This window comes from Rahnella sp. 2050 (assembly GCF_040544515.1).
In the GTDB taxonomy this organism is placed as follows: Bacteria; Pseudomonadota; Gammaproteobacteria; order Enterobacterales; family Enterobacteriaceae; genus Rahnella; species Rahnella aceris.
The window spans coordinates 1-57,671 of record NZ_JBEPKE010000009.1; the positions used below are offsets into that span (position 1 = coordinate 1).

The following is a 57,671-nucleotide window of genomic DNA, read 5'->3' on the forward strand; positions in this document are numbered from 1 at the left end:
TTGGTCACTCTAAGACTTGATATTTTTTGCCACCGAGGTGGCTGATATCGTCTTGTGAGTGCCCACACAGATTGTCTGATAAATTGTTAAAGAGCGTACGCTGCGAGAATTAACTCAGCAACGTGGGAGGCAGATAATACTCTTTCTCCCTGAAGAGTCAACCATTTTCTTTTACAAGATGCGGTGTTTTCACCGGGTTGATTCTTCCTGACTGGGCGACTTGGTTCTTGTTAGAGGAGTCGTTGTTCCCGGTCAGTGGAGGCGCATTATAGGGAGTTCTCAGAAGGCCGCAACCCCTAATTTCAAAAAACTTTCTGAATGCTTTCTTTTTGGCCTGAACGTCTATTAAGCCCGCATTATTGCGATTTTTTATACGATATTTGCCCAAAATCTTCAGCGAATTTGGCCACCTGCTGCCAGTCGGTATATTCCACTTCTTTACGGGTATCTGTTTCACCACCTGTCATCCGCATAATCAGTTGGATCATGACCTTATCGAACCAGCGATATCGCGGATAACGTAATGCGCCAGCAAAGACACCGCACATTGCCGGTTCCCACGGGGATGCCAGCAGGAATTTACGTACATAGGCATTAGTCTGTGGCGTTCGTTTTTCGGGTTTGCGCGCTGTCAGGTTGACGCCGAAAAAAGCCGACGGCATGTGATTCAAGGTTTCGGCGTGTTTTTTAACGAACTTATCCAGCACCGGGTTAAAGTGACCGTAACGTATAGAAGCGCCGATCATCACCTGGTCATAGCTTTTCAAATCGACATGTTCCGCATGTACCAGATCAACAACATCGCAGTTGCACTTTTCTTTCAGCTCACTTGCTATATAAGAAGCGATAGCATGTGTCTGCCCGTCACGACTTGAATAGAGTATCAACGCTTTCATACTTGTTTCCCTTTCTTAAAACTCATTCCCGCCAGAACGTCGGCGTGAACAGCACTAATAATGTGAAGACTTCCAGACGACCAAACAACATGGTGACGATCAGGATCCATTTCGCCACGGAATTCATCGAAGCAAAGTTATCAGCCACCACCCCCAGCCCCGGGCCAAGGTTATTGAGTGTGGCGGTAACCGCAGCAAAGGCGGAGAAGTTATCCACACCGGTGGCAACAATCGCCAGCATGCTGACAATAAATACCAGCGCGTAAGCGGAGAAGAAACCCCATACCGCTTCTATGATACGTTCAGGCAACGCGCGGTTACCCAATTTGATGGTGTAAACCGCATTCGGGTGAACCAGCCTTTTCAGCTCGCGCGAACCCTGTAAATAAAGCAAAAGAATACGGATCACTTTAAGACCGCCGCCCGTTGAACCGGCACAACCACCGATAAAAGCAGAGCACAATAATAGAAGCGGCAGGAACAGCGGCCATTTGGAAATACTGTCCGTGGTATAGCCTGCTGTGGTGGCCATTGATACCACCTGGAAGAATGCCTGATTGAGCGTTTCCAGCGGCGAGCCGTAGGTATTGTGGATCCACAGAATCACCGTGCAGATCACGACCAGCGTGAACTGCACGCCGATAAACATGCGAAATTCCGGATCACGCCAGTATACCTTGAGGTTTCGCCCGCTCAGCACCGCAAAGTGCAGGCCGTAGTTACAGCCGGAGATCAACAGGAATACCGCCACAATGGTATTAATCGTTCCGCTATGGAAATAGCCGATGCTGGCATCATGCGTCGAGAAGCCACCGATGGCGATAGTCGAGAAACTATGGCTGATGGCATCAAAGACCGGCATACCCGCGCCCCATAATGCCAGCGCACAGGCGATGGTCAGCAGCACATAGATAAGCCACAGCGTTTTTGCTGTTTCGGCGATACGCGGGCGCATCTTGTTATCTTTCAGCGGCCCCGGCATTTCGGCGCGATACAACTGCATTCCGCCGACCCCCAATATCGGCAGAATGGCTACCGCGAGCACAATGATCCCCATACCACCAAACCATTGCAGCATCTGCCGGTAGAAGAGAATCGCTTTCGGCAAAGAATCCAGCCCGACCAGTGTGGTCGCGCCCGTCGTCGTCAGGCCGGAGAAAGATTCAAAGAAAGCATCGGTAAGGGAAAGATTCGGCCGCTCGGAGAACAGAAAAGGCAATGCCCCGACGCTGCCCAGCACCGTCCAGAACAGCACCACAATCAGGAAACCTTCCCGTGGCTTCAGCTCACTTTTCTGCTTCCGGTTTGGCAGCCAGAGAAATAACCCAATCGCCAGGGCGACAAAGAAGGTCTGACTGAACGCACGCCCCGCACCATCGCGGTAAATTAAAGCGACCAGACCGGGAATAATCATCGTTCCCGAGAAAAGGATGACGAGCACCCCCACAATGCGTGTTATGGCACGAAAATGCATGCTGGTGCGTTCCTCAGCGAATTAACCATAGAAAAATTTAAGAAACCGGACGCAGGATTAGCGTGCCACGGCTGATATCGAACAAATGGCTGACGGTTGCCGGTGCATCTGCGGCAGGCAACGCCAGAACGAGATCCACCGCCGCGCCGTATTCACTGCGTAAAATATGGCCGCCAACCTGCAAAAGCAGCGTTTCCACCAGCTGTAACTGGCTGTAATCACACTGCACCGCGAACTCCGCCAGCGGAACCTTTTGCTGCACGATAAGTTGTTTCAATGCCTGCTGAACACCGCCGCCGTAGGCTTTCACTAACCCGCCAGTACCCAGCATTATGCCACCGTAATAACGCACCACGACGGCGGTGATCTCCCCGACTCCGCTTCCCATCAGCTGACTTAAGATCGGTTTACCGGCTGTGCCCGCCGGTTCGCCATCATCAGAAAAGCCCAGTTGCTGAGAATCAGCAGGCGCGCCAGCTACAAACGCCCAGCAGTGATGACGCGCTGCCGGATGCTGGTTTCTGACCTCCTGAATAAAAGCCTTTGCCACTTCAACTCCCTCAGTTCTCGCCAGCAGGGTGATGAAGCGACTCTTCTTTATTTCTTCGCTGAAACTGACAGGCTCAGCGGGGACGGGATAAGGCTGCATCAGGCCAGCTTCAGATCACGTGTCATATTTTCGATACGATTATCGTGGATGACAATGTTGTCTTCGATACGAATGCCGCCAAATGACTTCATGGCATTGATGCGATCCCAGGCAAAGTGTTTGCTAAACTGCCCTTCGCGCCACGGTAACAGCAACGAATCGATGAAATACAAACCCGGCTCGATAGTCAGCACCATGCCTGGCTCAATCACACGGGTACAACGCAGGTAGGGATATTGCGAAGGCGCGGCCAGATGCGTGCCGGTATCATCCTGCATAAACCCGGCGACATCGTGAACCTGTAACCCCAGCGGATGCCCCAGACCATGCGGCAGGAAAGGCCCGGTCAGGTTCTGTTCCACCATGGCGTCTTCACTAATATCCACCACCAGCTTATGCGCTTTCAACAATTTGGCGATACGGTGATGCATCTGAACATGATAGTCGGTATAGCGCACACCGGCTTTAATCGTATCAATTAACGCAAGTTCTTCCGTATTGAGATCTTTCACGAGTGCTGCGAAATCACTGTCCGGTTTTGCGGCATAGGTACGCGTCAGATCGGCGGCATAACCGTTATATTCTGCACCGGCATCAAGCAGGAAGCTGTGCATTTCGGCAGGCGGCTGATTATCGAGCGTAGTGTAATGCAGTACGGAAGCGTGTTCATTGAGCGCGACAATGTTGCTGTAAGGCACATCGGTATCACGATGACCGGTAGCAGTGAGATACGCCAGATTGATATCAAATTCGCTCATGCCGGAAAGGAACGCTTCTTTCGCCGCGCGATGGCCACTGACCGCGACTTTCTGCGCTTCACGCATACAGGCCAGTTCATAGTCTGTTTTGTAAGCGCGATGATAATGCAGGAAATCCAGTACCACTTTCGGATTCACGTTCGCCGCAGGGATACCCATGCTGATCGCACGTTCCTGACTGTAACCGATGTAACCCACACGTTTGAGATCAACCGGCAACTGGCCTTTGATATCGTCAGCGTTGGCCAGCGGCGTCAGGGAAATCTCTTTCGTCCAGAAGGACTCCGGCAGCGGCTCATGGCTGTGCCAGTAATCCACCGGAGAATAGAACCACAGCTTCGGCGCATTCACGCCATCCACCCACAACCAGCAGTTCGGCACTTTGGTGACCGGCACCCAGGCTTTGAACTGCGGATTGACTTTGAAGGGATAACTGTGGTCATCAAGGAAGGTCGTCAGCAACTCACCGGAGTGAATCAGTAACGCATCAAGCTGAGAACGTTGCAGAATTTCACGGGCACGCGTCTGCAGCGTGGCGATATGTTCTTTATAAAGCGTAGTAAGCGATTCCATCCAACTGTCCTTTTTTCACCTGAATGACGATGCAGCATCTTACCACAGCCTCACCGCGACCATAGTCCCGGAAGGTTTGTGATCTTGCCTGCAAATAAAACACATCTCATTTGCAAATTATTAACATAAAAACCACACTCCAAAACATCTGGTCATACCAGATCATCCCAGATGATTCAGGAGAGACACATGCTCTACCAAGGCGAAACACTACACCTGCACTGGCTCGACGGCGGTATCGCGGAGCTGGTGTTTGATGCTCCAGGCTCGGTTAACAAGCTCGACACCCAAACTGTCGCCAGCCTGGGCGAAGCCATTGCAGTACTTGAAAAACAGTCTGACCTGAAAGGTCTGCTGCTCAGTTCGGCCAAACCAGCGTTTATCGTGGGCGCGGATATCACCGAATTTTTATCCCTGTTCAACGCGCCAGCCGAAAAACTGCATGAATGGCTGGATTTCGCCAACAGCATTTTTAACCGGCTGGAAGACCTGCCGGTACCGACAATTTCTGCCATCAGCGGTTATGCGCTGGGCGGTGGTTGCGAATGCGTGCTGGCGACAGATTTTCGTATCAGCACTGCCGATGCCCGGATTGGCCTGCCGGAAACCAGTTTAGGAATTATGCCGGGCTTCGGCGGTTCCGTACGTCTGCCACGTCTGATTGGTACTGACAGTGCGCTGGAAATTATCGCCGCCGGTAAAAATATCAGTGGAAAAGAGGCCCTGAAAGTCGGGCTGGTCGATGCGGTGGTTGAAGCCGATAAACTGCGCGACGCTGGCATCAGCATGCTGAGAAACGCCGTTGACGGCAAACTGGAATGGCATAACCGTCGTGATCCTAAACGTCTGCCGTTGAAACTCAGCCAGATTGAAGCGGCGATGAGCTTCAGCGTCGCCAAAAGTATGGTCATGCAAAATGCCGGTAAACACTATCCGGCGCCCATGAGCGCGGTGAAAACCATAGAAGCCGCGGCCCGTCTGGGTCGCGATGAAGCGTTGCAGCTGGAAACCGCCAGCTTTGTGCCGCTCGCACAATCAAAAGAAGCCCGCGCACTGGTCAGTATTTTCCTTAACGATCAGTTTGTGAAAAGCAAAGCCAAAAAACTGGCGCAAGACAGCGAAAAACCAAAACAGGCCGCCGTATTGGGCGCGGGCATTATGGGCGGCGGGATCGCCTACCAGTCTGCGCTGAAAGGCGTGCCGGTTGTGATGAAAGATATCAACGACCAGTCCCTGACGCTCGGCATGAACGAGGCTGCCAAGTTGCTGAACAAGCAACTGGAGCGCGGTAAACTCGACGGTCTGAAAATGGCTAAAGTGCTGTCGACCATTCATCCGACGCTGGATTACAGCGGCATCGAACGTGCCTCTGTGGTCGTTGAAGCCGTGGTCGAGAATCCTAAAGTGAAGGCCGCGGTGCTGGCGGAAGCGGAATCTCTGCTCGGCACCGATACCGTTCTGGCCTCGAATACCTCGACCATTCCTATCGATCTGTTGGCGTCTTCGCTCAAACGCCCGGAAAACTTCTGTGGTATGCACTTCTTCAACCCGGTGCATCGTATGCCGCTGGTCGAAATCGTGCGTGGTGAGAAAACCTCAGACAAAACGATTTCGCGCATCGTTTCTTACGCACTGGCGATGGGTAAAACGCCTATCGTGGTCAACGACTGCCCGGGATTCTTCGTCAACCGCGTACTGTTCCCGTATTTCTCCGGTTTCAGTCTGTTACTGCGTGATGGCGCTGATTTCCGCCAGATCGACAAAGTGATGGAAAAACAGTTCGGCTGGCCGATGGGTCCGGCTTATCTGCTGGATGTGGTCGGCATCGACACCGCGCATCACGCCCAGGCCGTGATGGCCGCCGGTTTCCCTGAGCGCATGGCGCGGGATTACCGTGACGCTGTTGATGTGCTGTTTGATAACCGTCGTTTTGGGCAGAAAAATCAACTCGGTTTCTACCGTTACAGCGAAGACAGCAAAGGCAAGCCGCGCAAGGAAGTTGACGAACAGGCGATCAGTCTGCTGGCCGACAACCTGAAACCAGCACACACTGACTTCTCACCACAGGACATCATCGCCCGCATGATGATTCCGATGATTAACGAAGTGGTGCGCTGCTTTGAGGAAGGCATTATTGCCAGCCCGGCCGAAGCCGACATGGCGCTGGTCTACGGCATCGGATTCCCTCCTTTCCACGGCGGCCCGTTCCGTTATCTCGATACCCTCGGTACCACTGAGTATCTGAAAATGACTGAACAGTATGCACATCTGGGGCCGATGTATCAGGCACCGGAAGGGCTACGCGCCAAAGCGCAAACCAATGAAAGTTACTATCCGGTTGCCGCTCCGCTGGAAAACTTCAGCACCGGTAATCAGGCATAAGGACCGAAATCATGGAAAACGTAGTCATTGTTGACGCAGTCCGCACGCCAATGGGCCGTTCAAAAGGCGGCGCATTCCGCCATGTCAGGGCTGAAGATCTCTCCGCGCATCTGATGCGTGCCGTACTGGCCCGTAATCCGGCGCTGAACGCCAAAGATATTGATGATATTTACTGGGGCTGCGTCCAGCAGACGCTGGAACAAGGCTTCAACATTGCCCGTAACGCGGCGCTGCTGGCGGAAATACCGCACAGTGTTCCCGCGACTACGGTCAACCGTCTGTGCGGTTCTTCCATGCAGGCGCTGCATGACGCCGCCCGCGCCATTATGGTCGGTGACGCACAGGTCAGCCTGATCGGCGGTGTGGAACATATGGGTCATGTGCCGATGAATCATGGTGTGGATTTCCATCCGGGGCTGAGCAAAACCGTAGCGAAAGCCGCAGGGATGATGGGACTGACGGCGGAAATGCTGGCAAAAATGCACCAGATCAGCCGTGAAATGCAGGATGAATTTGCCGCACGTTCACATCAGCGTGCTCATGCAGCCACCGTAGCCGGGCATTTCGCTAACGAAATTGTGCCGACCGAAGGCCATAACGCCGATGGCGTTCTGACCCGTTATGATTTCGACGAAGTGATCCGCCCGGAAACGACGGTCGCCACACTGGCAGCTTTACGCCCGGCGTTCGATCCGGTGAATGGCACTGTCACGGCGGGAACTTCTTCTGCCCTCTCCGACGGCGCATCGGCAATGTTGCTGATGAGTGAATCCCGTGCCAAATCTTTAGGTCTGAAAGCCCGTGCCCGCATCCGCGCCATGGCGGTGGTGGGCTGCGACCCGTCCATTATGGGTTATGGCCCGGTGCCAGCAACGCGTCTGGCTCTGAAACGCGCCGGACTGAGCGTGCAGGACATCGGTCTGTTCGAACTGAACGAAGCCTTCGCCGCACAAGCCTTGCCGTGTGTGAAAGATTTGGGACTGCTGGAAACTATGGAGGATCGCGTCAACCTGAACGGCGGTGCCATTGCGCTCGGTCACCCGCTCGGCTGCTCCGGCTCACGTATTTCCACCACACTGCTGAACCTGATGGAGCGCCGCGACGTCCAGTTTGGCGTTGCGACCATGTGTATCGGTTTAGGTCAGGGCATTGCGACCGTTTTCGAACGCATCTGATTCTCTCTTTGTGCAAAAGCAAAAAAGCGGGCATTTAGCCCGCTTTCATCAATGTGTTCTGCCTGTTTTAGTTGCCGTTTTCCCGCCTGTCAGGGGCGGGCTTTTTCATTGTTCAATCAGATGAAAGAGAAAGCATCACCAAACAGACGGTCTTCCTGCGCACCGCGCTCGGCGACAAAACGTTCACGGGCGATTTTAGCCATCTCAAAACGACCGGCGATATAAATGTCGTACTCAGCCAGTGAAGAGAAATCCTGTAAAACCGCGCTCAGCACGGTACCGCTTCTGCCCTGCCAGCCCTCTTCCGGCTGTTCAACTACCGGGATCACCTTCAGGTTCGGATGATTAATGCTCATCGCTTCCAGCTCACCAAGATCGTACAGATGCTTCAGTTCACGCCCGCCCCAGTAAATGGAGATATCGCGGTGCGGTTGCTGCTCAAGTGCGGTGATAAGAATCGAACGGACGTAGGAGAAGCCGGTGCCACCGGCAATCAGCACCAGAGGACGCTCGCCGTCTTCACGTAGCCAGGCATCGCCGTGCGGAATATCAACGGTGATTGCCTGTTCTTTCAAAATGCGATCCATCACGGCCATCGCGTACAAATTCAGTTCAGACGCGCCGATGTGCAGCTCAATCACATTGTGTTGAGCCGGCGTCGAGGCCAGCGAGAACGGGCGCTTGTCACGCTCATCCATTACCACCATAAGATACTGACCCGCGCGGAACGAGAAAGGCGCTTCCGGAACCAGCCGGACGCGATACACCGTATCGGTTATCGCCTCAACCGAGGTCACTTTACAGCTCAATGTTGTCATGCGTTCCCTCTGTGGGTCGTCAAAGCAAAGCGTAGGACAAAGATTCGATTATTTTTTCACATCGTCTTTATCATTAAGAATAGCGAGTTCATCCCAAATAGCGTCAATACGCGCGGTGACTTCCGGGTCTTTCACAATCGGACGTCCCCATTCACGCTGCGTTTCACCCGGCCATTTGTTGGTCGCGTCCATCCCCATTTTCGAGCCAAGGCCCGACACCGGGGAGGCAAAATCGAGATAATCAATCGGGGTATTTTCCACCAGAACCGTATCCCGCGCGGGATCCATCCGGGTGGTGATCGCCCAAATAACGTCGTTCCAGTCGCGGGCATTCACATCGTCGTCGCACACAATCACAAACTTGGTGTACATAAACTGACGCAGGAATGACCAGACCCCCATCATCACGCGTTTAGCATGACCGGCGTATTGCTTCTTCATGGTAACGACAGCCAGACGGTAGGAGCAACCCTCAGGCGGCAGATAGAAATCAACAATTTCCGGAAACTGTTTTTTCAGGATTGGCACAAACACTTCATTCAACGCCACACCCAGAACCGCAGGTTCATCCGGCGGACGGCCGGTGTAGGTCGAATGATAGATGGCATCTTTTCGCTGCGTCATGTGCGTAATGGTAAACACCGGGAAGCTATCCACTTCATTATAGTAGCCGGTGTGGTCGCCATAAGGGCCTTCCGGTGCCATTTCACCCGGCTCGATATACCCTTCAAGCACAATCTCGGCGCTGGCAGGCACTTCCAGATCGTTGGAAATACATTTCACCACTTCCGTTTTGTTACCACGCAACAACCCGGCAAAGGCATATTCAGACAGCGTATCGGGCACCGGCGTCACAGCGCCAAGAATCGTTGCCGGATCGGCACCCAGCGCCACGGAAACCGGAAAACGCTGGCCCGGATTCTGCTGGCACCATTCCTGGAAATCGAGCGCGCCGCCCCGATGGGACAACCAGCGCATGATCACTTTATTTTTACCCAACACCTGCTGACGATAAATGCCCAGATTTTGACGCGGCTTGTTCGGGCCACGAGTCACAGTCAGGCCCCAGGTGATGAGCGGGGCCGCATCTTCCGGCCAGCACTGCATCACCGGAATTTTGGTGATATCGACCGCATCGCCTTCCCAAATCTGCTGCTGACAAGGTGCCGAATGCAGCATTTTGGTCGGCATGTTCAGCACTTGTTTAAACTTCGGCGCTTTGTCGTATAAATCACGAAAACCGCGTGGCGGCTCAGGTTCTTTCAGAAACGCCAGTAATTCACCGACTTCCCGCAACGCACTGACATCTTCTTTGCCCATGCCCATCGCCACACGCTGAGGTGTGCCGAATAAATTGCACAAAACCGGCATGTCGTAGCCTTTAGGATTTTCGAACAAAAGCGCCGGACCACCTGCACGCAGGGTACGATCGGCAATTTCGGTCATTTCCAGATAAGGGTCAACTGACTGGCTAATGCGTTTCAGTTGGCCTCTCTTTTCGAGTAACGAGAGGAAGTCACGTAAATCACGGTATTTCATGCTGATTCTGAGTCGCCAGGTTGAAGGAGAGCATTATAGAGCCTCTCCAGAGTTGTTGCTGCTTTTTTGTTATCAGCAAGTTTGTTATCAGTAAATTTCTTATTGGTAAGTAAAGTCTGATAACGAAAAAGCAGTATAACCGTCAGCCCGGGTATTTTTGGTCTGACGGTGCGGAAGTTATATCGCGACGACAATCACACGCAGTTAAAAGACACCAGAGGCTGGAGCGCCTGAGTATCCTGATATTCCTGTGTGTCTTGCCCGTGGCGGAAAACCTTAAACCCCTGATTTTTAGCACTGAAGTAACTCAGATCATTGCCGGACACCTGCAACAGGCTGCCTTCACGCAACGCAATCACTGATTCAGACGGGTTAACCGCGCAGAATTCCGCAATGCGCTCATCACGGGTTTCGCCCATATGACCGCTTAAATGGGCATCGATGTAATGCGGATTGATTTGCACCGGGAACAGGCCGAGAGCAGGCAGAACCACAGAGTTGCGAACAGGCATATCATTGGTGGTGCGGATGCTTGGCGTGGCGACATTACAACCCGCACTCCAGCCAACATAAGGCACATTGCGCTCACGCACTGCCCGCTGAATTGGTACGATCAGGCTATGTTCATGCAGCATCTGATTAAGCATCCAGGTATTCCCGCCGCTGATCAAAATGCATTGTGCGCCGGCAATAGCTTCAGCAGGATTTTCTGCATGATGAATGCTACTGACGCGAATGCCCAACGTATCAGAAAGTTCCAAGGCGCGGGCATCGTAATCACTGCGGATCAGGGCGTAGGGGACCAGCACGGCAGAGGTGATATTGTGTGCCTCAAACATAGTCTGGATGCGCGTTTTAGCGTAACCCAGTAACTCAGATTCACCTGAAAGCTTGCCGTTACTCAGTAAAAACAGCTCCATGAGATTTCTCCTGATAAAATAGGATTAATAGAGGGGATAAGAACGCGCTTTTCTCCGATAATAAAAGATAACGGGCCGACAATCAGCAAACGTCTGCATAGACTTGCACTGTCTGTATCTCATGAGCGGCTTTTGGTATGCTGCCCCGCTCAACGCTTTTATGTGGGAAACTATGGAATCCTGGTATTTACTCTATTGCAAACGTGGTCAGCTTCTTCGCGCAAAAGAACATCTTGAACGCCAGAACGTTAACTGCCTGACGCCGATGATCACACTGGAAAAACTGGTGCGCGGACGCCGCACTGCGGTCAGCGAGCCACTGTTTCCAAATTACATGTTCATCGAGTTCGACCCTGAGCGGATCCATACCACGACGATCAATGCAACGCGTGGCGTCAGCCACTTCATCCGCTTTGGTGCGAAACTGGCCACCGTCCAGCCTGATGTCATCAAACAGTTGATGGAGCCACCAACAATTGAAATTCGTGATCCTGATACGCCATATGAAGGCGATCAGGTGGTGATTACCGACGGGATTTTTGCCGGTATCGAAGCGATTTATACTGAACCGGACGGCGAAGCACGTTCACTGCTGATGCTTAACCTCATCAACCAGCCGGTTCGTCAGAGCATCGAAAATACGCACTTCCAAAAAATCTGACCGGCATCTCCGCCCAGTACAAATGATAAAGGCACCGTTAAAGGTGCCTTTATCATTGGGTTCAGCGGCACGCGGACAATGCAAAAAGTTTACGTGCATTGTCATCCGTGATATCTGCCAGCCACTGAGGATCTTCCCCGCGCCACAGCGCGACCTGTTTAACAATATGCGGCACATTGCGGCGGTTTTTCGGCTTGTTTTCCATATCACGCGGCAGTAAATACGGTGCATCGGTTTCAAGCATTAACCTGTCCGCAGGGATCAGCGGCAGCATGTCACGTAATTCCAGCCCGCGACGCTCATCGCACACCCAACCGGTGATACCAATCGACAGTCCGAGAGATAAATACAACTCAAGCTCCTGACGGGTGCCGGTGAAACAATGAACCACGCCGCCCGGCAAATCGGACAGCCAGGGTTTCAGCAACGTGGCGAAGCGCTCACCAGCATCACGACAATGCAGAAACACCGGCAACTGTAATTCTTTCGCCAGCGCCAGCTGTGCCGTGAAAGCCGCTTCCTGTCGATCTGCCGGAGAAAAGTTGCGATTGAAATCCAGCCCGCACTCACCGATAGCCACAACATTGGGTAACACTGCAAGCTCACGGATACCGGCTTCAACCTGCGCATTCCAGTGACTTGCCTGATGCGGATGCACGCCCGCCGTCGACCAGCAAAAATCAGGATGCTCATCCGCCATTTTCTGCGCTTCGACACTTTCCTGCGCTGACGTTCCGGTGATCAACATGCCGCTCAGACCGGCAGTTCTGGCTCTTTCCACTACCTGCAGCCGATCTTTATCAAACTGACTGCTGGTGAGATTTATACCGATTTCAAACATGGGGAGTCCTGAAACAGAAACCGCCCAACAGGGCGGTTTCTATGTATAACGAAAGAAACTTTAAGCAGGCTGATCCGGATCGGTCTCGTTGTCGACGTCCGACCGGCGACGGCCTCCGACATAGAAACGGGCAAAGAACACGCCGATTTCAAACAACAGGTACATTGGAATGGCCAGCAATGTTTGCGAGAACACATCCGGCGGTGTTAACAACATCCCGACCACAAAAGCCCCGACCAGCACATACGGACGTTTCTTTTTCAAGTCTTCGGGTGTCGTTACACCACTCCAGCAAAGCAACACAATCGCGATAGGCACTTCGAAGGAGACGCCAAACGCCATAAACAACGCCATCACGAAATCGAGATAGTTGTTAATGTCGGTGGCTATCTGCACGCCAGCCGGTGCAGTTTTCGCAAAGAAAGCAAACGCCAGCGGAAACACGACGAAATAAGCAAACGCCACACCGAGATAAAATAACGCGGAGCTTGAAAACAGCAGCGGCATCATGAGACGGCGTTCGTGTTTGTAGAGCGCCGGAGCCACAAATGCCCAGACCTGATACAAAATGAACGGTGCAGAGACAAACACCGAGACAATCATGGTCAGTTTGATAGGCGTAAAGAACGGCGACGCGACGTCAGTCGCAATCATGCTCGCGCCCAGCGGCATTTGTTTGATCAGCGGTGAAGCCACCAACTGATAGATGTCATTTGCGAAATAAACCAGCGCTAAAAACACCACAATAATGCAGATAATGGCATTTAACAGGCGCTTACGCAGCTCAATCAGATGACTGATAAGGGGTTGTGTATCTTCAACTGCCATGTTTAACGCTCGCCTGTCGTTTGAGTTGATGAAGCCGGTTTAGCCGGTGCTGCGGGTTCAGCCACAGGGGCTTCAGCAGCAGTTTTCACAACCGGTGAAACGTCAACAGAAGCGTCAGCCGCGTGTTCCGCCGAGGCCGTCAGCTTTTCAGCCGCAACATGCGCCGTTTTATTTGAGGCCAGAGCGGCATCAACAGCACTTTGTGGTGCCGTTGCCGGTGCAGAAACCACATTGTCGGCAGCAGCAGGAGACACACCCGCATCATGGTGCGCTTCAGCTTCATCCAGAACAGGGTTGTGGATGGTGTTGCCTTCCGCTTTGGCTTCTTCCACAGCTTTCTCTGCAGGATTCAATCCTGAATTGATCGACTGCTTCATAGATTCTGCGGCTTCTTTCAACTCGTCCATAGATGCTTTGATTTCTGGCGTGAGATTCTTCAGACCGGCTTCTTCCGCTTTCTTCAGGCTATCCTGCAATTCCTGGAGTTTCAGTTCCTGCGACAATTCGCTTTGAACTGAAGCAGCCATGGCACGAAGCGTACGGATCCAGCCTGCTACTGTTCTGACTGCTACAGGTAAACGCTCGGGCCCGAGGACAACCAGGCCAATCACCAATACCAGCAGCAGTTCACTAAATCCAATATCGAACACGGCTTATACCTGCTCTTTGTTTTGGCTCTTGGTGTCTTCTGCTTTCGCTTCTGGCTTGCTTTCAACAGACTTTGCTACGAAATCAGCATCAGTGGGAGAAACGTCAGCGTCTTTAGTTTTTGACTGGCTGTCGTCGTCACTCATGGCTTTTTTGAAGCCTTTGATGGAAGCACCCAGATCAGAACCCAGACCACGCAGTTTCTTCGTACCGAACAGCAGTACCACAAGAACAACGAGGATCAGGATTTTTGTAATACTAATACCACCCATTATTTTCACCTCAAACAGGAAGGAACGACATTTATTGCCGTCCGCAAACGGCATTCGATTTAAAACAATTTGCTCAGCTGGCGCGCTTCCATCCGATTAACCAGGAAACAACACCGGCTGCCATCAGGCAGGCGGGGTAAACCTTAACGCCACCCAACAGTAAGAGGGTTCCGCTCAGTAACAGCGTCGCACCCATTCCCAACAAATAACGAGACTGCCCCTGACGGGAACTCTGGTTATGGATCTGGGAGGAAAGCTTCTCAATGTTGTATTGCAACAGCTTGTGCTGATGCAGGCTCTGATAAACCAAATCTGGCAGTTCAGGCATTTTCTCAATCCAGAACGGCGCACGCTCTTTCAGTGCGCGGATCATCGCCGGCAGACCCACCTGATCACGAACCCAGCTTTCGAGGAAAGGTTTCGCCGTTGTCCACAAATCCAGTTGAGGATAAAGCTGACGCCCGAGGCCTTCGACATACAACAGTGTCTTTTGCAGCAACACCAACTGAGGCTGGACTTCCATATTAAAACGGCGAGCCGTATTAAACAGATTTAACAATACGTTACCGAAGGAAATATCCGCCAGCGGTTTCTCAAAAATCGGTTCACACACTGTCCGAATTGCAAATTCGAATTCTTCAACGTTGGTATCTCGCGGGACCCAGCCGGAATCGACATGCAATTCAGCTACTTTGCGGTAATCACGGTTAAAGAACGCGATGAAATTCTCCGCCAGATAGCGCTTGTCTTCCTTATTGAGCGAACCAACTATGCCGCAATCAATGCCTATGTAGCAAGGATCTTCAGGCGTTTCGTAGCTCACAAAAATATTGCCCGGATGCATATCCGCATGGAAGAAACTGTCGCGAAAAACCTGAGTGAAGAAGACCTGTACACCGCGCTCCGCCAGCAATTTCATATTGGTGCCCTGTTTTTTCAGCGCCTCAATATCAGAAACAGGGATCCCGTAAATACGTTCCATCACCATCAATTGTTCGCTGCAATAGTCCGGGTACACTTCCGGCACATACAGCATCGGGCTACCTTCAAAGTTACGGCGAAGCTGAATGGCATTCGCGGCTTCACGTAACAGATTCAGTTCATCAAGCAGCGTTTTCTCATACTCACGTACCACTTCACGCGGACGCAAACGGCGACCATCCGGTAACAAAATCGGTAGCCAGCCAGCAAGACGCGACATCAAACGGATATCAGCAACAATGGTCGGTAAAATATCCGGACGGATAACTTTGAGCACCACCGGTTTGCCGTTTTCTTTCAGGATCGCCGTGTGCACCTGAGCAATAGACGCAGACGCCAGCGGCGTCTGATCGAACTCATCAAACCAGGTTTCCAGCGGGCCACCCAGCGCGGCATCAATTTGCTGACGGGCTTTCGCACCATCAAACGGCGGAACATGGTCCTGAAGCAAAGCCAGCTGATCGGCTATGTGCGGGGGGAAAAGATCGCGGCGTGTAGACATCATCTGACCGAACTTGATCCAAACCGGCCCAAGCTGTTCCAGTGCCAGGCGCATGCGCTCACCTAACGGCTTTTCTTTATGACGATTTGGTAACCAGAAAAAAAGATAACGACCAATTCTCAGTGGTAACGTTAAGCGGATTTTAGGGATCAGTTCGTCAAGGCCGTAGATCAGAAACATGCGGATAATCAGATATAAACGTCGCATTTCCCTAGGCGTCACGGTTTGTCCTCCAGTTTTTTGATACGTTTATCCAGCGCATCCAGCTCACACACCAGTGCGGAAACCTCATCACTAAACCAGACAACTTCCAGCGGACCGGGTGCCATTTTCCACTCTTCAGTCAGCGTTTGCGCCACATAGCTCTGCTGGTGTTTCAACCCTTTTTGCAAAAAGCTGAAAACGCCCTGCACGGTCTGACTCAGCCCCTGTGCCGCAATGTCACCGATATAGGGTGCCAGAAATTCCGCAGGCTCAATTTCCGCCATATCCAGCAATGCAGAGAACTGCTGAACCAGGGCGATATCGCCATCAACTACCAGCTCGCCACTGCGCATCATGGGCGACAACTGCTGGCGATCACGTAACTTATGCAGCACTGACAGTTTCGAGGTGACGGTGCAATCTGCCGCGCCGTCCCATTGCCCGAGCACATCAATTTTCTGTTCACTGAACACAAACGTCAGTGGTGTACTCAGTTCCTGCAATTCCACACGCAGAACTTTACCGGCCAGACGTGTCCGCGCCGCCTTCATGCTGCGATCTCTGAAAAGCAGGTAATTAAGCGGCGTCTCGATAGCGGCAGTCAGTAACGGCGTTAACAACATCGGCATACTCATATCAGAATTTGAAACCCCGATGTAACGCCACAATGCCGCCAGTCAGGTTGTGATAAGTCACATTTTCAAAACCTGCGTCCGCCATCATTCCTTTCAGTGTTTCCTGATCCGGATGCATACGGATTGATTCAGCCAGATACCGGTAGCTTTCAGCATCGTGCGCAACCAGCTCACCAATACGCGGTAAAATATGGAAGGAATAGGTGTCGTAAGCTTTGCTCAGCGGCTTCAGCACCGGTTTGGAGAATTCCAGTACCAGCAGACGCCCGCCCGGCTTGAGTACGCGGAACATGGAACGCAGCGCCTTCTCTTTTTCAGTCACGTTACGCAGACCGAAAGAGATGGTGATACAGTCAAAATAGTTGTCCGGGAACGGCAGAGCCTCGGCATTCGCCTGAACGTAGCTGACGTTGCCGACGATGCCAAGATTGCGCAGCTTTTCGCGGCCCATCTTCAGCATGGAATCATTGATATCCGCCAGCACGACTTCGCCTTTCTCACCCACCAGACGGGAAAATTTTGCGGTCAGATCGCCCGTACCACCGGCCAGATCCAGCACACGTTGTCCCTGACGGACACCGCTGCAATCAATAGTGAAGCGTTTCCAGATGCGATGAATACCGAAAGACATCAGATCATTCATCAAATCATATTTTGCCGCAACGGAATGGAAGACTTCTGCCACCATTTCCTGTTTTTCATCTTTGGCTACTGTACGAAAACCAAAATGGGTGGTTTCCGGCGTCTGCTTTTCCATTATTTATGCCTGCTTTTTCAGTCGAACTCTTGGGGAGAAGTGTATCAGAACCCGTTCGAAAGCCCCATCACCGATGGTGATTCAACATATTGCAAAAATTCATGCATTGAATCACAAATACAGTGCAGGCCCTCTGACCCGCTATGTCTGCTGGTGGGGAGTTAACTCACCCGGGTTCAGCGTCTGTTCTTCTTCCGCATCAGAGGTATCGGGCAGAGATGCGGTGTCTTCAGGTTCATTTTCCGCTTTCGCTATTTCAGCCAGAGACGGACTGATAGGCCGTTTAACTTCAACACCCAGCGCGCGGAAACTTTCCACCTGTCCGATAAGATTACCACGGCCTTGCGAGAGTTTATTCATCGCGGATCGATAACTTCCCTGCGCTTTGTCGAGACTTTGTCCCATCGACTCCATGTCATCCACAAACAGCCGCAGTTTGTCGTAAAGACGTGCCGCGCGGTCGGCGATACGTTTGGCGTTCTGACTCTGATGCTCATAGCGCCACAAGTTACTGATCGTTCGCAGCGCCACCAGCAGGGTCGTCGGGCTGACCAGCATAATATTGTGCCGGAGCGCTTCGCTAATCAATTCTGGCTCACGGTCGATAGCCAGCAGAAAAGCGGGCTCAACAGGGATAAACATCAGCACATAATCGAGGCTGCGCAGACCGGGAAGTTGCTGGTAATCTTTGCGCCCGAGCAGGCGGATATGTCCGCGCACCGAGGCAATATGTTCATTGAGTGCCGCTTCCCGCTCGCTGTCATCCTCGCTGTTGAAATAGCGCTCATACGCGACCAGGGTCATTTTGGCATCAATCACTACGTCTTTATTCTGCGGTAACCTGACGACCACATCAGGTTGCATCCGGCTGTTGCTGTCAACCTGCACGCTGACCTGAGTCTGGTACTCATGCCCTTCACGTAAACCGGAAGCCTCGAGCACGCGGCTCAGCACCACTTCCCCCCAGTTGCCCTGCGTTTTGTTGTCACCTTTCAGTGCCTTGGTCAGGTTGACGGCTTCACGGGCCATCTCCACATTCAGTTGCTGCAGATTGCGGATCTCATGCGCCAGCGTATGGCGTTCACGGGCTTCCTGCCCAAAGCTGTCCTGCACCTGACGACGGAAACCATCCAGTTGCTCGCGCAACGGCAACAGTAACTTGTCGAGACTTTGCTTGTTCTGTTCGTCGGCACGGCGGCCATTTTGTTCGAAAATCCGGTTAGCCAGATTTTCAAACTGGCTGCTCAGGCGCTGTTCGCTGTTAATCAGCAGACGCTGCTTTTCTTCAGCCGCCATGCGGGTTTCATCCAGACGGGTTGAAACCTCACGCAACTCTGCTTCCTGCGCGCTGTTGATTTCCCGCTGCGCACGCAGTTCCTGATTCAGTTGCTCACACTCGTTTTGCCAGTGGGCAAGCAGTTGTAATTTTTCCTGACTGGCCGCCTGCAGGCTATGCAGTTTTCGCAGCTCAAGTTCAGCCTCACGCAGTTGCTGCTGCCCTGATTGCCGCTCGCTTTTGTGCGTATCATTTTCCGCTTTAGCCTGTTCCAGCGATTGTTCCAGCAAACGGCGCTGCGTTTCATACTCCGTCTGCTGTTGCTGTTGGCGCAGGCTGGCGATAAGCCAACCTACGAGTAAGCCCATTAACCCCGCCCCCAGGGCTGTCAGGATGCTGATATCCACGCGATTTCCCTCTTAAAGTCTCTTGCGGCCAAGGTAATGTCAGGCTGTATGGATGTCCAGTCTATTTTCTGTTGCATTGAGCCTTTGCGAGACGTCTTCCAAAAAGGAATTTCTCTGTATTTGCCCCCTTGCGATAGCCAGCCACAGAGAGCAGCATTCAAAACCAGCGGCTCAGCCACTGAATGCCGAAAGCACCTGGCGCCAGGATGCCGAAAGCCCAGATGAGTGCAGACGTCACATTCGCAATCTGGAAATATTTTTGCGGCATACCGCAGATACCGGCAACCAGTGGCACAACGGCACGAAGCGGGCCAAAGAAGCGGCCGATAAAAGCCCCGGGCATGCCCCATTTTTCAAAGAAAGCATGTCCACGAACCAGCATTTGCGGATGGCGGGAGAAAGGCCAGAAATTGCCAACCCGATCCTGATAACGGGCACCAATCCAGTAAGAAAGCCAGTCTCCCAGGAAAGCGCCTGCGGCGGCGGCGGCCCAGATGGGCCAGAACGGAATACCGGTTTCGCCAATCAGCGCGCCGAGTCCCAGCAAGATAAACGTTGCCGGTAGCAGCAGGGAAAGGAATGCCAGAGACTCACCAAAAGCCAGAAAGAAAACGATCGGTGCAGCCCACACCTGATGGGCGCGGATGAAGGTAGTGGTGTACTCAAGAAGGTCGTGAACAGTCAAAAATGCAGTTCCTTTTGTCAGAGATTCGGGAGGAGGTTCATCAATTATTCCAGATGGATTACTAACATGACCTTAACAGATCTGCTTAGCAGGGCAAAAAAATGGGCCGCCAGAGGCAGCCCATTGATGTGATGATGTGATGTGGTTGTTTTAGTTTTATAGGGACTAAATAAGCCTGCGGGCTGCTTCTACAACAATCTTCACCGCATGACTTTCAGTCTTTTTCATGGTTTCCGCATTAGGGATTTCCTGCTGCGTGCGGTTCACGATAACACCCGCCACCATCCCCGCGCGCAGGCCCTGGCTTGCACACATGGTCAGCAGAGTCGCGGATTCCATTTCGTAGTTCATGACGCCCATTTCCTGCCACTCTTTCATCGATTCTTTGAAGCGACGGACAACACGGCCAGAGTAAGTGTCATAACGTTCCTGACCCGGATAGAAGGTGTCAGAAGAGGCGGTAACGCCAATGTGCGTCGCGGCACCCACGGCTTCTGCCGCCGCAACCAGCGCGGTGGTGCAGGCAAAATCGGCTACTGCAGGGAATTCCATCGGCGCAAAGTGCAGGCTCGCGCCATCAAGGCGAACGGCAGCGGTCGTGACCAGAACGTCACCGACATTGATGTGTGGCTGGATAGCACCAGTTGTGCCGACTCGCAGGAAAGTACGGATCCCCAGTTGCGCCAGTTCTTCAACCGCAATAGAGGTCGAAGGGCCACCAATACCGGTTGAGCAAACAATCACAGATTTGCCATCAAGCTCAGCACGCCATGAGGTAAATTCGCGGTGGGAAGCCAGACGAACCGGGTTCTCCATCAATTTGGCAATTTTTTCCACGCGCTCAGGGTCGCCGGGAACAATCGCCAGCGTCGCGCCGTTTAAATCTTTTTTGGCCAGGCCAAGATGGAAAACTTCAGGCTGAGACATAACAAACTCCTCTGTGTGTAAGGTCATTTATTGGCAGGAGGAACACCCGGCAACTGTACTGAACATTGTGACGTTATTTCGTGACGGTCGTCACTATGATGTAACAACAGGAATTTCACATACATTTATTTTGTGATTCAAGTCACAAAATAAGGAGGGGTGAGGGAATTTTAAACAGGCAATCTCCGCTGCCGGGGATTGCCTGTTTATCAGTTACAGTTAATCAGGCAGGAACGGCATCTGCCGCCGCACTGCGCGACCAGATCCGGTGTTTGAGCATGTCTTTCAGAAACGCCTTCAGCAACGCTCCTTCTGCTTTTTCACCTTCCACAACGCCCTCTTCCGGCACATCATCCGTCAGCCCCAGCAGCGATTTGAAGCGGCGTGCATCGCCACTTAGCCCCACCACTTTCAGGTGTTTGTAGGCTTCGAGCACATAATGCCGTGCATCGCCATTCATCAGCAGTGCGTCGATATGCCCATGCGGAACAATCACTGCATCAACGGTGATGGAAGGCGATCCGGCAAACGTAGCATCAACCGGCAACGTAGAACCATCATCGGCAGTCACACTCCCTAAGTGACTGGCCAGCAGCTTAGGGTGAACGCCAGCGGCCTGAAGTGCCTGTAAGGTTTCCAGAACATCCGCCGCATTCACACCTTCACCCAGCAATATCGCCACCTGCCGCCCTTTGATCGTGCCTTTACCGCTGGCATACAAACTCAGCGACGGATCATTTTTCAGCCCATTCACGGGCTTCGGCGGCTTGATCTTCAGGGTGTCAGCGGAAAGGGTAATACCCAGATTTTTCGCCACTTTCTGCGCCAGCGTCTGATCAACATGCGCTAACAGATCCACGACCCGCTCGCGGATATACGGCCGCGCCACCTTCGATAATTCAAATGAGAAAGCGCCGATAATATGATCCTGCTCCGCTGTTGTCTGGCTCAGCCAGAACAGGCGCGGATGGGCATAATATTCGGCAAATGACGGACTGCGCTGACGGATTTTTTCTGCATCAACCCGTTCAGGATAACTTTCAAAGCCACCGCCGGACGCTGCCGGAGGTGTTTCCCTCGGCCAGTTATTGTTGATGGAATTCGGCTCGTAGTTCGCCGGATTCGTATCAATGTCCTGACGGTGCATGCCGTCACGCTGGAAGTTATGGAAAGGGCACGTCGGCCGGTTAATCGGAATTTCATGGAAATTAGGCCCGCCCAGACGACTGATTTGCGTGTCGGTGTAAGAGAACAGTCGCCCCTGCAACAGCGGATCATTGGTGAAATCTATGCCCGGCACAATGTGCCCCGGGTGGAACGCGGCTTGCTCGGTTTCAGCAAAGAAATTATCGGGGTTACGGTTGAGCACCATTTTGCCGATCAGTTCTACCGGCACCAGTTTTTCAGGGATGAGTTTGGTCGGGTCGAGCAGGTCGAAATCAAATTTGAATTCATCTTCTTCAGGGATCAACTGCACACCCAGTTCGTATTCCGGATAATCTCCGGCTTCGATGGCTTCCCACAAATCACGGCGGTGGAAATCGGCATCTTTCCCGGCCAGTTTCTGCGCTTCATCCCATAACAGAGAGGCTTTTCCGGCCAGCGGTTTCCAGTGGAAACGCACAAAAGTGGCTTTGCCTTTTGCATTCACGAAACGGAAAGTATGGATGCCAAAACCTTCCATCGTGCGGTAACTGCGCGGAATGCCCCGGTCAGACATCGCCCAGAACACGTTATGCAGGGTTTCCGGTTGCAGGGACACGTAATCCCAGAAGGAATCGTGCGCACTCGCTCCCTGCGGGATTTCGTTATGCGGTTCGGGTTTTACCGCATGCACAAAATCAGGGAATTTATGGGCATCCTGAATAAAGAACACCGGTGTATTGTTACCGACCAGGTCGTAAATGCCTTCATCGGTATAAAACTTGGTCGCCCAGCCGCGGATATCACGCACGGTATCTGCCGAACCACGGGAACCCTGAACGGTAGAGAAACGCACAAATACCGGCGTTTTCTTTTCAGGATCAGACAGGAAGCTGGCTTTGGTCACCGCCTTCATACTGCGATAGGGCTGGAAATAACCGTGCGCCGCAGCGCCCCGCGCATGAACGATACGTTCGGGAATGCGCTCATGGTCGAAGTGAGTAATTTTTTCACGGAGAATGAAATCTTCAAGCAGTGTCGGGCCACGATTTCCGGCTTTCAGCGAGTTCTGATCATCAGAGATTTTGGTGCCCTGATTGGTGGTCAGCGGCTGTTTTTCACCATTTTTGCGGTGGCGTTCTAATGCATCGAGTTTAGCATTGGTATTTTCCGGACTCTTCGCACTGCCGGACGCTGTCGGTTCTTTTCCTGGCGGTGTCGGTTGTGGCGAAGGCTGATAAATACGATCGCCGGGCGCAAGATCCCCCAGGCCTGGCTGTGAAGATTCAATGCCCGTGGCGGGGGCGCGGCTTACCGATTTTGACTCGCTTTTCTTGGTCACTTTAGAGGGTGATTTTGACATTGAACATAGCTCCTCGACAAAGGTTTCGGGTGTTCTGTAGACGTTCTGTAAATCTTCCATGATGACTTTCCTGATTAACTTTTAACTATAGAACATCTCTTGCGCCTTGCTGTTCATGCTTTCCGGCTATAGTTTTAATCCATAGCCACAGATTTTCGTATGGACACTTGCCTGGAGACCCCAATGAAAAAAGAAGAATTGCTTACCCTGAAACAGGCTCCGACCAGCTTTGCCCCTGCCGTCACTCCCGTCGCCAGCACCACTATCCATACCGATACTGACGGGCTGCACGCAGGCCAGACCACCATACCCTCGCAGGGCGAAGATATGCCCGCCTACCTCGCCCGTCCGGAACAGTTCACCGGTAAATTGCCGATCGTGCTGGTGGTGCAGGAAATTTTTGGTGTACACGAACACATTCAGGATATCTGCCGCCGTCTGGCGAAACAGGGTTATATGGCCATCGCGCCGGAGTTGTACTTCCGTCAGGGCGACCCGCGTGACTACACTGAAATCAGTGAGCTTTTTGCTAAACTGGTCAGTAAAGTGCCGGATCAGCAGGTGCTTGCAGATCTCGATCACACTGCACACTGGGCATCACAACATGGCGGGGACATTTCTAAATTAGGCATCACAGGTTTCTGCTGGGGCGGGCGCATTACCTGGCTGTACGCGGCGCACAATCCGCAGCTGAAAGCGGGCGTGGCGTGGTACGGCAAACTGGTCGGCGATAAAACGCTGACCAGCCCGTCAAATCCGGTTGACCGCGCCGCCGCGCTGGATGCACCGGTTCTGGGTTTATACGGCGCAGAAGATTCCAGCATTCCTCTGGATACCATTGAAACCATGCGTCAGGCCATTCGCGCAGCCAATGCTACGGCGGAAATCGTGGTATATCCGGAAGCGGGCCACGCGTTTAACGCCGATTATCGCCCGAGTTACCACGCTGAAGCCGCCGCCGACGGCTGGCAACGGATGCTGGATTTCTTTGCGCAGTATGGGGTTAAGTAATAAAAAGTATGGTGTGCAGTAAAAGGACACCGACCAGAATGACAAAAGCCCGACAGGTTTTTCCTGCCGGGCTTTTTACGGGAAGTTAACCCATTACAGCGACAACTGCCCAAAGGCACCCTGCCAGTCTTGTTCAAATTTATCGACAGCCGCCTGTACCGCAGGCGCACTGATAAATTGCTCCGCTACGTCCACCGGGATAGTGACCGACTGACAACCTGCCAGCAGACAGGCCAGAACCTGACGCGGCGTTTTAAAACTGGCGGCCAGCACTTTGGCATGCGGCGCATGCAGGGACAGCAATTGCTGCAACTCCGTCACCATCGCAATGCCATCTCCCCCCTGGGCATCCAGCCGGTTAACATACGGCGCGACATATTCTGCTCCGGCCAGCGCCGACAGGAGTCCCTGCCCGGCACCATACACCGCGGTTCCCAGCGTTGGAATTTTGCGGGTACGTAAGATCTTAATCGCTGCCAGACCGGCGGCGGTGACCGGCACTTTGACCACCAGCCCCGGCACGCGGGAATGCAGCAGTTCAGCTTCTTCCACTATCTGTTCGGTCTGATTCGCCAGCACTTGTGCAAACAGTTTCCCTTCACCACCTAATGCATCACGAAGCCCGGGCAAAACCTCCCACACGGAAGTCTGCGATTTAGCCACAATGCTCGGATTGGTGGTCACACCCTGTAACGGTAAAATCCGCGATAAACGTTTTACTGCACTGATATCAGCCGTATCCAGATAAAGTTCCATATTCTCTCCTGTCAGAGTTCCAGTTCTTGTTTAAGCAGCGCTTCAATCTGTGCTGCGGTGGTGGAATGCATCAGCACATCACGGAAACTGTCATGCATAATCCGTCGCGCCAGCTTTGAGAAAATCCGCATATGCTGATCGCCTGCAGCGTGTTTATTGAGAGTCAGCATGATGACAAACTGCGCTTCTTCATCGCCCCACCGCACCGGTTGCGGGAGTTTCGCGACGCTGATAGTCGATTGCTCAATGTGTTCTGATTTGGTGTGCGGTATCGCAAAGCCAAACCCGAGGCCGGTGGAAAATACGGCTTCGCGCGCCCAGACATCGGCGGCGAGTTTGCGCGGATAACGGCAACGCCCTGCCAGCATCAGGTTATCCACCATGCCTTTAATCACTTCTTCTTTACTGCGCCAGTCAGCATTAAGCGCCACACATTCCGCCGTAATCAACGGGGCATCGTTGACCGCCATCCTGAACTGCGCCAGCAGGTGTTCGACTTCCAGCGACGTGCGACACTGCATGGCGCGGTTCAGCAGCAGGCGACATTCGCGGCTGTCGAGTTTGGCCAGCCGTGCTTTGGTCACAGGAACCGACGGTGCACTCATGCTGATTTCATCAAGCCCCAGCCCGACCAGCAGCGGCAATACCGAGCCTTTCGCGCCAAGTTCACCGCATAAACCAATCCATTTACCGTGGCGATGCACTTCGCGCACAACGTGGTCGAGGCCGCGCAGGAAGGCCGGATTCAGGCTGTTGTAATGGCGTGTCACTTTCGCGTTATCACGGTCGACCGCCAGCAGATACTGCGTCAGGTCATTACTGCCGATGCTAAAGAAATCAATCTCTTCGCAACACTGATCGATGATGAACATCACCGACGGCACTTCCAGCATGATCCCAAGCTGAATTTTTTCATCAAACGGCACTTGCTCACTGCGCAACGACTGCCTGACTTCAGCCAGTTGATCTTTCACCCATAAGATCTCTTCCATAGAGGAGATCATCGGGATCATGATTTTCAGCGATCCGTGCGCCGAGGCGCGCAGGATCGCGCGCAACTGCGTATGGAATAACGGCAGGTATTCCTGATAAATACGCACGGCGCGATAACCGAGGAACGGGTTGTTTTCGGCAGGAATGTTCAGATAATGAACTGGTTTATCGCCACCGATATCCATGGTGCGGACAATGATGGTTTTGCCGTTGGCCGCATCCGTAGCCTGACAATAAATGTTGTACAACTCATCTTCGGAAGGAGCGCTGGCGCGATCCATATACAGCATTTCTGTACGGAACAGTCCGACAGCTTCTGCCCCATTGCCAAACGCCGCGCTGGCTTCGACCGAGTGGGCAATATTGGCCGCCACTTCAAGGCGCACACCGTCAGCGGTATACCCCGGTTTATTGAGATATTCACTTTGCTGTTCACGCAGCGCCTGATGCACCGCCTGTTCCTGACGATAATAACGGCGCACCGGTTCGCTGAGCGCACAGACAATCAGCCCGAGATCGCCGTCGATCTGCACATTCTGCTGCAAATAAGCCTGAAGTGGCTGTGGATCAACGCCAACGAGTGCAGGAATATTGAACGATCGGGCAAGGATCACAGTATGCGACGTACTGCCTCCGCTGCCGAGCAACAGCCCCTTCAGATGTGTTTTATCCAGTTCGAGAAATTGACTTGGCGTCAGTTCATCTGCCAGACAAATACTGGCTTCGCTCAGTGCCTGCTGGGAAGGAAAACGCTCCTCGCCATAGATTTGCTGTAAAAGCTGGAAGCTGACATCACGAATATCCAGCTCGCGTTCACGCAAATAGGCGCTGGACGATTGTGCGAGCTGCAAGCTGAAATGCGCGGCGGTGTCGACAATGCTTTGCGCACAGCTCCGGCCTTGCGCCACGCGGCTCAGCAAGGCTTCCCGCAGGCTGTTATCACGCAGCAAAGAACGGTGCGCTTCCAGCACTGCCGTGATCGTCCCGTTGTCCGCCATCAGCTGTAATTCGAGTGATTTTTCAAGCTGTGCCAGTCCGGTGGAAAGCAGACTTTGTTCTTTATCTTTACCCTGAGATTCCGGTAAATCCCTGAGTGTCGCCAGATTCACATTCGACAGGCTGACCAGTTTCCCCAGCGCACAGCCTTCACTGACTGAACGGGCGCGGAAAACCAGCGGAGAAAGATGCATCAGGGATTCAGGAAGCGGCTCAAATTCAGCATTTTCATCATGCTCAGGCAGGGCTTCATCGCAATGAGGCAGCTGATGTTTAATGAAATGTGCCAGCGCAGCATGCGCAGCATCTTCGTCATTCCCTTCAATGGTCACGTGACATTCATCGTTAAACAGAATATCGGCACCAATCAGTGAAAGGACACTTTTACCATCTGCAATGCGGTCAGTACGCCCATTGTGCCACTTAAATACAGACCCGAAACTGTTGCACAGCGTTTCAATATGGCTGGCCGGGCGGGCGTGAACACCATTTACCAACATGCAGGTGAAGCTCAACTTCTTGGCCATTTCTGAATCCTCATCCCAAATTCCGGTGTAATGCACCGGCTCCTTGCAGCATAAGAGTCAGGCGGATCCGATAGCTACCAGACAAAAATGACAAACACTGGATAAATGTAATGTGTATCGTTTTTTGCGAGCCAGCTCACGCGCCACTACCGTCACTAAACCGCGTATTGTCTCGGGTTATTTGAACCGGCTCGCATTTTTGTGAGGACATTACAAAAGTCCAGTAAAACACAAATTTGTCCACTATGAGCGCCACAGCCAGCAGCCTATTGTTGAGGTCGATAGCCTTTCTGTATCTGCGGTTTTTGAAATGAAACCCTGATATTTGCGATTTTCAGCCCGACACCGGTTTTCGTGGAGTTCATCATGAAAGACTTACTCAATATTCTAAAAAATACCCGCCAGCATCTGATGACTGGCGTGTCTCATATGATCCCCTTTGTGGTCGCGGGTGGCATTTTGCTGGCGGTCTCGGTGATGCTGTATGGCAAAGGTGCCGTACCGGACGCGGCAACCGATCCGAACCTGAAAAAGTTATTTGATATCGGCGTCGCCGGTTTAACCCTGATGGTGCCTTTTCTGGCGGCTTATATCGGTTATTCCATCTCTGACCGTTCCGCGCTCGCCCCTTCGGCAATCGGCGCCTGGGTCGGCGCCTCATTCGGCGCAGGATTTTTTGGCGCGATCATCGCCGGTTTGCTGGGCGGCATTATCGTTTTCTATCTTAAGAAGATCCGCGTACCGAAGATCCTGCGCTCGGTGATGCCGATCTTCGTGATCCCGATTATCGGCACCCTGCTGACTGCGGGCGTCATGATGTGGGGACTGGGCGAACCGGTTGGTTTGTTGACCACCTCCCTGACTCACTGGCTACAAGGCATGCAGCAGGGCAGCATTATTGTGCTCGCCATCATCATTGGGCTGATGCTGGCCTTCGACATGGGCGGACCTGTTAATAAAGTGGCCTACGCTTTCATGCTGATTTGCGTGGCACAGGGCGTGTATACCGTGGTGGCGATTGCCGCCGTGGCTATCGCGACACCGCCGCTGGGGCTGGGCTTTGCCACGCTGATTGGCCGTAAATACTATTCCACCGAAGAGCGCGAAGCGGGCAAAGCCGCCATGCTGATGGGCTGTGTCGGTATCACCGAAGGCGCCATACCTTTTGCCGCCGCTGATCCGTTGCGTGTCATTCCTTCCATCATGTTCGGTTCTGCTTGTGCGGCGGTGACTGCCGCCCTGGTTGGCGCGCAATGCTATGCCGGCTGGGGCGGGCTGATTGTACTGCCGGTCGTGCAGGGAAAACTGGGGTATATCGGCGCGCTGCTGGTCGGCATGGTTGTCACTGCACTGTGCGTCAACACGCTGAAATATCTGGCCGCCAAAAAGCAGTCGGCAAAAACGCGTCAGGAATCTGACCTTGATCTGGACTTCGAAATTAACTGAACCCAAAGGAAAACATCATGACTCACATTATTGCTGTCACCGCGTGCCCGTCCGGTGTTGCTCATACTTATATGGCGGCTGAAGCGATTGAACGTGCGGCAAAAGCTAAAGGCTGGGAATGCAAAGTTGAAACGCAGGGTTCAATCGGTCTGGAAAACGAACTGACGCCGGAAGATGTGGCGGCGGCCGACATCGTGATCCTGACCAAAGACATCGGTATCAAACAGGAAGAGCGTTTCAAAGGCAAAGTGACGGTGCGCGTGGCCATCAGCGATGCCGTAAAACGCGCAGATGCCATCATGGAAAAAATCGCAGCGCATCTCGCCAAAGCTGCTGTCACGGATTGATCCCAAGGAGAACGAGATGACTTCCCGCACAGAACGTCTTAAAGCCGCACTTTTCGCCAGCCCGCGTGAAATCTCGCTGGAACGTGCCCTGCTGTATACCGAAAGTCACCGCAGCACAGAAGGCGAACCCACGCTTTTGCGCCGCGCGAAAGCCACGGCATACATTCTGGATAACATTGAGATTGCCTTGCGTGAAGACGAGCTGATTGTCGGTAACCGTACGGTCAAACCACGTGCGGGGATCATCTCCCCTGAAATGGACCCCTGCTGGCTGCTGAAAGAGCTGGACACGTTTCCCACCCGTCCGCAGGACCGTTTCAACATTTCTGAGCAGGATAAACAGATTTACCGCAGGCAGCTTTTCCCTTACTGGGAATCGCATTCGATGAAGGATTTCATTAACAGCCAGATGCCGGAAGAAGTGAAAGCGGCCACTCAGACGCAGATTTTTAGTATCAACCAGACTGACAAAGGTCAGGGGCACATCATTATCGATTATCCCCGTCTGCTGAATTCGGGCCTGGATAACTTAGTTTCAGAACTTCAGCAACACGTTGCCGGCGCGCCGGATAATGCCTTTTATCAGGCAGCGCTGATTACACTGCAGGCAGCACAGCGGCATATTTTGCGCTACGCCGCGCTGGCAGAAGAGTTAGCAGAAGCCTGTCAGGACAACTCAAGAAAACAAGAACTGGCGCGTATTGCCCGCATTTCGCGATATATTTCCGGCCATAAGCCACAGGATTTCTATCAGGCCTGCCAGCTGTTCTGGTATATGAATATCATTTTGCAATACGAATCCAATGCCAGTTCGCTGTCCCTCGGGCGCTTCGATCAGTACATGCTGCCGTTCTATCAGCACTCGCTGTCCCACGGCGAATCCCCGGCGTTTCTTAAAGAACTGCTGGAAAGCCTGTGGGTGAAATGCAACGACATCGTGCTGCTGCGTTCGTCGTCCAGCGCACGTTACTTCGCCGGATTCCCGACGGGTTACACCATTTTACTCGGCGGTCTGACCGACACCGGACGCAGCGCCGTCAATGTGTTGTCGTTCCTGTGCCTGGATGCCTATCAGAGTATTTGTCTGCCACAGCCTAACCTTGGCGTGAGAGTCAATGAACTGATCGACCGCCCGTTCCTGCTGAAAACCGCCGAAACAATCCGCCTCGGCACCGGCATTCCACAAATCTTTAATGATGAAGTGGTGGTTCCGGCATTTCTCAATCGTGGCGTGCGCCTTGAGGATGCGCGGGATTATGCGGTAGTAGGCTGCGTGGAATTATCCATCCCTGGCAAAACCTACGGGCTGCATGATATTGCCATGTTTAACCTGTTGAAAGTCATGGAACTGACGCTGCATGAAAATGAAGGAAACACCGCGATTACTTATCCTGAGCTGGTGGAACAGATCCGCCGGAAAATCAGCCATTACGTCAGGCTGATGGCGCAGGGCAGCAATATCTGTGATATCGGCCACCGCGACTGGGCACCGGTTCCGCTGCTGTCCTCCTTTATTACAGGTTGTCTGGACAGCGGCAAAGACATTACCGCTGGCGGCGCACGTTATAATTTTTCCGGTGTTCAGGGTATCGGCATCGCCAACCTCAGCGATTCCCTGTATGCGCTGAAAGGCATGGTGTTTGATCAGCAACGCCTGACCTTTGATGAATTACTGGCTTCGCTGAAAGAGAATTTTGCCAGCGAGGAAGGCCGCGCCATTCGCGCCCGCCTGATCAACCGCTTTGAGAAGTATGGCAACGACATTGATGAAGTCGATTTGATCAGTGCAGATTTGCTGCGTTTTTACTGTAAGGAAGTCGAGCAGTATCGTAATCCACGCGGTGGTCAGTTTACGCCGGGTTCTTATACCGTTTCCGCACACGTACCTTTAGGTGCGGTAGTCGGTGCAACGCCGGATGGCCGTTTTGCCGGTGAACAACTGGCAGATGGCGGACTTTCGCCAATGTTGGGCCAGGATCATCAGGGACCAACGGCGGTATTGAAATCCGTCAGTAAACTCGACAATACACTGCTCTCCAACGGTACGCTGCTGAATGTGAAGTTCACGCCATCAACGCTTGAAGGCCAGCAGGGGCTGAATAAACTGGCCGATTTCCTCGGCGCGTTCACCCGTCTGAAGTTGCAGCATGTGCAGTTCAACGTGGTGAATGCTGAGCAGCTTCGTGAAGCGCAAAAACGTCCACAGGATTTTGCGGGGCTGGTCGTCAGGGTGGCGGGATACAGCGCGTTCTTTGTTGAGCTGTCAAAGGAGATCCAGGATGACATTATCGGCCGCACCGCGCACCAGCTCTGACCTGCGGATCCCTGTTATGGAAGCAACGGAAAGACGCGGGCGCATCTTCAACATTCAGCGTTTTTCACTCAATGATGGCCAGGGTATCCGTACCCTGGTTTTCTTCAAAGGTTGCCCCCACCGCTGTCCGTGGTGCGCCAACCCTGAATCGATGTCACCACGCATTCAGGTCATCAAAAGGCAGGCAAAATGCCTGAACTGCCGCACCTGTTTGCAGGATCCGAACGAATGTCCGAGTGGTGCAATGGAGTATGTCGGCGAAGATATTACGCTGCCGGACTTAATGACGCGCCTGCTCAAGGATGAGATTTTTTTCCGCTCGTCGGGCGGTGGTGTCACGCTTTCCGGCGGCGAAGTGCTGATGCAATACACATTTGCCGGTGAGTTGCTCAGGGAATTGCAGGCCTTAGGCATTCCGACAGCGATCGAAACGGCGGGCGATGCACCGCTGGGCCACCTGTTGGCGCTCGCCGATCACTGCGATCAGGTATTGTATGACTTCAAGATAATGGATCCCGCTCAGGCACGAGCAGTGCTCAATATGGATCAGCCGCGTGTGTTGCAGAATTTCACGGCGCTGGCACGACGCGGCGTTAAGCTGCTGCCCCGCCTGCCGTTGATCCCCGGTTTCACGTTAACACTTGAAAATATGCAACAAATTCTGGATTTCCTGCAGCCCTTCAATTTAACTGAAATCCATCTGCTGCCCTTTCACAAATACGGCGAAGCGAAGTATCCGTTACTGGATAAAGCGTATTCAATGTATAAGACGACGGCACCGGATGCCGCAGCTATTGCGCCGTTTTATGCGATGGCCGAAAAATACGGTTATACCGTGACGCTCGGTGGATAAATTTTCTTAATCAGGGGAAACACTATGTCGCTCAAACTGGTCGCAGTAACCGCCTGTATCAGCGGTGTGGCGCATACTTATATGGCGGCAGAAAAGCTGGAAAAACTGTGTCAGCACGAAAAATGGCCGGTAAAAGTTGAAACTCAGGGTGCGCTGGGCCTCGAAAATGCACTGTCAGAAACCGACATTGCTCAGGCCGATGTTGTGCTTTTAGTCACTGAAATTCAACTGGAAAACGGTGAGCGATTTGCGCACAGCCGTTGCGTCCAAACCGGCATCCACACCTTTTTACGCACGCCGGAGAAAGTGATGGCTGCCGTAAAGAAACTCGCCACCTCGCCTCAGGGAACGAAAATCGTTCTGCCCTGACGATTACGACGTCCTATTTTCCAACTGGCTACGGTATTGCCGCCGGTATTCTGACGGAGAACGCTCAGTGCTTTTCCTGAACTGGCGGCAAAAATAGTTACTGTCGACAAAGCCACAGGCGTGCGCCACTTCCCTCACTTTCATGTCGTAGCCTTTCAACAAGTTCTTCGCCTGTTCAAGGCGGACATAATTCAGGTATTCGTTCAGCCCGATACCGCCGCTTTTCTGGAATAAATGCGACAGGTAATTTGGCGAAATATAGAAAGCCTTAGCGACAGAATCGCGGGTCAGCGGCTCGCGGTAATGTTCTTCGATATACTGGCGAACGGCCTCAAAAAGCGCCTGACTGCGCGAGGCAGTTTTCACAAAGGAACTGAACAAGTCCAGCGCGTGGCTCAACAACCCTTTCACCAGAAACTGCGCCGTAGTCTGATCGCTGCGGTGCCAGGCCAGTTCGTTTAATGCCTGCAACATAAACGCCCCCACGCGCGGCCCGCGCCTGCCCACATTGCCTTTTTCGCCGGACGTAAACTGCGCGCCATCCCAGTTCAGCAGACTAAAGCCCAGTTGCTGCTTGCCAAATAACAGAGTCAGCGTGCGTACCGGTTCCTGCCATTGCGGGCTGTTCCAGCCTTTAGCGGGAACGAACAACACATCGCCCGCCAGCATGCGGACATCCTGATTGTTCCCCTGTTCGTCCTCGCATTTCATCATCTGCTCCCCTTCCAGAATCAGTTCCAGCCGGGGGAAATCGACCTGATAGGACAGTTCAGGCACGGAATGCTGAGCACCGGCAAAATACACCTGGCGGATACCGTGCGGATGTTCAAGTACTGGCGTTAAAAGGGGAAAAAGCAGATGGGTCATGGTCAGGCTACCTTTCAGCAGAATCACACCATGATAGCGAATCTGCGCCGGAGAAAGAAAAACAAGACCAAAATTTGCGGAAGAAGATGGAAATTCCGCCCCGCCAGGCGTTGCACATCCGGTGCAGCCTTCAGGCGGAAGGGTTCCACCTGTAAAGCGTCACGGGCATGTGTCACTTTCAGAGGGCGGACTGATGCGGCAATGGCACGGGGACGCAAAAAACTGAAATAAAAAGGGGGCACCGGAGTGCCCCAAACGTTTCAGCAACAACACAACGTAAATCTAGAGAGCGTTCACTCAGGCTTTCTCAGCACGCAGACGCCTGGCGGCTTTCACCATGTTTTCCAGCGACTCGCGGGTTTCCGGCCAGCCACGGGTTTTCAGGCCGCAGTCCGGGTTGACCCACAGGCGTTCTGCCGGAATACGATCTGCAGCTTTACGCAGCAGGTCTTCAATCCATTCCACACTGGGCACATTTGGCGAGTGAATGTCGTAAACGCCCGGCCCGATTTCGTTCGGATATTCGAAGTCTTTAAACGATTCCAGCAAGTCCATATCGGAACGTGAGGTTTCGATAGTGATCACGTCAGCATCCAGTGCGGCAATGGAATCCATGATGTCGTTGAACTCGCAGTAACACATATGGGTATGGATCTGCGTGTCGTCACGGGCAATTGCGGCATTCAGTTTGAACGCATCCACCGCCCAGCGCAGGTACGCATTCCATTCAGACTGGCGCAATGGCAGGCCTTCCCGCAGTGCCGGTTCGTCAATCTGGATGATGCCGATACCGGCTTTTTCCAGATCTTCGACTTCATCACGCAGTGCCAGCGCGATTTGTTTGGCGATCGTTTCGCGGCTGACATCTTCACGCGGGAACGACCAGCACAGGATCGTAAGCGGGCCGGTCAGCATGCCTTTCACCGGTTTTTCGGTCAGAGACTGCGCGTACTTCGCCCACTCTACGGTGATCGCTTGCGGGCGGCTGACGTCGCCGATAATGACCGGAGGTTTCACACAACGTGAACCGTAGCTCTGTACCCAGCCGTTTTGCGTGAACACAAAACCGTCCAGATGTTCACCGAAGTATTCCACCATGTCATTACGTTCAGCTTCGCCGTGAACCAGCACGTCGATACCCAGACGTTCCTGTTCTTTGATGGCTTGCTTAATATGCTCACTGATACCGGTACGGTATTTAGTGTTATCCAGACGGCCTTGTTTAAAGTCCAGACGCAGGCCGCGGATTTCAGTGGTTTGCGGGAATGAACCGATGGTTGTGGTCGGCCATGCCGGCAGGTTGAAACGGGCACGCTGCGCTTTGGCGCGTTCGGTGTAAACATGCTGACGCTCAATATCCGCAGCAGTAATCGCGGCAACACGTTTACCGACGGCCGCATTGTTTACTCGGGTGGATTCACGACGGGCGCGGATTGGCGCGCTGTATTCCGCCAGTTTTTGCTGCGCTTCGGCGGTGGGATTGTTCAGGGCAGCGGTCAGCAACGCCAGTTCGGCACATTTTTGCAGGGCGAAGGCGAACCAGCTTTTCACTTCTTCATCCAGACGGCTTTCGACGCTTAAGTCGATCGGGCTGTGCAGCAGTGAACAGGAGCTGCCGATCCAGATTTTACGGTCTTCAACCAGTGGCTTCAGACGGTCAAACCAGGTACTGAGATCCGCGCGCCAGACGTTACGGCCATTGATGACCCCCAGAGAAATCAGCCAGTCTTTTGGTAGCGCGTTGATGACGGTTTGCAGATCGTCACGACCGGCGACGGCATCAATATGCAGACCCTGAACCGGTAACTGGCGAATGGTGTCGAGGTTGTGCCCGACGCTGTCGAAATAAGTGGTCAGCAGCAGTTTAGTTTTACTCTGTTCCAGCGCGGTGTAAGCCGGTTTGTACGCATCCAGCCATTCCTGCGGCAGTTCCAGAACCAGAGCCGGTTCGTCGATCTGTACCCATTCGATGTCGCGTTTTGCCAGTTCAGCCAGAACCTGCTGATAAACAGGCAGAATATCGTTGAGCAGGGAAAGACGGTCAAACTGTTCGCCCTTCACTTTGCCGAGCCAGAGATAAGTCAGCGGCCCCAGCAGAACAGGTTTCACTTTGTGGCCGAGCGCCAGCGCTTCGTCCACTTCTTCCAGCAGTTGTGTCCAGGCCAGTTTGAATTTCTGACCTTTCACGAACTCCGGCACCATGTAGTGATAGTTGGTGTTAAACCATTTGGTCATTTCCGCCGCGGCAGCCGGTTTACCGGTCGGCGCACGGCCACGGCCAAGGCGGAATAAAGTATCGAGATCAACAGAGCCATCGGCATTCTGATGACGGGCCGGTACGTTACCCAGCAACAGGCTGGTGGTCAATACGTGATCGTACCAGGCGAAATCGCCCACCGGCACCAAATCCACGCCTGCTTCAGCTTGTTGCTTCCAGTGACGGGCGCGCAGTTCACGTCCGGTTGCCAGCAGTTCTTCCTGAGTGGAATTGCCTGCCCAGTAGCTTTCTTGTGCTTTTTTAAGTTCACGACGCAGACCAACGCGTGGAAAACCCAGAGTGTGATTCAGTATCGTCATCTTTTAAATTCCTGTTTAGCCATCCAGATGTTTACACATCCATAATCCGCAGGTAGTGTATATTCCACAAGCGCAAATTATTCATGACACAGTGAAGGACTCTCATGATCGAACTGAAACACCTGCGAACGTTGCAAGCACTGCGCAACACCGGGTCACTGGCCGCAGCCGCCTCGCAGCTTCATCAGACCCAATCGGCCCTGTCGCACCAGTTCAGTGACCTTGAGCAACGCCTCGGTTTCAGATTGTTCGTGCGAAAAAGCCAGCCTCTGCGTTTTACCCCGCAGGGCGAAATCATGCTGAATCTGGCAGAACAGGTGCTGCCGCAAATTCAACAGGCATTGCAGGCATGCAATGAGCCGCACCAGACTTCACTGCGTATCGCGATTGAATGCCACAGTTGTATTCAGTGGCTGACGCCTGCACTGGATAACTTCCATCAGAACTGGCCGCAGGTGTTAATGGATTTCAAATCCGGCGTGACGTTCGACCCGCAGCCCGCCCTGCAACAGGGCGAGCTGGACATCGTATTAACCTCTGACATCCTGCCGCGCAGCGGTTTGCACTATTCCCCGATGTTCGATTTTGAAGTGCGTCTGGTGCTGGCACCGGATCATCCGCTGGCGACCAAAACGGTGATCACGCCGGAAGATCTCAGCACTGAAACGCTGATGATTTATCCGGTGCAACGCCAGCGTCTGGATATCTGGCGTCATTTCCTGCAACCGGCAGGCGTCAGCCCGTCACTGAAAAGTGTCGATAACACGTTGTTATTAATTCAGATGGTGTCGGCGAGAATGGGAATTGCAGCGTTACCGCACTGGGTAGTAGAGAGTTTTGAGCGCCAGGGTCTGGTGGTGACCAAAACCCTGGGCGATGGCTTATGGAGCCGCCTGTACGCCGCCGTACGTGACGGCGAACAGCGCCAGCCGGTGACGGAAGCCTTTATTCGTTCGGCGCGGCAGCACGCGTGCGATCATCTGCCGTTTGTGCGCGACGCGGCACGACCCAACGCCGGTGTACCCACAGTGAGGACATAATCACAGCGGCACCGATAATAAAGCTCGGCCAGTGCGGCTGCTGTTGCCAGATGGCCAGGTTAACCAGCAGCCCGGCCGGGACGTGAAAGTTGTTCATAATCCCCAGCGTTCCCGCATCGACCTGCGTCGCACCGTAGTTCCACATGAAATATCCCAGCCCTGAAGCGCCGATCCCCAGCCACACCAGAATGCCCCATTGCAGGTCAGTGGTCGGCAGTTTTTGCGGATTGCCCCACAGGAACCACGCCACCACCGCGCAAAGCAACGCGCCGATATAGAACCAGGAAAACGCCGTGTGCTGTGGCATCGGCCGGGTTTCCATCAGGCGTTTATAGCCCACCTGTCCGATGGCAAAACAGATATTCGCCGCCTGCACCAGTAATAAGCCAATAATGAAATGTTCGCTGATGTGGTCGTAACGGATAATCGCTGCACCCGCCACCGCCAGTAACGCACTGAGCGCATAACCGATGCGGATTTTGCGGCCACTGATCAGGTCATAAATCAGCGTGACGTACAGCGGCGTCATGACCGTAAACAGCAGGAATTCCGGCACAGACAGATACAGGTACGCCTCGAAGCTGATGAGATACATGATCCCGAGCTGCATTGCCCCCACCGCCATATACAACAGAATGGTCGTAAGCTGATGGCCTTTCCAGCGCAGGAACGGCAGGAAAACCAGCGCCGCCAGCCCTAAACGGACTAACACAGAAAATACGCTGTCGACCTGTCCGGCCAGATACACGCCAATCAGGCTGAAGGAAAAAGCCCACAAAATAGTGGTGATTATGAGTAAAGGCACGGCAATTGAGCCCTGTTGTCAGTGATAAGTGTGAAAGATGCACGATTGTAACGGAATGGGGAAAACCACGAAGTGCGAAGGTGGTTTACATCTGTTCAATTATAGAGCAAACGAGAGCAATACCACGCTTTGAGGGAAACGTGCGCTCAAATACCCCGTCCGGGGGCATGATGGCATACACTTAACGTATGACTGGAAACGGAGGATGAACTGATGAAATGTTTATATGGAATGCTCGCCGCGCTGCCGCTGCTGTTTGCGGTTCAGACCGCCAGTGCAGTCGAAAAGGTGCCGAACCCTAACGATCCGTTGCTGACCAATCCGTCGCAACAGCGCATGCAACAACAACAGCAAAACAATCAGCAAATGCAGAAACGTCAGCAGGAGCAGGATTTACGCACCAGCCAGCAACAACAGCAGCTCAAGCTGAAGTCGCAAATCCAGAGCAATCAGCAACGATTGCAGATCCAGCAGAATAATCAAACGCTGGGGCAGAAGCTGAATCAGACACCTTAATATTCCGGGAGGCACTCAGTGCCTCTTAAATTCCTCATCGCCGTAATGCTGTACTGACTATTTACCTCCGGTAATATCACCACCAGAAACAATAAAAATATCCCTCCCCTTGCATTTATTATTAATGCTTTTATTATTCCCGACCGATAAGAATAAAGTCTTTCTGCCCCTGAATCAGCGCGGCTAATAAAACAGGATCCGCACCTGAAGACGCATTAATAGTGTTTTATAAAATTAAAAGGGAAATTATTGCATGAAAGTTTCAACAGGGATTACCGTAGTTGCTGCCAGTTTATTATTATCCGCCTGTGCGACGACCCAATCTGAAAAGACCTCTGCCGCCAATGGCAGCACTATTGGCCTGTACTCAGGCTTTGCCTCGGCAGATATGAATAATAACCGCTCGCCTGATGTGTATTTGCGTGAAGTCACGCCCTCTTACACCGCTGCGGGCGTTGGACTTAATGTCCTGACTTCTGTGCTTGCCGGCGGTATCGCCGTGAATACCTTCAGTAAGGAAAACCTGAAAGGGTCTGAAATCAAAACCCTGCCTGAACCGACGAAAAACTATCTGACACCCCGGGCCAGGCCGCTCATCACAAACTGGCTGCAAAAAAATGGCAACGGCTATCAGTATAAAAACAATCTGAATATTGTGGCTGCACAGTGGTTACTGGTTTATAAAGACCTCTCCAGCGCCAACTCGGACTACGAGTTGCGTTACACCATTAAATTCTATAAAAAGCCTGAAGATGCGAATATGTTCTCCGCATGGGTTATTGCAGAATGTACGCCAACTGTCGTGACCGCCCCGCTTGCTGACTGGCAGGCAAATAACTATGCGCTGGTCACCAAAACCACAGAGAAATATATGGATTCCTGCCTGCTGGAACTGGATAACCAACTCCCGCGCCTGCTCAAACACTGAGTATTCTCAGCGGTAAAATAATTAAGGCGCGGGATCCGCGCCTTATTCCTGTCAGATAAAATCCGGCCCGATCACATCAATCTTATCGGTACAAATACAGTCCACGCCCCAGCCCAGCAATTCGCGGGCACGCGCCGGATTATTCACCGTGTACACCAGAATATGCAGCCCGGCGTCTTTGATGGCTTTAACGCGTTCTTCGTTAAGCAATTTGTGATTAAGATGCAGGGAAACGCATTCCAGTTCGTCAGTCAGCGCTTTCCAGTTTTCGTGCCATTCGTCGATCAGCAAGCCACGCGGTAATTCCGGTGCGGCTTTTTTGGCGGCAACCAGCGCGTCGAATTCAAACGAGGAAAGCAACGGCGGAACGGCCTGATCTTTCCACAACTCCCGGGCGGCCAGCGCGACGTCGGTGCCGGTTTTCTCATCGGTTCCGGTGGTGGGTTTGATCTCAATATTCACCATCATGTGATGGCGCGCACAGCGTTCGGCTACCTGCGCCAGCAGCGGTAATTTCTCGCCTTTAAAAGCGGCGCTGTACCAGTTACCGGCATCGAGCTTTTCGAGTTTTTCCCACGGCAATTCACCGGCCACGCCCCAGCCGTTGCTGGTGCGGTTCAGGGTATCGTCATGCAACAGGAAGATTTCCCCGCCTTGCGCCAGTTTGGCGTCAAATTCGATCATGGTGTGACCGTATCTGGCGCCCGTGTCGATGGCTGCCAGTGTATTTTCCGGTGCCAGTGCGCCGCCACCACGATGTGCCACAATGCGAGGATATGGCCAGGCTTTCATGTTTATTCCATCCGTAATCCGCTGTGAGTATCGAAAAAGTGTAACGCTTTCGCCGGGAAATCCAAGCGCAACAGCGAGCCTGCTGTCGGGAACACTTCATGGGATAAACGCACCACGACACCGCTGTCCGCCAGTTTGCCGTGCGCCAGATTATCCGCGCCCAGCAGTTCCAGCGTATTCAGCACCATCGGGATCCCCTTCTGCGAATCATCAGTCAGATGAATATGTTCAGGACGGATGCCCACTGTCAGTTCGCGGCCTCCCCATTCCGGGCGTGGAACCGGCAGCGGCAGTTCGAATCCGTCTTCCATTACCAGCGATGTACCGTCAGTGGTCAGCTGGCCCGGCAACAAATTCATGGCCGGAGAACCGATAAAGCTGGCGACAAACAGACTTGCCGGACGGCGGTAAACTTCAGACGGCGTATCGATTTGTTCGGCAATGCCTTTGTTCATCACGATCACACGTTCCGCCAGCGTCATGGCTTCGACCTGATCGTGCGTGACGTACAAACTGGTGGTACGCAAACGGCGGTGAAGCTGTTGCAGTTCAAGGCGCATCTGCACACGCAGTTTAGCGTCGAGATTGGACAGCGGTTCATCAAACAGGAATACCGCCGGTTCACGCACGATAGCGCGTCCCATCGCTACACGCTGACGCTGCCCGCCGGAAAGCTCACGCGGTTTGCGTTTCAGCAACGGGCCGAGTTCAAGAATACGGGCCGCTTCCTCGACGCGGGCGAGGATCTGCGCTTTACCGAAGCCGCGAATTTTCAGGCCATATGCCATGTTGTCGAACACGCTCATATGCGGATACAGCGCATAGTTCTGGAACACCATCGCAATACCGCGATCTTTCGGTTCCAGTTCGGTGACGCGCTGGTCGTTGATATAGATATCACCGGAGGTAGTGCGCTCCAGCCCGGCCACCATACGCAGCAGGGTGGATTTTCCGCAGCCCGACGGCCCGACCATCACGATGAATTCGCCGTCGGCGACATCCAGATCAATACTCTGGATAATCTGGTTTTTGCCGTCGTAGGATTTGGTCACTGCCTGTAATTTCAAATTTGCCATTTCAGTTTACTTCTCACTGTCTACCAGACCGCGCACAAACCAGCGCTGCATCAGGAGCACCACCGCCAGCGGTGGCAATAAGGTCAGGATCATGGCCGCCATCACCTGATTCCATTGGGTCGAGCCGTCGCCGGAGGAAATCATGCTTTTAATCCCCGCCACCGCCGTGCCCATCGAGACATCGCTGGTGATCAGGATCGGCCACAAATATTGGTTCCAGCCATAGATGAAGGTAATGACGAACAGTGCCGCAAGATTGGTTTTCGACAGCGGCAGCACAATGTCCCAGAAGAAGCGCATCGCGCCCGCGCCGTCGATACGCGCCGCCTCCAGCAGCTCATCCGGTAAGGTCATAAAGAACTGGCGGAACAGGAAGGTGGCGGTCGCCGAGGCCATCAGCGGCAACGTCAGGCCGGTGTAACTGTCGAGCATATGCAGATTGGCGATCACCTGGACGGTCGGGAAAATACGCACTTCCACCGGCAGCATCAGCGTCATGAAAATCAGCCAGAAGAACAGGTTACGCAGCGGAAAGCGGAAGTAGACAATGGCGTAAGCCGAGAGCATCGACACCGAAATTTTACCGACGGTGATGACCATCGCCATGATGAAGCTGTTGATCAGCATCCGTCCGAATGCCGGACTGCTGTTACCCGCCCCCTGCGTCCAGATCGTGGTGATGTTTTCCCACAAGTGCGTGCCCGGGATCAGCGTCATCGGCACGTCAAAAATCTGTTTGTTGTCCAGCGACGCTGCCACAAACGCGACGTACAGCGGAAAGAGGATCACCAGCACGCCGAGCAGCAGCATGATGTGGCTGAAGATATCCAGCCCTCTGCGGTTTTCAATCATTGATAACGCACCTTACGCTCGACAAAGCGAAACTGAATGAACGTCAGGCCGCAAACCAGCAGCATCAGAATCACGGACTGGGCGGCAGAACTGGACAAGTCCAGACCGGAGAAACCTTCGCGATACACTTTGTAAATCAGGGTGGTGGTCGCCTGCATCGGGCCACCGGCCGTCGCAGCATCAATCACCGGGAAAGTATCGAAGAAGGCGTACACCAGATTGACCACCAGCAGGAAGAAACTGACCGGCGAAATCAGCGGCAATACCAGATTGAAGAAACGGCGAACCGGGCCTGCGCCATCGATAGCCGCTGCTTCCACCAGCGATTTAGGAATCGACTGCAACGCCGCCAGGAAGAACAGGAAGTTGTAGCTGACTTGCTTCCAGACCGATGCCAGTACCACCAGGAACATCGCCTGACCGCTGTTTTGCGCGTGGTTCCAGTTGTAGCCTATCGAGCCGAGGAAATGAGTAATCAGGCCCAGACCGGGGCTGAACAAGAACATCCACAAGACGGCGGCCACCGCAGGCGCAACGGCGTATGGCAGGATCATCAGCGTCTGATAAATCCGGCTGCCGCGCACAACGTGATCGACCAGCGCCGCGAAAAACAGCGAAACGGCCAGCCCGATAAATGCCACCATAAAACTGAATTTCAGCGTGGTGTAGAAAGAATCGAGATAGTACGAGTCCTGAAAAAGCTGCACGAAGTTAGTCAGACCGGCAAAGGTACTGGATAAGCCGAACGGATCCAGCGTCTGCACCGAATACCACAGCGCCTGACCGGCAGGCCACAGGAAGAATATCGCGGTGATTAACAGCTGCGGCAAAACCAGCGCGTAGGGCAACCAGCTGCAACCAAAACCGGGACGGTGTGAACTCATGATGGTTTACTCGTTGATATAAAAGACTCCCCGAAAGGGAGCAAACCAGGTTGGTTTTGAATTTGGCTTTTGGCTCCTCCCCCTGCGAAGGGGGAGGTTGGGAGGGGGTTTGGCAAGCGACTGAGTTGTCTTTAATACCCCACCCCAGCCCTCCCCTTCGCAGGGGAGGGAGCAAAACTGGATTACTTAGTAGAAGCTTCGAAGCGACGTAACAGTAAGTTCCCGCGCTGTACTGCAGTGTCTAACGCTTCTTTGGCCGTTTTCTTGCCGCTCCACACGCTTTCCAGTTCTTCATCCAGGATGGTACGGATCTGAGGCATGTTGCCCAGACGCAGACCTTTGGTGAACGGCAACGGTGGCTTGTTCAGCATCTGGCGGGTGGCGACGTCAGAACCCGGGTTCTTCTCGTAGAAGCCTTCTTTCCTGGTCAGCTCATACGCGGCAGTCGTCACCGGCAGATAACCGGTTTTCTGATGCCATTCGGCTGCGATTTCCGGCGTGGTCAGGAATTGCAGGAATTCGGCAACGCCTTTGTAGGTGTCTTTGTCTTTGCCGTTCATCACCCACAGGCTTGCACCGCCGATGATGGCGTTTTGTGGTGCGCCTTTGATATCTGCGTCGTAAGGCATCATGCCTACGCCGTAGTTGAATTTAGAATACTGACGGATGTCAGCCAGTGAACCGGAAGACGCGGTAGTCATCGCGCAATCGCCGTTATAGAACTTGGCGGTGGATTCGTCTTTACGACCAAAATAGGTGAAATCACCTTTCTTGTTCATATCTTCAAGCATCTGGATGTGTTTGATTTGCTCTGGTTTGTTGAATTCCAGAACCGCATCGGTGCCATCGAAGCCGTTGTTTTTGGTGGCGATTGGCAGACCGTGCCAGGCACTGAAGTTCTCAATCTGGATCCAACCCTGCCAGCCGCTGGCGTAACCACATTTCATGCCCGCTTCACGCAATTTCTCGGTGTACGCAGCCATATCCTGCCAGGTTTTCGGCGGCTGATCCGGGTTCAGACCGGCTTTCTTAAAGGCATCTTTGTTGTAATACAGCACCGGCGTGGAGCTGTTGAAAGGCTGAGACAGCAGACGGCCTTTGGAATCGGAGTAATAACCGGAAACGGTCGGCACGAACTGGGAAACGTCTTCTTTAATGCCCGCATCGCTGAACACTTCGTAAACCGGTTTGATGGCTTTGCTGGCCATCATGGTCGCGGTGCCCACTTCGTAAACCTGCAAAATCGCCGGCGCATTACCGGTGCGGTACGCGGCAATACCGGCCGCCAGGCTTTCATCGTATTTGCCTTTGTAGACAGGCATGATTTTGACATCAGGGTGCGTCTGGTTAAAACGGTCCGCCAGCGAGTTCACTTCTTTGCCTAACTCGCCGTCCATAGAGTGCCAGAAAGGGATTTCTGTCACAGCGAAAGCATTGGCGCTGAAAGCCAGCGTCAGCGCGGTGCCAATGACCGTTTTTTTGAGGTTGATGAACATGCCTGTCTCCTGAATTCTGCTGGTGTGCTGCAAGTGCAGCCTGAAGTAAGCCGGGTAGAGTCGGGAGGTAAAATGACACGGAAAAATGACAATAAGGTTACGGGAAAGTTAAGCGCGGATGACAGGCAGATGGCAGAAAATGAGGTTCATGCCGGTTAAACGTTAGGAAAAACCGTCCGCAGGACGGCTTATCTTATTAGATTTATGCTACGGTGCGTTCATTCCAACTGTCTTTAAATATTATGTTCCCATCGACATATTTCCATTGAATTGACTCATAGCGCATTTCAATATTTTCCAGATGCGTTCCTGTTCCCGAACCGGGATGAAGGCTAGGAGTAATTCCGGTGATCTTCACATTTTCCATGCGAATGTTGAAATACTCTGCTTCTACACCCGCGTCTAATATGTGATACATCTTAAACTCAGCGGATTTAAGCGTAATTCCCTGACTAATCGTACGGTAAAGTATTGGCGTCGTGCGATCAAATTCCTTTTGAAATAATATCGGTGTATGAATACGCGTACCTGTCAATTTCCCAGTATTTCTATCCGTCGGAACTGTCAGGTGGTGTGAAAGTGATTTCACTTCAATAGAACCCACACGCCCGTGAACATTACAACTTCCGATAACAGGAGAACCATTTTCATCCGTTAACCACAAATAAGCAGGATTAGACATTTTTATTTCCTTAATTTAATGTTTCGGCTTTTTTTTCCTATAGCCTTCTATTTTTCCGATGCACTTTGATACAAAGAAGAAACAAACCAGCCATCCTGCGGCATAAACGAATTTCATAGGCCACACAACTGGCAGCATAAGGCTTCCGATTAACCCGCCAACAAAAAGCACAGATTCAAAAAAATCCCATACGTTGACGACGGCAAATATCACCCATTTCGCTGCGCCTTTTGCGACAACAAGAAGCGGTTTATTGTGTGACATGCAGTTTTCGCCCTACAGCATCGATTATCCTGTCAAACGCAGGCTGTCCGCGCGTAGCACCTATGTGCACCGCATCAATGAACGGCTTAACAGCGGGTTCAAAAAGAAAGTAGGTAAGGTCATAATCATGGGGTCGAAGGAGCCAGTAAATCTCCGGTGCTTCGATGGCAAGGCTTTCTGATTTTCTTATTGAGCGCTCACTCATTCCCCCTATAAGCAAAATCATCGTCACCCTGCCAATCCAGTTTTTGGCACTTTGTGCACCGATAAATGACACTCTCGCCAGCACAGCAGCACCAATCACCGCAATAAGTTTCGCGGTAAGTAAACGCCCGGCAATCGAGGATGCCACGCCACGATAGACATTATTTTGTTTGGTCACTGAAGCATATTTATCGAATTCTTTAAATATGATCTCTACCGCATTTGTTATATGCTTGTAATTGAGTATGTCATTATGTATTGCTTCAGCCATGCGAAAACGCTGTGTCTGATGTGCAAAACGGGAATCTGTATCAAAATATCCTATGGCCAGGTAACCCATATCTAAAGGAACGGTAAGCGCTCCATTTATTAATCCGGTAATTGTGGCTGGGGACATGATGATATCTGAAATTCTATTTGCAACATCGTCTATATCACTTGAAACGTTATTGATATCTGCCACGATAAACCTCCCTGATTTCGTGTTGACATGACCTTAATACAATAAGGGTTAAATGACCAAGTGTTATAAATTCAATTTTTTTTATTAAATGTGCGGTATACCGTGGAATATCAGGGAGCAATATGAATGAGGTACTGTACCTGCCAGCAACTGCCCCTGGCTGTCTGGCAGATAGAGGTTTACCCTTAAACGACCCCACTTTTTCTGGCGCCAGAGCGACGGAGCAAAAATAAAGCGCCTTAGATGAGAAATACGGGAAAATTACAGGGCGCGTTTCAAACGGGCGACTGCCTCGTGCATTTGCTCTTCGGTCGCGGTGGCGAATGACAGACGGAAGGTCGAGTGATCCGGATTATCGGCATAGAAGAATTCCCCCGGGACAAACACCACGCCCTGCTCCAGCGTCTTTTTCATCCAGTCAGCGCAGTTACGCGGCTCGCGGAAACGCGCCCACAGGAACATGCCGCCTTTCGGATATTCAAACGTCAGCACATCGCCCAGCTCGCGTTCCAGCAGTCCGGCCATGATCTGGCATTTATTTTTATACGCCGCACGGATGGTTTCGATCTGCTTCGGCAGACGACCCAGACCGAGATAATATTCCGCAATGGTCTGCGACAGCGCGCTGGCATGCAGATCTGCGGCCTGTTTGATGATGGCGACTTTATGCAGCAACCAGTCTGGCATAATGACCCAGCCCAGACGCAGGCCCGGCGCCAGAATTTTGGAAAACGTTGAGGTATAGATGATGTTATCCGCGTGACCAAACATCGCTTTCGACAGCTCAAACAGCGTCGGCTGGCGTTCGTCGGTGAAACGCAGTTCGCCGTACGGGTCATCTTCTACAATCAGGAATTCGTGCTGTGCTGCCAGTTTCACCAGTTGCTCACGACGGGCACGGCTCAGGGTTACGCCGCTCGGGTTTCCGAACGTTGGCACCAGATACACGCCTTTAATCTTCTGCGTTTTTAGGCGTTCCGCCAGCTCATCAACAATCATGCCGTCGCCATCAGAACCGACGGACAGCAGTTTAGCTTCAGCCAGTTCCAGGGTTTGTAACGCCGCCAGATAGGTCGGGCGCTCCACCACGAAAACATCATCGGGGTTCACCACGGCGCGCATCACCAAGTCCAGCGCCTGCTGGGAGCCTGCAGTGACCACGATATCTTCAGGCTGCGCAACCACACCACGCTCCTGACAAAGCTCAGCAATACGCTCACGCAGCGTATAACTGCCTTCGGTCAGACCATACTGGAATGCATGTTCCGGCTGTTCAGTAATGGCCAGCTGTGTGGCTTCACGCAGGCCGTCGAAATCAAAAAGCGCCGAAGAAGGAATACCACCCGCCAGCGAAATAACGCCTTCCATCTTGCTATGTTTCAGCAATTCCCGGATGGCTGAACTTTTAAGCCTGACCATACGGGCGGCGAGTAAACCTTCTGTGTTCATGACATGTTCCTGATGATGTGCAAAGTTATACGAATGTAAGAGATGTTAATTTATAGACAAAATAAAAACCGCAAAGCGCTTGCCGTGCGGTTTGTTAGATTTAACACAGATTTTTAAAATCCGATGCCAATTTATGCGCCAAGATAGGCCGCACGCACCGCTTCGTTCGCCAGCAATGCCGCACCGGTATCTTCCAGCACCACATGGCCATTCTCCAGAACGTAACCACGATCAGCGAGTTTCAGCGCCTGATTGGCGTTTTGCTCGACCAGGAAGATGGTCATTCCTTCTTCGCGCAATTGCTGGATAGTGTCGAAAATCTGCTGGATGATGATGGGCGCCAGCCCCAGCGACGGCTCATCGAGCAGCAGCAAACGTGGCTGGCTCATCAGCGCACGGCCAATCGCCAGCATCTGTTGCTCACCGCCGGACATGGTGCCTGACCGCTGCACGCGACGCTCTTTCAGGCGCGGGAACAACGTAAACACGCGCTCCAGCCGTTCCTGATACTGATCGCGTGTGGCAAAGAAACCGCCCATCGCCAGATTCTCTTCCACCGTCATGCGTGAGAACACGCGGCGGCCTTCCGGCACAATCGCGATATCGCCACGCATGATTTTGGCGGTCTGCCACTGCGTGATGTCTTTCCCTTCGAAAATAATCGAGCCATTCGTCGCACGTGGTTCGCCACATAAACTGCCAAGTAGTGTGGTTTTACCCGCGCCGTTCGCGCCGATCAGCGTGACGATTTCCCCTTTATTAATACTCAGGCTGACTTCATGCAGCGCCTGAATTTTGCCGTAATGGGCGGATACCTGATTAAATGACAACATCTTGTTCTGTCCCTTAGCCTTCGCCCATTAACCTTCGCCTAAATAGGCGCGGATCACGTCAGGATTATTACGAATTTCAGCCGGTGTGCCTTGTGCCAGCGGCGTGCCCTGATTCACTACGTAGATGCGGTCGGAAATACCCATTACCAGTTTCATGTCGTGCTCAATCAGCAGAACAGACACGTTGTGCTGGTTACGCAATTCGGCAATCAGCTGGTTAAGCTCTTCGGTTTCACGCGGATTAAGACCGGCCGCCGGTTCGTCGAGCATCAGGATTTCCGGACGCGTCACCATGCAGCGGACAATTTCCAGCCGGCGTTGCTGGCCGTAAGCCAGATTACCCGCCTGACGGTTTGCCAGCTCGAGCAATCCGACACGTTCCAGCCAGTCAGCAGCGCGATCCAAAGCATCGGCTTCAGCGCGACGGAAGCCCGGCGTTTTGAACAGCCCAGCCAGCACGCCGCTTTTCAGGTGCTGATGCTGCGCGACCAGCAGGTTTTCGATCACCGTCATTTCACGGAACAGACGCACGTGCTGGAAAGTACGTACCACGCCCATGCGGGCAATTTTCTGCCCCGGTAAACCTTCCAGATGCTGATCACGCAGTTTAATGGTGCCGCCGCTCGGTTTGTAGAAACCGGTCAGGCAGTTAAATACCGTGGTTTTACCGGCACCGTTCGGGCCGATCAGCGAAACAATTTCGCCCTGATTGAGGTTCAGCGCCACATTGTTGACCGCCAGCAGGCCGCCAAAACGCATCATCAACCCTTCAACCGCTAACAGAGGTTGCGAACTCATGCCTTTTCCCCCTGATCCGCGATTTGTTGCTTAGACAGCTTCAGTTTCAGTTGCGGGCGCTTCATCGGCAGTAATCCCTGCGGACGCCAGATCATCATCAGCACCATTAATGCGCCGAGCAGTAACATGCTGTACTCGTTGAGATCACGCATCAGTTCGCGGGAAACCACCAGCAAAATAGCCGCCAGAATGACTGCAAACTGCGAGCCCATCCCGCCGAGCACGACGATAGCCAGCACGAAAGCGGATTCCGCAAAGGTGAAGGATTCCGGGCTGACAAAGCCCTGACGCGCCGCAAACAGCGTACCGGCAAAACCGGCAAACGCAGCGCTGATGGTGAACGCGGTCAGTTTGATGCGGGTCGGGTTCAGGCCCAGTGAACGGCAGGCAATTTCATCTTCACGCAAGGCTTCCCATGCACGGCCGAGCGGCATACGCAGCAAACGGTTGATGATGAACAATGTGGCAATCACCAGCAACAGCGCCACCATGTACAGGAAAATAATGCGGTCGCTGGGATCATACGTAACATTAAAGAAGTTGCTGAAGGTATCCCAGCCGCCGTCGCGCGGCGTACGGCTGAATTCCAGCCCGAACAGCGTGGGTTTCGGGATCTGGCTGATGCCGTTCGGTCCGCCGGTCAGTTCGGTATTATTGAGCAGCAGGATGCGGACGATTTCCCCAAAGCCCAGCGTCACAATCGCCAGATAGTCACCGCGCAGCCGCAGAACCGGGAAGCCAAGCAGGAAACCAAACGCCGCCGATACCAGACCGGCCAGCGGTAAGGCTTCCCAGAATCCGATGCCGTAATAGTGATTGAGCAGCGCGTAGGTGTAAGCGCCGATGGCATAAAAGCCGCCGTAACCCAGCACCAGCAGGCCGGACAATCCGACCACCACGTTCAGACCGAGGCCGAGCATTATGTAGATGAGCGTCAGCGTGGCGATATCCACCGTGCCGCGCGAGACGATAAACGGCCAGGCGATAGCGGCGATAATCAGCACCAGCGCCAGCAGTTTTTGTTTCGGCGTCGAGCCATCAAAGCTCGGCAAAACCCAGCCCGGACCCGAGACCTTTTTCAGGCCGCTGCTGACCATCGGGCGGAATAGCTGGAATACGAACACGATGGCGCAGCCGATGGCAATCCACGTCCAGCGCACTTCACCGGCGCCGTTGACCACCAGTTTTGTGCCGTCGAGGCTCAGCTGCAATCCCATGATGAATGCGGCCAGCACCAGCAGGACGAAAGCGGAGACCAGCGCATTTAACAGATTCAGGCGCTTCATACTTTCTCAACCTCCGGACGACCCAGAATACCGGTCGGCAGCACCAGCAACACGACGATCAGCAGTGCAAAGGAAACCACGTCTTTGTATTCGGTGCTCAGATACGCTGAGGTCAGCGCTTCAGCCACGCCCAGAATCAGGCCGCCGATCATCGCCCCCGGAATACTGCCGATCCCACCAAGAACCGCGGCGGTGAAAGCTTTCATACCGGCCATGAAGCCGATATACGGATTGATTACGCCGTAGAACTGACCGAGCAGAACGCCCGCTACGGCCGCCATTAACGCGCCAATGACGAAGGTTAGCGAAATCACGCGGTCAGTGCTGATCCCCAGCAGGCTGGCCATTTTGAGGTCTTCGGCGCAGGCACGACAGGCGCGACCCATACGCGAATAACGGATGAACAGCGTCAGCGCCAGCATCGCGACAAACGTGACGACCCAGATAATCAGCTGCATGGTGCTGATGGTCGCCGCAAAGCCGTTGGTTTCACCCAGTTTCCACTGGCCGGTCACCAGACTCGGTAAGGCGAGATCGCGTGAGCCCTGCGTGAGGCTGACGTAGTTTTGCAGAAAAATTGACATCCCGATGGCAGAAATCAGTGCAATCAACCGCTTGGAGTTACGCACCGGCTTATACGCCACGCGTTCAATACTCCAGCCATAGGCACTGGAAATTACAATCGCGGCGATAAAACCGGCACCGATCAGCAACCAGCTGGCGTCGATACCCATCATCATCAGGGCGGCGATAACAATAAAGGAGACATAACTGCCGATCATATACACCTCGCCGTGGGCGAAGTTGATCATGCCGATAATGCCGTAAACCATGGTGTAACCAATGGCGATCAGCGCATAAGTACTGCCCAACGTGACACCGTTGAACATCTGCTGAATGAAATAGAGGAACTGCTCTGACATACCCTATCCTTATTAATCAAGGGTTTGATAACTTGTGCTACTCCTCCCCCTGCGAAGGGGGAGGTTGGGAGGGGGTTTTGCAAACAACGCCGTTGCCATTACTACCCCACCCCAGCCCTCCCCTTCGCAGGGGAGGGAGCGGAGAACCACTTTGGTGCGGTTTTATTTGATTGGGGTAGACGTGCCGTCTTTATGCCATTCGAAAATGCCGAATTCGAATCCTTTCAGGTCACCTTTTGCATCCCAGCTCAGCGGGCCCATCACGGTATCCACTGGCGCTGATTTCAGGTTTTTGGCGATATCTGCCGGTTCCATGCTGCCGCTGCGTTCCATACCGGTAGTCAGCGCCTGCAATGCGGCGTAAGTCGTCCAGACGAACGGACCGGTTGGATCCAGTTTCTTGGCTTTCAGGGCATCCACAATTGGCTGGTTAGCCGGTACCTGATCATAACGTTTTGGCAGGGTCACCAGCATGCCTTCAGAAGCATCACCGGCAATGTTAGACAGTGAGGAGTTGCCCACACCTTCCGGGCCCATGAATTTAGCTGCCAGACCGGCTTGTTTTGACTGACGCAGGATCTGCCCCATTTCCGGGTAATAGCCGCCGAAATAAACGAAATCGACGTTTTCTTTCTTCAGACGCGCCACCAGTGTGGAGAAGTCTTTGTCGCCTGCGGTCACGCCTTCAAACAGGACAACGTTGCCGCCGCCTTTTTTCAGCGCATCCTGTACAGAACGGGCCAGGCCTTCACCGTATTGCTGTTTATCATGCACCACGGCGATACGTTTTGGTTTGATAGTGTCGAGGATGTATTTCGCTGCGGTCGGGCCTTGATCAGAATCCAGGCCAGTAGTGCGCATCACCATTTTATAACCACGGGTGGTCAGGTCAGCGTTAGTCGCCGCCGGGGTGATCATCAGCACGCCTTCATCTTCATAGATGTCGGAAGCGGGCTGAGTGGAAGAAGAACACAGGTGACCGATCACGTAACGAATACCGTCGTTGATCACTTTGTTGGCAACCGCAACGGCTTGTTTCGGATCACAGGCATCGTCATATTCCACGCCAACCAGTTTGTCGCCCTTCACGCCGCCTTTGGCATTGATATCAGCGATCGCTTGTTTTGCCCCCGTAAACTCCATGTCACCGTACTGGGCGACCGGACCTGACATAGCACCGACAATGGCGACTTTGATGTCTTTTGCGAACGCCGCCTGACTCATTGCTAATGCAATACACCCTGCCAGCCAGATCTTACCCTTTGTTACTTTCATCCGATTACCCCGTTCATGTGTGTGTTGTGGTTTGCTCTTTGTTGCCTGTTCAAAACATCATCACTTAGGAAATTTAGTATAAGTAATAACGAGTTACCGGCTTATTTCGTCTTATTTTCGAATAAGACTTTATAATTCATATCATTAAACAGGAATTTTCTTCTGCAAATCAAATAGCACAATCAGAAATATGAGGTGTAAACAGAATTTTATTTGGCTGAAAAGGCGGTGTAGATTTAAACAATCAGTCGTTAACACTGGCTTTATTGATTAAAGCCAACATTTATCGCTTATGCAGAGATCACTAAAAAACTTTTCGACCTGTTACTGTACAAAAAAAGTTACGCCCGATTTCTGGTGGATTCCGCTACACTGACGCTCCCTTTTTCTGACCTTGCGCATCATGAAATTAACTATCCAAAAACTGACGTCGCTCAGCGTGCAGGACCTGATCGACCTGGCAAAAATCTGGCCGGAGCAAACTGAAAGTGACTGGCAAGCCAGCCTGCAAAATAACCGCGCGCTGTTCGCTGCGGTGTTTAATGAACGCATTCTGGGCGCAGTGAAAATCAGGCTCGACGGTAATCAGGCTGAACTGAGTGATTTGCTGGTGCGCGAAATCACGCGCCGTCGCGGTGTCGGATTGTATCTGATGGAAGATGTGCAGGCGCAACTGCCGCAGGTGGAAAGCTGGACGATGAAAGCGGATCCGGAACCCGTGCTGGATGCATTTATGCTGGCCTGCGGTTTTGTACGTGAAGGCAATGTCTGGAAAAAATCCTGAGCACAGCCTGCCCGCGCGGATTTTCAGTCATAAAAAAAGCGACCCGAAGGTCGCTTTTTCGTTTTGCGTTGCGGGGATCAGGCTTCGATCGCCATACGCAGTTTTTTCATCGCGTTCTTTTCCAGCTGACGAACACGTTCTGCAGACACACCGTATTTATCGGCAAGCTCCTGCAGGGTCGATTTGTTTTCGTCGTCTAACCAGCGGGCACGAATGATATCCTGACTGCGTTCGTCCAGACCTTCCATTGCAGAGGAAAGTTTGTCGGTGGCGTCCTGATCCCAGTTATCTTCTTCGATAGTTTCTGCAAAGTCAGAACTCTTGTCTTGCAGATACAGCATCGGTGCCATCGCTGCGCCGTCGCGTGGTTCATCATCCGGCGTCGGATCAAACGTCATGTCCTGTGCGGCCATGCGTGATTCCATTTCCAGCACATCTTTGCTCGTCACACCCAGTTCGCGGGCGACGTGCTCGACTTCGTCGTGGCTGAACCAGCCCAGACGCTGTTTGTTCTTACGCAGGTTGAAGAACAGCTTACGCTGCGCTTTGGTGGTAGCGACTTTCACGATGCGCCAGTTACGCAGCACATATTCGTGAATTTCCGCTTTGATCCAATGCACGGCAAAGGATACCAGACGGACACCGACTTCCGGATTAAAACGGCGAACCGCTTTCATCAGGCCGATATTCCCTTCCTGGATAAGGTCTGCCTGAGGCAAACCGTAGCCTGAATAGTTGCGGGCAATGTGAGCAACAAAGCGCAGGTGAGACAGGATCAGCTCTTTCGCTGCTTCCAGATCACCGTTGTAATGCAGCCGTTCAGCCAGCGCCCGTTCTTCCTCTGCGGTGAGCATAGGATAGGCATTGGCCGCCCGAACATAGGCTTCCAGGCTACCTTGGGGTACTAATGCTAAAGTGCGCATTTCTTTGGTCATTAAAGCCTCTCATGTATGACGTAATGCAGGTTTTATACCACGTTGCTGCGGGATGATACCGCGACATTGCTGGCCTTAAAGGCGACAACAAAGCAACGCCGAGCCCTTCATATTCGCTGCTCTACGACCACGAATTTTACATAAAGTTCACGGAAAGATTCAACAGTCTGAAGACTGTAAGTGACAGACTGACTATTGGATAGTGAATTTGTGCCATTACGGGGAAAGCAGGAAAATGATGTGGCGGGCTGACCTGAAACAGCTTCCCCCTGAGACACAATTACTGAGCCGCAGGGGGACATTATAGCAAATTATCACTACTGTGGTGTAAATCGCCGTAAATGTTGAACCGTCGCCAGCCAGGCGGCAATCCAGCCAATCATCGCGGAAACGATCAGCAGTAACAGGCTTTCGTCCCAGCCCAGACCATGCAGGTCAAAGGTGGTGCCGAAGACCTGCGCAACCTGCGTCACCACGCTCTCAAGCCGCAACACCAGCACTTCCGAGAGGATGAGTGATAACAATGCACCGGTGAAACCGAGCATCGCGCCACCGTTGAGGAACGGCCGCAAAATAAAGCCATCGGTCGCGCCAATCAGCTTCATCACGTTAATGGTATCGCGGCGGCTGAAGATGCTCAGTCGCACACTGTTACCAATAACGAGGAAGACGGCGATCACCATCAGAATGCCGATCATCGCCGCAATCTGCCCGACCAGACCGGTCAGCGCCGCAAGACGGGCAAACCAACTGTCGTCCATCCGCACTTCATCCACGCCATGCACAGCCGCCACGCGGTCGCGCAAGGTGCTGAGTGTCGCAGAGTCCTGGAAATTCATTTTAGGCGTGATGATCGCCACCGCTGGCAACGGGTTTTGCTCCAGCATATCCATTGCGCCGCCAAAGCCTGACCAGTTGCGGAATTCACCCATCGCCTCTTCACGGGACAGATAATTAACTTTATCCACGCCCGCTTCGGTTTTCAGGGTTTTGACCACGTTTTCTGCGGCGTCATCATCCAGCGCTTTATCGAGATAAACGGTCAGTTGTGGCGTCGGATACCACTGCTCCGCCGCCGTACTGACGTTTTTCCACACCAGATAACACACGCTCGGCAGCGTCAGGGAAATGGCGATCACCATCACCGTCAGCAGCGTCGCCAGCGGCTGACGCAGCATGTCAGCCAGCGCGTTCATCCAGGCATAGCGCCACTGTTCACGCCAGCCGCCCTGCAACGCTTTGCTTTTTGCGGCACGGGCGCTTTTTGCGGTTTTAGCCGGATTCGGACTGTTCGCCATTAGTACACCCCTCCCGACATACGCCCCTGACTCAGCGTCAGCGTGCGGTAATTACGACGGGCAATCAGACCCACATCATGCGTCGCCATCAGCACGGTAACGCCGACGCGGTTAAATTCTTCGAACAGACGCAAAATGCCTTCCGACAATTCGCCATCGAGGTTACCGGTCGGTTCATCCGCCAGCAGCACTGCGGGCTTGTTCACCACCGCACGGGCAATGCCCACACGCTGTTGTTCACCGCCGGAAAGCTGGATTGGCAAGTTCTTCGCTTTATCCAGTAATCCGACTTTATCCAGCGCAGCCGACACGCGGCGGCGGATATCTTCACTGCTTGCACCGGAAATGATCAGCGGCATCGCCACGTTGTCATACACGGTACGATCCATCAGCAGGTGGTGATCCTGAAAGATCATGCCGATCTGACGACGCAGGAACGGCACTTCGCTGGATTTCAGGCGGCTGATATCATGACCGCCAAACAAAATGTGTCCGGCACTCGGACGCTCTATGCCGCAAATCAGCTTCAGCAGGGTACTTTTACCCGCGCCAGAGTGTCCGGTCAGAAATGCCATTTCTGCTTGCTGGATATGAAAATTGACGCCCTGAAGCGCCTGTCGTCCGCCCAGATAAGCTTTACTGACCTGTTCAAAGCGAATCATCCGTATTAATCCTCTCGGGCAAAAAGTGCCTCAATAAAATCGTCTGCCTTAAACGGCCTTAAATCTTCGATACCTTCACCGACACCAATGTAACGGATCGGAATGCTGAACTGATCGGCGATGGCAAAGATCACGCCGCCTTTCGCAGTGCCATCCAGTTTAGTCAGCGTTATCCCGGTCAGCCCGACGGCTTCGTTGAATAATTTGGCCTGACTCACTGCGTTCTGGCCGGTACTGGCGTCGAGCGTCAGCATCACTTCATGCGGTGCGTCTTCGTCGAGCTTCTTCATCACACGGACGATTTTCTTCAGCTCTTCCATCAGGTGCGTTTTGTTTTGCAAACGCCCGGCGGTATCAGCAATCAGCACGTCGATATTGCGGGCTTTCGCCGCCTGAATGGCATCGAAGATAACCGACGCGGAATCGGCACCGGTGTGCTGCGCAATCACCGGGATCTTGTTACGCTGACCCCAGACTTGCAACTGTTCAACGGCTGCGGCACGGAAGGTGTCGCCTGCTGCCAGCATCACAGATTTACCCTGTGCTTCAAACTGGCGCGCCATTTTACCGATGGTGGTGGTTTTACCGACGCCGTTTACGCCAACCATCAGAATGACATACGGGGTTTTCCCGCTGACATCCAGTGGCTCGTCAACTTTCGCCAGTATTTCGGACATTTCTTCCTTCAGCTTGCCGTACAGCGCATCTGCGTCTTTCAGTTGCTTACGCGAGGCATGTTCAGTCAGTGAAGTAATGATTTTTCGGGTGGTTTCGACGCCAACGTCGGCGATCAGCAGCTGTTCTTCCAGCTCCTCAAACAGATCGTCGTCGATTTTCTTACCACGGAACAGACCAACGAAACCGGAGCCGAGATTCTGCTTGGTTTTGACCAGGCTGCGTTTCAGACGGGCGAAGAACCCTTCTTTGGTCGGGCGTTCCTGCTCGGTTTCACCGGCGGGCAGCACCACAATCGGATCCAGCGCCACAGGTAAGGGTTCTTCCACAGCGACAGAATCATCAATCGAATCAATGGCGTCCTGACGCAGATCTTCGGCA

General features: G+C 53.0%; 54 protein-coding genes (1 of these 54 running past the window's edge). 13 read left to right on the plus strand and 41 right to left on the minus strand.

Annotated elements, in window-relative coordinates; all coding sequences use genetic code 11:
* Window positions 1-356: 356 nt before the first annotated feature.
* Genes hemG through pepQ form a run of 4 tightly spaced genes read right to left on the minus strand, consistent with a single transcriptional unit; the run spans window position 357 to window position 4,350 of the window.
* A complete protein-coding gene (gene hemG / locus ABIC79_RS22465; RefSeq protein ID WP_112197625.1) occupies window positions 357-896 on the minus strand; it encodes a menaquinone-dependent protoporphyrinogen IX dehydrogenase in 540 nt (179 codons plus the stop codon).
* A 22-nt stretch (window positions 897-918) separates the two neighbouring features.
* Complete coding sequence (gene trkH, locus ABIC79_RS22470; RefSeq protein ID WP_013577421.1) at window positions 919-2,370, minus strand: Trk system potassium transporter TrkH; 1,452 nt, start codon at window positions 2,368-2,370, stop codon at window positions 919-921.
* Window positions 2,371-2,407: 37 nt separating this feature from the next.
* The gene (locus tag ABIC79_RS22475) at window positions 2,408-3,019 is read right to left on the minus strand and encodes an IMPACT family protein (RefSeq protein WP_013577422.1); all 612 of its coding nucleotides are present in this window, start codon (window positions 3,017-3,019) and stop codon (window positions 2,408-2,410) included.
* Window positions 3,019-4,350, minus strand: coding sequence for a Xaa-Pro dipeptidase (gene pepQ, locus ABIC79_RS22480; protein WP_013577423.1), 1,332 nt, complete (start codon window positions 4,348-4,350; stop codon window positions 3,019-3,021). The genes ABIC79_RS22475 and pepQ overlap by 1 nt, the downstream gene beginning before the upstream one ends.
* Before the next feature lie 189 nt (window positions 4,351-4,539).
* Here pepQ and fadB point away from each other — a divergent pair, with 189 nt between their 5' ends.
* Window positions 4,540-6,732, plus strand: a complete 2,193-nt coding sequence (gene fadB, locus ABIC79_RS22485) for a fatty acid oxidation complex subunit alpha FadB (RefSeq protein ID WP_119262165.1) — start codon at window positions 4,540-4,542, stop codon at window positions 6,730-6,732.
* An 11-nt stretch (window positions 6,733-6,743) separates the two neighbouring features.
* Window positions 6,744-7,907: an acetyl-CoA C-acyltransferase FadA gene (fadA, locus tag ABIC79_RS22490; protein WP_119262166.1), complete on the plus strand. Its 1,164-nt coding sequence runs from the start codon at window positions 6,744-6,746 to the stop codon at window positions 7,905-7,907.
* Window positions 7,908-8,023: 116 nt separating this feature from the next.
* Here the strand turns inward: fadA and fre are convergent, their stop codons facing one another.
* The 3 genes from fre to pepE form a co-directional block, all read right to left on the minus strand.
* A complete protein-coding gene (gene fre / locus ABIC79_RS22495) occupies window positions 8,024-8,725 on the minus strand; it encodes an NAD(P)H-flavin reductase (protein WP_013577426.1) in 702 nt (233 codons plus the stop codon).
* 48 nt (window positions 8,726-8,773) lie between these two features.
* Window positions 8,774-10,264 carry a 4-hydroxy-3-polyprenylbenzoate decarboxylase gene (ubiD, locus tag ABIC79_RS22500; protein ID WP_013577427.1) on the minus strand — a complete coding sequence of 497 codons (1,491 nt, stop codon included), beginning with the start codon at window positions 10,262-10,264 and terminating at the stop codon, window positions 8,774-8,776.
* 194 nt (window positions 10,265-10,458) lie between these two features.
* The gene (pepE, locus tag ABIC79_RS22505; RefSeq protein WP_013577428.1) at window positions 10,459-11,184 is read right to left on the minus strand and encodes a dipeptidase PepE; all 726 of its coding nucleotides are present in this window, start codon (window positions 11,182-11,184) and stop codon (window positions 10,459-10,461) included.
* A 172-nt stretch (window positions 11,185-11,356) separates the two neighbouring features.
* Between pepE and rfaH the strand changes: the two genes are divergently transcribed.
* A complete protein-coding gene (gene rfaH / locus ABIC79_RS22510; RefSeq protein WP_015690568.1) occupies window positions 11,357-11,845 on the plus strand; it encodes a transcription/translation regulatory transformer protein RfaH in 489 nt (162 codons plus the stop codon).
* Between the two features lie 61 nt (window positions 11,846-11,906).
* Here the strand turns inward: rfaH and tatD are convergent, their stop codons facing one another.
* From tatD to katE, 11 genes are all read right to left on the minus strand, one after another.
* Window positions 11,907-12,686 carry a 3'-5' ssDNA/RNA exonuclease TatD gene (gene tatD / locus ABIC79_RS22515; RefSeq protein ID WP_354568559.1) on the minus strand — a complete coding sequence of 260 codons (780 nt, stop codon included), beginning with the start codon at window positions 12,684-12,686 and terminating at the stop codon, window positions 11,907-11,909.
* 60 nt (window positions 12,687-12,746) lie between these two features.
* Entirely contained in the window at window positions 12,747-13,514 is a 768-nt protein-coding gene (tatC, locus tag ABIC79_RS22520) for a Sec-independent protein translocase subunit TatC (RefSeq protein WP_013577431.1), read from the minus strand.
* Window positions 13,515-13,516: 2 nt separating this feature from the next.
* Window positions 13,517-14,164: a Sec-independent protein translocase protein TatB gene (tatB, locus tag ABIC79_RS22525; RefSeq protein ID WP_013577432.1), complete on the minus strand. Its 648-nt coding sequence runs from the start codon at window positions 14,162-14,164 to the stop codon at window positions 13,517-13,519.
* A 3-nt stretch (window positions 14,165-14,167) separates the two neighbouring features.
* Window positions 14,168-14,434 carry a twin-arginine translocase subunit TatE gene (tatE, locus tag ABIC79_RS22530; RefSeq protein WP_013577433.1) on the minus strand — a complete coding sequence of 89 codons (267 nt, stop codon included), beginning with the start codon at window positions 14,432-14,434 and terminating at the stop codon, window positions 14,168-14,170.
* Between the two features lie 73 nt (window positions 14,435-14,507).
* On the minus strand, window positions 14,508-16,139 hold the full coding sequence (gene ubiB, locus ABIC79_RS22535) for a ubiquinone biosynthesis regulatory protein kinase UbiB (protein ID WP_013577434.1): 1,632 nt from the start codon (window positions 16,137-16,139) through the stop codon (window positions 14,508-14,510).
* Window positions 16,136-16,744: a ubiquinone biosynthesis protein UbiJ gene (gene ubiJ / locus ABIC79_RS22540; RefSeq protein ID WP_013577435.1), complete on the minus strand. Its 609-nt coding sequence runs from the start codon at window positions 16,742-16,744 to the stop codon at window positions 16,136-16,138. The genes ubiB and ubiJ overlap by 4 nt, the downstream gene beginning before the upstream one ends.
* A gap of 13 nt (window positions 16,745-16,757) precedes the next feature.
* Window positions 16,758-17,513, minus strand: coding sequence for a bifunctional demethylmenaquinone methyltransferase/2-methoxy-6-polyprenyl-1,4-benzoquinol methylase UbiE (gene ubiE / locus ABIC79_RS22545; RefSeq protein WP_013577436.1), 756 nt, complete (start codon window positions 17,511-17,513; stop codon window positions 16,758-16,760).
* A 141-nt stretch (window positions 17,514-17,654) separates the two neighbouring features.
* Window positions 17,655-19,196, minus strand: a complete 1,542-nt coding sequence (gene rmuC / locus ABIC79_RS22550) for a DNA recombination protein RmuC (RefSeq protein ID WP_119262168.1) — start codon at window positions 19,194-19,196, stop codon at window positions 17,655-17,657.
* Between the two features lie 157 nt (window positions 19,197-19,353).
* Window positions 19,354-19,881 (minus strand): DedA family protein, encoded by a 528-nt coding sequence (locus ABIC79_RS22555; protein WP_013577438.1) that lies wholly within the window; start codon window positions 19,879-19,881, stop codon window positions 19,354-19,356.
* Window positions 19,882-20,046: 165 nt separating this feature from the next.
* Entirely contained in the window at window positions 20,047-20,808 is a 762-nt protein-coding gene (gene udp, locus ABIC79_RS22560; protein WP_013577439.1) for a uridine phosphorylase, read from the minus strand.
* Between the two features lie 223 nt (window positions 20,809-21,031).
* Window positions 21,032-23,314 (minus strand): catalase HPII, encoded by a 2,283-nt coding sequence (gene katE / locus ABIC79_RS22565; RefSeq protein ID WP_015690570.1) that lies wholly within the window; start codon window positions 23,312-23,314, stop codon window positions 21,032-21,034.
* A 183-nt stretch (window positions 23,315-23,497) separates the two neighbouring features.
* Between katE and ABIC79_RS22570 the strand changes: the two genes are divergently transcribed.
* Window positions 23,498-24,325: a dienelactone hydrolase family protein gene (locus tag ABIC79_RS22570; protein WP_013577441.1), complete on the plus strand. Its 828-nt coding sequence runs from the start codon at window positions 23,498-23,500 to the stop codon at window positions 24,323-24,325.
* Window positions 24,326-24,418: 93 nt separating this feature from the next.
* On the opposite strand, the gene fsa is transcribed toward ABIC79_RS22570, so the two are convergent.
* Window positions 24,419-25,081, minus strand: a complete 663-nt coding sequence (gene fsa / locus ABIC79_RS22575; protein WP_013577442.1) for a fructose-6-phosphate aldolase — start codon at window positions 25,079-25,081, stop codon at window positions 24,419-24,421.
* 11 nt (window positions 25,082-25,092) lie between these two features.
* Entirely contained in the window at window positions 25,093-27,597 is a 2,505-nt protein-coding gene (ptsP, locus tag ABIC79_RS22580; RefSeq protein WP_015690571.1) for a phosphoenolpyruvate--protein phosphotransferase, read from the minus strand.
* A 366-nt stretch (window positions 27,598-27,963) separates the two neighbouring features.
* On the opposite strand from ptsP, the gene ABIC79_RS22585 reads away from it, so the two are divergent.
* The 5 genes from ABIC79_RS22585 to ABIC79_RS22605 are packed head-to-tail and all read left to right on the plus strand — an operon-like array spanning window position 27,964 to window position 32,926.
* Window positions 27,964-29,043, plus strand: coding sequence for a PTS fructose transporter subunit EIIC (locus tag ABIC79_RS22585; RefSeq protein ID WP_119262169.1), 1,080 nt, complete (start codon window positions 27,964-27,966; stop codon window positions 29,041-29,043).
* Between the two features lie 17 nt (window positions 29,044-29,060).
* Window positions 29,061-29,390, plus strand: a complete 330-nt coding sequence (locus ABIC79_RS22590) for a PTS fructose-like transporter subunit IIB (protein ID WP_013577445.1) — start codon at window positions 29,061-29,063, stop codon at window positions 29,388-29,390.
* A 16-nt stretch (window positions 29,391-29,406) separates the two neighbouring features.
* The gene (locus ABIC79_RS22595; protein WP_112197619.1) at window positions 29,407-31,704 is read left to right on the plus strand and encodes a formate C-acetyltransferase; all 2,298 of its coding nucleotides are present in this window, start codon (window positions 29,407-29,409) and stop codon (window positions 31,702-31,704) included.
* Window positions 31,670-32,557, plus strand: a complete 888-nt coding sequence (locus ABIC79_RS22600) for a [formate-C-acetyltransferase]-activating enzyme (protein ID WP_037035395.1) — start codon at window positions 31,670-31,672, stop codon at window positions 32,555-32,557. Before ABIC79_RS22595 ends, ABIC79_RS22600 begins: the two co-directional genes overlap by 35 nt.
* A gap of 24 nt (window positions 32,558-32,581) precedes the next feature.
* Window positions 32,582-32,926 carry a PTS fructose-like transporter subunit IIB gene (locus ABIC79_RS22605; RefSeq protein ID WP_013577448.1) on the plus strand — a complete coding sequence of 115 codons (345 nt, stop codon included), beginning with the start codon at window positions 32,582-32,584 and terminating at the stop codon, window positions 32,924-32,926.
* A gap of 3 nt (window positions 32,927-32,929) precedes the next feature.
* Here the strand turns inward: ABIC79_RS22605 and ABIC79_RS22610 are convergent, their stop codons facing one another.
* Together ABIC79_RS22610 and metE are read right to left on the minus strand one after the other, a co-directional pair.
* Window positions 32,930-33,793: an AraC family transcriptional regulator gene (locus ABIC79_RS22610; RefSeq protein WP_013577449.1), complete on the minus strand. Its 864-nt coding sequence runs from the start codon at window positions 33,791-33,793 to the stop codon at window positions 32,930-32,932.
* A 297-nt stretch (window positions 33,794-34,090) separates the two neighbouring features.
* On the minus strand, window positions 34,091-36,370 hold the full coding sequence (gene metE / locus ABIC79_RS22615; protein ID WP_119262170.1) for a 5-methyltetrahydropteroyltriglutamate--homocysteine S-methyltransferase: 2,280 nt from the start codon (window positions 36,368-36,370) through the stop codon (window positions 34,091-34,093).
* A gap of 104 nt (window positions 36,371-36,474) precedes the next feature.
* Between metE and metR the strand changes: the two genes are divergently transcribed.
* Window positions 36,475-37,410 (plus strand): HTH-type transcriptional regulator MetR, encoded by a 936-nt coding sequence (metR, locus tag ABIC79_RS22620; protein WP_013577451.1) that lies wholly within the window; start codon window positions 36,475-36,477, stop codon window positions 37,408-37,410.
* Here metR and ABIC79_RS22625 read toward each other — a convergent pair.
* Window positions 37,316-38,215 carry a carboxylate/amino acid/amine transporter gene (locus ABIC79_RS22625; protein WP_013577452.1) on the minus strand — a complete coding sequence of 300 codons (900 nt, stop codon included), beginning with the start codon at window positions 38,213-38,215 and terminating at the stop codon, window positions 37,316-37,318. The two genes, metR and ABIC79_RS22625, sit on opposite strands and share 95 nt — an antisense overlap.
* Window positions 38,216-38,428: 213 nt before the next feature.
* Between ABIC79_RS22625 and ABIC79_RS22630 the strand changes: the two genes are divergently transcribed.
* A complete protein-coding gene (locus ABIC79_RS22630; protein WP_013577453.1) occupies window positions 38,429-38,731 on the plus strand; it encodes a DUF2756 domain-containing protein in 303 nt (100 codons plus the stop codon).
* Between the two features lie 253 nt (window positions 38,732-38,984).
* The gene (locus ABIC79_RS22635) at window positions 38,985-39,659 is read left to right on the plus strand and encodes a hypothetical protein (protein ID WP_354568569.1); all 675 of its coding nucleotides are present in this window, start codon (window positions 38,985-38,987) and stop codon (window positions 39,657-39,659) included.
* 51 nt (window positions 39,660-39,710) lie between these two features.
* Here ABIC79_RS22635 and ugpQ read toward each other — a convergent pair whose 3' ends face one another.
* The 14 genes from ugpQ to ABIC79_RS22705 all read right to left on the minus strand — a co-directional run bounded on the left by ugpQ (window position 39,711) and on the right by ABIC79_RS22705 (window position 52,936).
* Window positions 39,711-40,451, minus strand: coding sequence for a glycerophosphodiester phosphodiesterase (gene ugpQ / locus ABIC79_RS22640; RefSeq protein WP_013577455.1), 741 nt, complete (start codon window positions 40,449-40,451; stop codon window positions 39,711-39,713).
* 2 nt (window positions 40,452-40,453) lie between these two features.
* Window positions 40,454-41,527, minus strand: coding sequence for a sn-glycerol-3-phosphate import ATP-binding protein UgpC (locus ABIC79_RS22645; protein WP_354568571.1), 1,074 nt, complete (start codon window positions 41,525-41,527; stop codon window positions 40,454-40,456).
* A gap of 6 nt (window positions 41,528-41,533) precedes the next feature.
* Window positions 41,534-42,379: a sn-glycerol-3-phosphate ABC transporter permease UgpE gene (gene ugpE / locus ABIC79_RS22650; protein ID WP_013577457.1), complete on the minus strand. Its 846-nt coding sequence runs from the start codon at window positions 42,377-42,379 to the stop codon at window positions 41,534-41,536.
* On the minus strand, window positions 42,376-43,263 hold the full coding sequence (gene ugpA / locus ABIC79_RS22655; RefSeq protein WP_013577458.1) for a sn-glycerol-3-phosphate ABC transporter permease UgpA: 888 nt from the start codon (window positions 43,261-43,263) through the stop codon (window positions 42,376-42,378). Before ugpA ends, ugpE begins: the two co-directional genes overlap by 4 nt.
* 182 nt (window positions 43,264-43,445) lie before the next feature.
* Entirely contained in the window at window positions 43,446-44,759 is a 1,314-nt protein-coding gene (ugpB, locus tag ABIC79_RS22660; RefSeq protein ID WP_013577459.1) for a sn-glycerol-3-phosphate ABC transporter substrate-binding protein UgpB, read from the minus strand.
* A gap of 202 nt (window positions 44,760-44,961) precedes the next feature.
* Window positions 44,962-45,441: an Hcp family type VI secretion system effector gene (locus ABIC79_RS22665; RefSeq protein ID WP_013577460.1), complete on the minus strand. Its 480-nt coding sequence runs from the start codon at window positions 45,439-45,441 to the stop codon at window positions 44,962-44,964.
* A 15-nt stretch (window positions 45,442-45,456) separates the two neighbouring features.
* The gene (locus tag ABIC79_RS22670) at window positions 45,457-45,705 is read right to left on the minus strand and encodes a hypothetical protein (RefSeq protein ID WP_013577461.1); all 249 of its coding nucleotides are present in this window, start codon (window positions 45,703-45,705) and stop codon (window positions 45,457-45,459) included.
* Window positions 45,692-46,372, minus strand: coding sequence for an Ssp6 family T6SS pore-forming effector (locus ABIC79_RS22675; RefSeq protein ID WP_013577462.1), 681 nt, complete (start codon window positions 46,370-46,372; stop codon window positions 45,692-45,694). The genes ABIC79_RS22670 and ABIC79_RS22675 overlap by 14 nt, the downstream gene beginning before the upstream one ends.
* A 261-nt stretch (window positions 46,373-46,633) precedes the next feature.
* Window positions 46,634-47,821: an aminotransferase-like domain-containing protein gene (locus ABIC79_RS22680; RefSeq protein ID WP_013577463.1), complete on the minus strand. Its 1,188-nt coding sequence runs from the start codon at window positions 47,819-47,821 to the stop codon at window positions 46,634-46,636.
* A gap of 131 nt (window positions 47,822-47,952) precedes the next feature.
* Window positions 47,953-48,654: a high-affinity branched-chain amino acid ABC transporter ATP-binding protein LivF gene (gene livF, locus ABIC79_RS22685; protein ID WP_013577464.1), complete on the minus strand. Its 702-nt coding sequence runs from the start codon at window positions 48,652-48,654 to the stop codon at window positions 47,953-47,955.
* A 27-nt stretch (window positions 48,655-48,681) separates the two neighbouring features.
* A complete protein-coding gene (gene livG, locus ABIC79_RS22690) occupies window positions 48,682-49,452 on the minus strand; it encodes a high-affinity branched-chain amino acid ABC transporter ATP-binding protein LivG (RefSeq protein ID WP_126125259.1) in 771 nt (256 codons plus the stop codon).
* Window positions 49,449-50,738: a high-affinity branched-chain amino acid ABC transporter permease LivM gene (locus ABIC79_RS22695; protein WP_037035404.1), complete on the minus strand. Its 1,290-nt coding sequence runs from the start codon at window positions 50,736-50,738 to the stop codon at window positions 49,449-49,451. Before ABIC79_RS22695 ends, livG begins: the two co-directional genes overlap by 4 nt.
* Window positions 50,735-51,661 carry a high-affinity branched-chain amino acid ABC transporter permease LivH gene (gene livH, locus ABIC79_RS22700; protein WP_013577467.1) on the minus strand — a complete coding sequence of 309 codons (927 nt, stop codon included), beginning with the start codon at window positions 51,659-51,661 and terminating at the stop codon, window positions 50,735-50,737. Before livH ends, ABIC79_RS22695 begins: the two co-directional genes overlap by 4 nt.
* Window positions 51,662-51,823: 162 nt before the next feature.
* Complete coding sequence (locus tag ABIC79_RS22705; RefSeq protein ID WP_013577468.1) at window positions 51,824-52,936, minus strand: branched-chain amino acid ABC transporter substrate-binding protein; 1,113 nt, start codon at window positions 52,934-52,936, stop codon at window positions 51,824-51,826.
* Window positions 52,937-53,339: 403 nt separating this feature from the next.
* Here ABIC79_RS22705 and panM point away from each other — a divergent pair, with 403 nt between their 5' ends.
* Window positions 53,340-53,720: an aspartate 1-decarboxylase autocleavage activator PanM gene (gene panM / locus ABIC79_RS22710; RefSeq protein WP_119262173.1), complete on the plus strand. Its 381-nt coding sequence runs from the start codon at window positions 53,340-53,342 to the stop codon at window positions 53,718-53,720.
* A 77-nt stretch (window positions 53,721-53,797) separates the two neighbouring features.
* Here panM and rpoH read toward each other — a convergent pair whose 3' ends face one another.
* The 4 genes from rpoH to ftsY all read right to left on the minus strand — a co-directional run.
* Window positions 53,798-54,655 (minus strand): RNA polymerase sigma factor RpoH, encoded by an 858-nt coding sequence (gene rpoH / locus ABIC79_RS22715; RefSeq protein ID WP_013577470.1) that lies wholly within the window; start codon window positions 54,653-54,655, stop codon window positions 53,798-53,800.
* A 317-nt stretch (window positions 54,656-54,972) separates the two neighbouring features.
* On the minus strand, window positions 54,973-55,953 hold the full coding sequence (gene ftsX / locus ABIC79_RS22720) for a permease-like cell division protein FtsX (protein ID WP_013577471.1): 981 nt from the start codon (window positions 55,951-55,953) through the stop codon (window positions 54,973-54,975).
* Window positions 55,953-56,615: a cell division ATP-binding protein FtsE gene (gene ftsE, locus ABIC79_RS22725; RefSeq protein ID WP_013577472.1), complete on the minus strand. Its 663-nt coding sequence runs from the start codon at window positions 56,613-56,615 to the stop codon at window positions 55,953-55,955. The genes ftsX and ftsE overlap by 1 nt, the downstream gene beginning before the upstream one ends.
* 5 nt (window positions 56,616-56,620) lie before the next feature.
* A protein-coding gene (gene ftsY / locus ABIC79_RS22730; protein WP_126125260.1) for a signal recognition particle-docking protein FtsY crosses the window boundary here: on the minus strand, window positions 56,621-57,671 show its 3' portion. 431 nt of this gene lie beyond the right edge of the window; 1,051 of the gene's 1,482 nt are visible here — the last part of the coding sequence; its start codon lies beyond the right edge, outside the window; it ends in the stop codon at window positions 56,621-56,623.

What these genes read in the sequence shown, in the direction of transcription:
- ABIC79_RS22630 (WP_013577453.1), top strand. Translation starts at nt 38,429, where the DNA reads ATGAAATGTTTATATGGAATGCTCGCCGCGCTGCCGCTGCTGTTTGCG.
- fsa (WP_013577442.1), bottom strand. Translation starts at nt 25,081, where the DNA reads ATGGAACTTTATCTGGATACGGCTGATATCAGTGCAGTAAAACGTTTA.
- katE (WP_015690570.1), bottom strand. Translation starts at nt 23,314, where the DNA reads ATGTCAAAATCACCCTCTAAAGTGACCAAGAAAAGCGAGTCAAAATCG.
- trkH (WP_013577421.1), bottom strand. Translation starts at nt 2,370, where the DNA reads ATGCATTTTCGTGCCATAACACGCATTGTGGGGGTGCTCGTCATCCTT.
- ugpB (WP_013577459.1), bottom strand. Translation starts at nt 44,759, where the DNA reads ATGTTCATCAACCTCAAAAAAACGGTCATTGGCACCGCGCTGACGCTG.
- ftsE (WP_013577472.1), bottom strand. Translation starts at nt 56,615, where the DNA reads ATGATTCGCTTTGAACAGGTCAGTAAAGCTTATCTGGGCGGACGACAG.
- rpoH (WP_013577470.1), bottom strand. Translation starts at nt 54,655, where the DNA reads ATGACCAAAGAAATGCGCACTTTAGCATTAGTACCCCAAGGTAGCCTG.
- ugpA (WP_013577458.1), bottom strand. Translation starts at nt 43,263, where the DNA reads ATGAGTTCACACCGTCCCGGTTTTGGTTGCAGCTGGTTGCCCTACGCG.
- ABIC79_RS22605 (WP_013577448.1), top strand. Translation starts at nt 32,582, where the DNA reads ATGTCGCTCAAACTGGTCGCAGTAACCGCCTGTATCAGCGGTGTGGCG.
- ABIC79_RS22670 (WP_013577461.1), bottom strand. Translation starts at nt 45,705, where the DNA reads ATGTCACACAATAAACCGCTTCTTGTTGTCGCAAAAGGCGCAGCGAAA.
- panM (WP_119262173.1), top strand. Translation starts at nt 53,340, where the DNA reads ATGAAATTAACTATCCAAAAACTGACGTCGCTCAGCGTGCAGGACCTG.
- ABIC79_RS22585 (WP_119262169.1), top strand. Translation starts at nt 27,964, where the DNA reads ATGAAAGACTTACTCAATATTCTAAAAAATACCCGCCAGCATCTGATG.
- tatE (WP_013577433.1), bottom strand. Translation starts at nt 14,434, where the DNA reads ATGGGTGGTATTAGTATTACAAAAATCCTGATCCTCGTTGTTCTTGTG.
- ubiJ (WP_013577435.1), bottom strand. Translation starts at nt 16,744, where the DNA reads ATGTTGTTAACGCCGTTACTGACTGCCGCTATCGAGACGCCGCTTAAT.
- ABIC79_RS22570 (WP_013577441.1), top strand. Translation starts at nt 23,498, where the DNA reads ATGAAAAAAGAAGAATTGCTTACCCTGAAACAGGCTCCGACCAGCTTT.
- fre (WP_013577426.1), bottom strand. Translation starts at nt 8,725, where the DNA reads ATGACAACATTGAGCTGTAAAGTGACCTCGGTTGAGGCGATAACCGAT.
- ABIC79_RS22695 (WP_037035404.1), bottom strand. Translation starts at nt 50,738, where the DNA reads ATGAAGCGCCTGAATCTGTTAAATGCGCTGGTCTCCGCTTTCGTCCTG.
- ABIC79_RS22600 (WP_037035395.1), top strand. Translation starts at nt 31,670, where the DNA reads ATGACATTATCGGCCGCACCGCGCACCAGCTCTGACCTGCGGATCCCT.
- ugpE (WP_013577457.1), bottom strand. Translation starts at nt 42,379, where the DNA reads ATGATTGAAAACCGCAGAGGGCTGGATATCTTCAGCCACATCATGCTG.
- metE (WP_119262170.1), bottom strand. Translation starts at nt 36,370, where the DNA reads ATGACGATACTGAATCACACTCTGGGTTTTCCACGCGTTGGTCTGCGT.
- livF (WP_013577464.1), bottom strand. Translation starts at nt 48,654, where the DNA reads ATGTTGTCATTTAATCAGGTATCCGCCCATTACGGCAAAATTCAGGCG.
- ABIC79_RS22590 (WP_013577445.1), top strand. Translation starts at nt 29,061, where the DNA reads ATGACTCACATTATTGCTGTCACCGCGTGCCCGTCCGGTGTTGCTCAT.
- rfaH (WP_015690568.1), top strand. Translation starts at nt 11,357, where the DNA reads ATGGAATCCTGGTATTTACTCTATTGCAAACGTGGTCAGCTTCTTCGC.
- tatC (WP_013577431.1), bottom strand. Translation starts at nt 13,514, where the DNA reads ATGGCAGTTGAAGATACACAACCCCTTATCAGTCATCTGATTGAGCTG.
- ABIC79_RS22610 (WP_013577449.1), bottom strand. Translation starts at nt 33,793, where the DNA reads ATGACCCATCTGCTTTTTCCCCTTTTAACGCCAGTACTTGAACATCCG.
- livH (WP_013577467.1), bottom strand. Translation starts at nt 51,661, where the DNA reads ATGTCAGAGCAGTTCCTCTATTTCATTCAGCAGATGTTCAACGGTGTC.
- fadA (WP_119262166.1), top strand. Translation starts at nt 6,744, where the DNA reads ATGGAAAACGTAGTCATTGTTGACGCAGTCCGCACGCCAATGGGCCGT.
- ABIC79_RS22645 (WP_354568571.1), bottom strand. Translation starts at nt 41,527, where the DNA reads ATGGCAAATTTGAAATTACAGGCAGTGACCAAATCCTACGACGGCAAA.
- pepQ (WP_013577423.1), bottom strand. Translation starts at nt 4,350, where the DNA reads ATGGAATCGCTTACTACGCTTTATAAAGAACATATCGCCACGCTGCAG.
- ABIC79_RS22635 (WP_354568569.1), top strand. Translation starts at nt 38,985, where the DNA reads ATGAAAGTTTCAACAGGGATTACCGTAGTTGCTGCCAGTTTATTATTA.
- fadB (WP_119262165.1), top strand. Translation starts at nt 4,540, where the DNA reads ATGCTCTACCAAGGCGAAACACTACACCTGCACTGGCTCGACGGCGGT.
- ABIC79_RS22595 (WP_112197619.1), top strand. Translation starts at nt 29,407, where the DNA reads ATGACTTCCCGCACAGAACGTCTTAAAGCCGCACTTTTCGCCAGCCCG.
- ubiD (WP_013577427.1), bottom strand. Translation starts at nt 10,264, where the DNA reads ATGAAATACCGTGATTTACGTGACTTCCTCTCGTTACTCGAAAAGAGA.
- tatD (WP_354568559.1), bottom strand. Translation starts at nt 12,686, where the DNA reads ATGTTTGAAATCGGTATAAATCTCACCAGCAGTCAGTTTGATAAAGAT.
- ugpQ (WP_013577455.1), bottom strand. Translation starts at nt 40,451, where the DNA reads ATGAAAGCCTGGCCATATCCTCGCATTGTGGCACATCGTGGTGGCGGC.
- ABIC79_RS22665 (WP_013577460.1), bottom strand. Translation starts at nt 45,441, where the DNA reads ATGTCTAATCCTGCTTATTTGTGGTTAACGGATGAAAATGGTTCTCCT.
- udp (WP_013577439.1), bottom strand. Translation starts at nt 20,808, where the DNA reads ATGTCTCAGCCTGAAGTTTTCCATCTTGGCCTGGCCAAAAAAGATTTA.
- metR (WP_013577451.1), top strand. Translation starts at nt 36,475, where the DNA reads ATGATCGAACTGAAACACCTGCGAACGTTGCAAGCACTGCGCAACACC.
- ABIC79_RS22680 (WP_013577463.1), bottom strand. Translation starts at nt 47,821, where the DNA reads ATGAACACAGAAGGTTTACTCGCCGCCCGTATGGTCAGGCTTAAAAGT.
- pepE (WP_013577428.1), bottom strand. Translation starts at nt 11,184, where the DNA reads ATGGAGCTGTTTTTACTGAGTAACGGCAAGCTTTCAGGTGAATCTGAG.
- ABIC79_RS22475 (WP_013577422.1), bottom strand. Translation starts at nt 3,019, where the DNA reads ATGCAGCCTTATCCCGTCCCCGCTGAGCCTGTCAGTTTCAGCGAAGAA.
- ubiE (WP_013577436.1), bottom strand. Translation starts at nt 17,513, where the DNA reads ATGGAAAAGCAGACGCCGGAAACCACCCATTTTGGTTTTCGTACAGTA.
- ptsP (WP_015690571.1), bottom strand. Translation starts at nt 27,597, where the DNA reads ATGGCCAAGAAGTTGAGCTTCACCTGCATGTTGGTAAATGGTGTTCAC.
- ABIC79_RS22705 (WP_013577468.1), bottom strand. Translation starts at nt 52,936, where the DNA reads ATGAAAGTAACAAAGGGTAAGATCTGGCTGGCAGGGTGTATTGCATTA.
- hemG (WP_112197625.1), bottom strand. Translation starts at nt 896, where the DNA reads ATGAAAGCGTTGATACTCTATTCAAGTCGTGACGGGCAGACACATGCT.
- livG (WP_126125259.1), bottom strand. Translation starts at nt 49,452, where the DNA reads ATGAGTTCGCAACCTCTGTTAGCGGTTGAAGGGTTGATGATGCGTTTT.
- ftsX (WP_013577471.1), bottom strand. Translation starts at nt 55,953, where the DNA reads ATGGCGAACAGTCCGAATCCGGCTAAAACCGCAAAAAGCGCCCGTGCC.